The 57,025-nt window shown below is 59.2% G+C and carries 55 protein-coding genes and 3 tRNA genes (2 of these 58 only partly in view); 25 read left to right on the top strand and 33 right to left on the bottom strand.

What is annotated here, in order from left to right:
* The 10 genes from KZO34_RS13700 to KZO34_RS13655 all read left to right on the top strand — a co-directional run.
* Window positions 1–1,305 carry the 3' portion of a tetratricopeptide repeat protein gene (locus KZO34_RS13700; protein ID WP_219477411.1) on the top strand. Its footprint begins 441 nt before the window's first position, so the window shows 1,305 of its 1,746 coding nt (coding positions 442–1,746); the start codon falls outside the window, past its left edge; the stop codon is at window positions 1,303–1,305.
* Window positions 1,305–1,946: a lipoprotein insertase outer membrane protein LolB gene (gene lolB / locus KZO34_RS13695; protein WP_219477410.1), complete on the top strand. Its 642-nt coding sequence runs from the start codon at window positions 1,305–1,307 to the stop codon at window positions 1,944–1,946. The genes KZO34_RS13700 and lolB overlap by 1 nt, the downstream gene beginning before the upstream one ends.
* Entirely contained in the window at window positions 1,919–2,806 is an 888-nt protein-coding gene (gene ispE, locus KZO34_RS13690; protein ID WP_219477409.1) for a 4-(cytidine 5'-diphospho)-2-C-methyl-D-erythritol kinase, read from the top strand. The genes lolB and ispE overlap by 28 nt, the downstream gene beginning before the upstream one ends.
* A 19-nt stretch (window positions 2,807–2,825) precedes the next feature.
* Window positions 2,826–2,900 (top strand) — tRNA-Gln (locus KZO34_RS13685).
* 52 nt (window positions 2,901–2,952) lie between these two features.
* Complete coding sequence (locus KZO34_RS13680) at window positions 2,953–3,903, top strand: ribose-phosphate pyrophosphokinase (RefSeq protein WP_219477408.1); 951 nt, start codon at window positions 2,953–2,955, stop codon at window positions 3,901–3,903.
* 166 nt (window positions 3,904–4,069) lie between these two features.
* Window positions 4,070–4,717 carry a 50S ribosomal protein L25/general stress protein Ctc gene (locus KZO34_RS13675; RefSeq protein ID WP_219477407.1) on the top strand — a complete coding sequence of 216 codons (648 nt, stop codon included), beginning with the start codon at window positions 4,070–4,072 and terminating at the stop codon, window positions 4,715–4,717.
* A 21-nt stretch (window positions 4,718–4,738) separates the two neighbouring features.
* On the top strand, window positions 4,739–5,329 hold the full coding sequence (gene pth, locus KZO34_RS13670) for an aminoacyl-tRNA hydrolase (RefSeq protein WP_219477406.1): 591 nt from the start codon (window positions 4,739–4,741) through the stop codon (window positions 5,327–5,329).
* 83 nt (window positions 5,330–5,412) lie between these two features.
* A complete protein-coding gene (gene ychF, locus KZO34_RS13665; protein WP_219477405.1) occupies window positions 5,413–6,504 on the top strand; it encodes a redox-regulated ATPase YchF in 1,092 nt (363 codons plus the stop codon).
* A 91-nt stretch (window positions 6,505–6,595) separates the two neighbouring features.
* A tRNA-Met gene (locus KZO34_RS13660) sits at window positions 6,596–6,672 on the top strand.
* Window positions 6,673–6,848: 176 nt separating this feature from the next.
* Window positions 6,849–7,268, top strand: coding sequence for a hypothetical protein (locus KZO34_RS13655; RefSeq protein ID WP_219477404.1), 420 nt, complete (start codon window positions 6,849–6,851; stop codon window positions 7,266–7,268).
* A 17-nt stretch (window positions 7,269–7,285) separates the two neighbouring features.
* Here the strand turns inward: KZO34_RS13655 and KZO34_RS13650 are convergent, their stop codons facing one another.
* Together KZO34_RS13650 and KZO34_RS13645 are read right to left on the bottom strand one after the other, a co-directional pair.
* Window positions 7,286–8,074, bottom strand: a complete 789-nt coding sequence (locus KZO34_RS13650) for a transporter substrate-binding domain-containing protein (protein ID WP_257900430.1) — start codon at window positions 8,072–8,074, stop codon at window positions 7,286–7,288.
* A 75-nt stretch (window positions 8,075–8,149) separates the two neighbouring features.
* Window positions 8,150–8,482 carry a DMT family transporter gene (locus KZO34_RS13645; RefSeq protein WP_219477403.1) on the bottom strand — a complete coding sequence of 111 codons (333 nt, stop codon included), beginning with the start codon at window positions 8,480–8,482 and terminating at the stop codon, window positions 8,150–8,152.
* 158 nt (window positions 8,483–8,640) lie between these two features.
* Here KZO34_RS13645 and KZO34_RS13640 point away from each other — a divergent pair, with 158 nt between their 5' ends.
* From KZO34_RS13640 to KZO34_RS13625, 4 genes are all read left to right on the top strand, one after another.
* Window positions 8,641–9,855, top strand: a complete 1,215-nt coding sequence (locus tag KZO34_RS13640) for a serine hydrolase domain-containing protein (RefSeq protein ID WP_219477402.1) — start codon at window positions 8,641–8,643, stop codon at window positions 9,853–9,855.
* Between the two features lie 89 nt (window positions 9,856–9,944).
* Complete coding sequence (locus KZO34_RS13635; protein WP_219477401.1) at window positions 9,945–11,222, top strand: O-acetylhomoserine aminocarboxypropyltransferase/cysteine synthase family protein; 1,278 nt, start codon at window positions 9,945–9,947, stop codon at window positions 11,220–11,222.
* 129 nt (window positions 11,223–11,351) lie between these two features.
* Entirely contained in the window at window positions 11,352–12,401 is a 1,050-nt protein-coding gene (gene lipA / locus KZO34_RS13630) for a lipoyl synthase (RefSeq protein ID WP_219477400.1), read from the top strand.
* An 86-nt stretch (window positions 12,402–12,487) separates the two neighbouring features.
* Window positions 12,488–14,983, top strand: coding sequence for an efflux RND transporter permease subunit (locus tag KZO34_RS13625; protein WP_219477399.1), 2,496 nt, complete (start codon window positions 12,488–12,490; stop codon window positions 14,981–14,983).
* Window positions 14,984–15,041: 58 nt separating this feature from the next.
* On the opposite strand, the gene KZO34_RS13620 is transcribed toward KZO34_RS13625, so the two are convergent.
* A complete protein-coding gene (locus KZO34_RS13620) occupies window positions 15,042–15,494 on the bottom strand; it encodes a Spy/CpxP family protein refolding chaperone (RefSeq protein ID WP_257900429.1) in 453 nt (150 codons plus the stop codon).
* A gap of 242 nt (window positions 15,495–15,736) precedes the next feature.
* On the opposite strand from KZO34_RS13620, the gene ylqF reads away from it, so the two are divergent.
* Window positions 15,737–16,669 (top strand): ribosome biogenesis GTPase YlqF, encoded by a 933-nt coding sequence (gene ylqF / locus KZO34_RS13615; RefSeq protein WP_219477398.1) that lies wholly within the window; start codon window positions 15,737–15,739, stop codon window positions 16,667–16,669.
* Here ylqF and KZO34_RS13610 read toward each other — a convergent pair.
* Window positions 16,626–17,393, bottom strand: a complete 768-nt coding sequence (locus KZO34_RS13610; protein ID WP_219477397.1) for an AraC family transcriptional regulator — start codon at window positions 17,391–17,393, stop codon at window positions 16,626–16,628. The two genes, ylqF and KZO34_RS13610, sit on opposite strands and share 44 nt — an antisense overlap.
* An 83-nt stretch (window positions 17,394–17,476) precedes the next feature.
* A complete protein-coding gene (locus tag KZO34_RS13605) occupies window positions 17,477–18,010 on the bottom strand; it encodes an Mpo1 family 2-hydroxy fatty acid dioxygenase (protein ID WP_219477396.1) in 534 nt (177 codons plus the stop codon).
* Window positions 18,011–18,225: 215 nt separating this feature from the next.
* Between KZO34_RS13605 and fabB the strand changes: the two genes are divergently transcribed.
* Window positions 18,226–19,434: a beta-ketoacyl-ACP synthase I gene (gene fabB, locus KZO34_RS13600; RefSeq protein WP_219477395.1), complete on the top strand. Its 1,209-nt coding sequence runs from the start codon at window positions 18,226–18,228 to the stop codon at window positions 19,432–19,434.
* 140 nt (window positions 19,435–19,574) lie between these two features.
* Entirely contained in the window at window positions 19,575–20,327 is a 753-nt protein-coding gene (gene fnr, locus KZO34_RS13595) for a fumarate/nitrate reduction transcriptional regulator Fnr (RefSeq protein ID WP_219477394.1), read from the top strand.
* 17 nt (window positions 20,328–20,344) lie between these two features.
* On the opposite strand, the gene KZO34_RS13590 is transcribed toward fnr, so the two are convergent.
* Window positions 20,345–21,220 carry an SDR family oxidoreductase gene (locus KZO34_RS13590; protein ID WP_219477393.1) on the bottom strand — a complete coding sequence of 292 codons (876 nt, stop codon included), beginning with the start codon at window positions 21,218–21,220 and terminating at the stop codon, window positions 20,345–20,347.
* Window positions 21,221–21,382: 162 nt separating this feature from the next.
* On the opposite strand from KZO34_RS13590, the gene KZO34_RS13585 reads away from it, so the two are divergent.
* Window positions 21,383–21,739 carry a hypothetical protein gene (locus tag KZO34_RS13585; RefSeq protein WP_219477392.1) on the top strand — a complete coding sequence of 119 codons (357 nt, stop codon included), beginning with the start codon at window positions 21,383–21,385 and terminating at the stop codon, window positions 21,737–21,739.
* 23 nt (window positions 21,740–21,762) lie between these two features.
* Here KZO34_RS13585 and alr read toward each other — a convergent pair whose 3' ends face one another.
* The 8 genes from alr to rnr all read right to left on the bottom strand — a co-directional run bounded on the left by alr (window position 21,763) and on the right by rnr (window position 30,032).
* A complete protein-coding gene (alr, locus tag KZO34_RS13580) occupies window positions 21,763–22,839 on the bottom strand; it encodes an alanine racemase (RefSeq protein WP_219477391.1) in 1,077 nt (358 codons plus the stop codon).
* Complete coding sequence (dnaB, locus tag KZO34_RS13575) at window positions 22,839–24,245, bottom strand: replicative DNA helicase (RefSeq protein ID WP_219477390.1); 1,407 nt, start codon at window positions 24,243–24,245, stop codon at window positions 22,839–22,841. The genes alr and dnaB overlap by 1 nt, the downstream gene beginning before the upstream one ends.
* 181 nt (window positions 24,246–24,426) lie before the next feature.
* Window positions 24,427–24,873: a 50S ribosomal protein L9 gene (gene rplI, locus KZO34_RS13570; protein ID WP_219477389.1), complete on the bottom strand. Its 447-nt coding sequence runs from the start codon at window positions 24,871–24,873 to the stop codon at window positions 24,427–24,429.
* Between the two features lie 19 nt (window positions 24,874–24,892).
* Window positions 24,893–25,759 carry a YybS family protein gene (locus KZO34_RS13565; protein ID WP_219477388.1) on the bottom strand — a complete coding sequence of 289 codons (867 nt, stop codon included), beginning with the start codon at window positions 25,757–25,759 and terminating at the stop codon, window positions 24,893–24,895.
* Window positions 25,760–25,785: 26 nt separating this feature from the next.
* Window positions 25,786–26,016 carry a 30S ribosomal protein S18 gene (gene rpsR, locus KZO34_RS13560; RefSeq protein WP_007154918.1) on the bottom strand — a complete coding sequence of 77 codons (231 nt, stop codon included), beginning with the start codon at window positions 26,014–26,016 and terminating at the stop codon, window positions 25,786–25,788.
* Window positions 26,017–26,041: 25 nt separating this feature from the next.
* Window positions 26,042–26,470 (bottom strand): 30S ribosomal protein S6, encoded by a 429-nt coding sequence (gene rpsF, locus KZO34_RS13555; protein WP_219477387.1) that lies wholly within the window; start codon window positions 26,468–26,470, stop codon window positions 26,042–26,044.
* Between the two features lie 241 nt (window positions 26,471–26,711).
* Entirely contained in the window at window positions 26,712–27,449 is a 738-nt protein-coding gene (gene rlmB / locus KZO34_RS13550; RefSeq protein ID WP_219477386.1) for a 23S rRNA (guanosine(2251)-2'-O)-methyltransferase RlmB, read from the bottom strand.
* A gap of 15 nt (window positions 27,450–27,464) precedes the next feature.
* Window positions 27,465–30,032 carry a ribonuclease R gene (gene rnr, locus KZO34_RS13545; protein WP_219477385.1) on the bottom strand — a complete coding sequence of 856 codons (2,568 nt, stop codon included), beginning with the start codon at window positions 30,030–30,032 and terminating at the stop codon, window positions 27,465–27,467.
* Window positions 30,033–30,287: 255 nt separating this feature from the next.
* Between rnr and KZO34_RS13540 the strand changes: the two genes are divergently transcribed.
* Window positions 30,288–30,374, top strand: a tRNA-Leu gene (locus KZO34_RS13540).
* A gap of 99 nt (window positions 30,375–30,473) precedes the next feature.
* Here KZO34_RS13540 and KZO34_RS13535 read toward each other — a convergent pair.
* The 4 genes from KZO34_RS13535 to mpl all read right to left on the bottom strand — a co-directional run bounded on the left by KZO34_RS13535 (window position 30,474) and on the right by mpl (window position 35,873).
* Complete coding sequence (locus KZO34_RS13535; protein ID WP_219477384.1) at window positions 30,474–32,372, bottom strand: hypothetical protein; 1,899 nt, start codon at window positions 32,370–32,372, stop codon at window positions 30,474–30,476.
* A gap of 155 nt (window positions 32,373–32,527) precedes the next feature.
* Window positions 32,528–33,667 carry an acyl-CoA dehydrogenase family protein gene (locus tag KZO34_RS13530; RefSeq protein WP_219477383.1) on the bottom strand — a complete coding sequence of 380 codons (1,140 nt, stop codon included), beginning with the start codon at window positions 33,665–33,667 and terminating at the stop codon, window positions 32,528–32,530.
* A 126-nt stretch (window positions 33,668–33,793) separates the two neighbouring features.
* Window positions 33,794–34,441: a flavin prenyltransferase UbiX gene (locus KZO34_RS13525; RefSeq protein WP_219477382.1), complete on the bottom strand. Its 648-nt coding sequence runs from the start codon at window positions 34,439–34,441 to the stop codon at window positions 33,794–33,796.
* A gap of 37 nt (window positions 34,442–34,478) precedes the next feature.
* On the bottom strand, window positions 34,479–35,873 hold the full coding sequence (gene mpl, locus KZO34_RS13520; RefSeq protein ID WP_219477381.1) for a UDP-N-acetylmuramate:L-alanyl-gamma-D-glutamyl-meso-diaminopimelate ligase: 1,395 nt from the start codon (window positions 35,871–35,873) through the stop codon (window positions 34,479–34,481).
* Between the two features lie 156 nt (window positions 35,874–36,029).
* On the opposite strand from mpl, the gene KZO34_RS13515 reads away from it, so the two are divergent.
* Window positions 36,030–37,292: a 6-phosphofructokinase gene (locus tag KZO34_RS13515; protein ID WP_219477380.1), complete on the top strand. Its 1,263-nt coding sequence runs from the start codon at window positions 36,030–36,032 to the stop codon at window positions 37,290–37,292.
* A gap of 81 nt (window positions 37,293–37,373) precedes the next feature.
* Here KZO34_RS13515 and KZO34_RS13510 read toward each other — a convergent pair whose 3' ends face one another.
* Window positions 37,374–37,628: a GrxA family glutaredoxin gene (locus KZO34_RS13510; RefSeq protein ID WP_219477379.1), complete on the bottom strand. Its 255-nt coding sequence runs from the start codon at window positions 37,626–37,628 to the stop codon at window positions 37,374–37,376.
* A gap of 136 nt (window positions 37,629–37,764) precedes the next feature.
* Window positions 37,765–39,891, bottom strand: coding sequence for a methyl-accepting chemotaxis protein (locus tag KZO34_RS13505; protein ID WP_219477378.1), 2,127 nt, complete (start codon window positions 39,889–39,891; stop codon window positions 37,765–37,767).
* A 61-nt stretch (window positions 39,892–39,952) separates the two neighbouring features.
* Between KZO34_RS13505 and KZO34_RS13500 the strand changes: the two genes are divergently transcribed.
* Window positions 39,953–40,381, top strand: a complete 429-nt coding sequence (locus KZO34_RS13500) for a YqaA family protein (protein ID WP_219477377.1) — start codon at window positions 39,953–39,955, stop codon at window positions 40,379–40,381.
* Here the strand turns inward: KZO34_RS13500 and KZO34_RS13495 are convergent.
* Window positions 40,336–41,766, bottom strand: coding sequence for an ABC1 kinase family protein (locus KZO34_RS13495; RefSeq protein WP_219477376.1), 1,431 nt, complete (start codon window positions 41,764–41,766; stop codon window positions 40,336–40,338). The two genes, KZO34_RS13500 and KZO34_RS13495, sit on opposite strands and share 46 nt — an antisense overlap.
* A gap of 250 nt (window positions 41,767–42,016) precedes the next feature.
* Between KZO34_RS13495 and KZO34_RS13490 the strand changes: the two genes are divergently transcribed.
* On the top strand, window positions 42,017–43,108 hold the full coding sequence (locus tag KZO34_RS13490; RefSeq protein ID WP_219477375.1) for a GGDEF domain-containing protein: 1,092 nt from the start codon (window positions 42,017–42,019) through the stop codon (window positions 43,106–43,108).
* Between the two features lie 3 nt (window positions 43,109–43,111).
* On the opposite strand, the gene lipB is transcribed toward KZO34_RS13490, so the two are convergent.
* The 10 genes from lipB to KZO34_RS13440 form a co-directional block, all read right to left on the bottom strand.
* Entirely contained in the window at window positions 43,112–43,750 is a 639-nt protein-coding gene (lipB, locus tag KZO34_RS13485) for a lipoyl(octanoyl) transferase LipB (RefSeq protein WP_219477374.1), read from the bottom strand.
* 5 nt (window positions 43,751–43,755) lie between these two features.
* Window positions 43,756–44,025 (bottom strand): HP0495 family protein, encoded by a 270-nt coding sequence (locus KZO34_RS13480; RefSeq protein WP_219477373.1) that lies wholly within the window; start codon window positions 44,023–44,025, stop codon window positions 43,756–43,758.
* A gap of 32 nt (window positions 44,026–44,057) precedes the next feature.
* Complete coding sequence (locus tag KZO34_RS13475) at window positions 44,058–45,224, bottom strand: D-alanyl-D-alanine carboxypeptidase family protein (protein WP_219477372.1); 1,167 nt, start codon at window positions 45,222–45,224, stop codon at window positions 44,058–44,060.
* Window positions 45,225–45,269: 45 nt separating this feature from the next.
* The gene (locus tag KZO34_RS13470; protein WP_308318823.1) at window positions 45,270–46,163 is read right to left on the bottom strand and encodes a septal ring lytic transglycosylase RlpA family protein; all 894 of its coding nucleotides are present in this window, start codon (window positions 46,161–46,163) and stop codon (window positions 45,270–45,272) included.
* A gap of 126 nt (window positions 46,164–46,289) precedes the next feature.
* A complete protein-coding gene (rodA, locus tag KZO34_RS13465; RefSeq protein ID WP_219477371.1) occupies window positions 46,290–47,432 on the bottom strand; it encodes a rod shape-determining protein RodA in 1,143 nt (380 codons plus the stop codon).
* Window positions 47,432–49,327: a penicillin-binding protein 2 gene (gene mrdA / locus KZO34_RS13460; RefSeq protein ID WP_219477370.1), complete on the bottom strand. Its 1,896-nt coding sequence runs from the start codon at window positions 49,325–49,327 to the stop codon at window positions 47,432–47,434. Before mrdA ends, rodA begins: the two co-directional genes overlap by 1 nt.
* A gap of 9 nt (window positions 49,328–49,336) precedes the next feature.
* Window positions 49,337–49,807 carry a 23S rRNA (pseudouridine(1915)-N(3))-methyltransferase RlmH gene (rlmH, locus tag KZO34_RS13455; protein WP_219477369.1) on the bottom strand — a complete coding sequence of 157 codons (471 nt, stop codon included), beginning with the start codon at window positions 49,805–49,807 and terminating at the stop codon, window positions 49,337–49,339.
* Window positions 49,808–49,809: 2 nt separating this feature from the next.
* Window positions 49,810–50,160 (bottom strand): ribosome silencing factor, encoded by a 351-nt coding sequence (gene rsfS, locus KZO34_RS13450; protein WP_219477368.1) that lies wholly within the window; start codon window positions 50,158–50,160, stop codon window positions 49,810–49,812.
* A 70-nt stretch (window positions 50,161–50,230) separates the two neighbouring features.
* Window positions 50,231–50,881 carry a nicotinate-nucleotide adenylyltransferase gene (nadD, locus tag KZO34_RS13445; RefSeq protein ID WP_219477367.1) on the bottom strand — a complete coding sequence of 217 codons (651 nt, stop codon included), beginning with the start codon at window positions 50,879–50,881 and terminating at the stop codon, window positions 50,231–50,233.
* A 5-nt stretch (window positions 50,882–50,886) separates the two neighbouring features.
* A complete protein-coding gene (locus KZO34_RS13440; protein WP_219477366.1) occupies window positions 50,887–52,140 on the bottom strand; it encodes a glutamate-5-semialdehyde dehydrogenase in 1,254 nt (417 codons plus the stop codon).
* 141 nt (window positions 52,141–52,281) lie between these two features.
* On the opposite strand from KZO34_RS13440, the gene KZO34_RS13435 reads away from it, so the two are divergent.
* Genes KZO34_RS13435 through KZO34_RS13425 form a run of 3 tightly spaced genes read left to right on the top strand, consistent with a single transcriptional unit; the run spans window position 52,282 to window position 55,738 of the window.
* Window positions 52,282–53,298, top strand: coding sequence for a GGDEF domain-containing protein (locus KZO34_RS13435; protein ID WP_219477365.1), 1,017 nt, complete (start codon window positions 52,282–52,284; stop codon window positions 53,296–53,298).
* Window positions 53,295–54,293, top strand: a complete 999-nt coding sequence (locus KZO34_RS13430) for a GGDEF domain-containing protein (RefSeq protein ID WP_219477364.1) — start codon at window positions 53,295–53,297, stop codon at window positions 54,291–54,293. Before KZO34_RS13435 ends, KZO34_RS13430 begins: the two co-directional genes overlap by 4 nt.
* A complete protein-coding gene (locus KZO34_RS13425; protein ID WP_219477363.1) occupies window positions 54,290–55,738 on the top strand; it encodes a bifunctional DedA family/phosphatase PAP2 family protein in 1,449 nt (482 codons plus the stop codon). The genes KZO34_RS13430 and KZO34_RS13425 overlap by 4 nt, the downstream gene beginning before the upstream one ends.
* Here KZO34_RS13425 and KZO34_RS13420 read toward each other — a convergent pair.
* The gene (locus tag KZO34_RS13420; RefSeq protein WP_219477362.1) at window positions 55,735–56,313 is read right to left on the bottom strand and encodes an LON peptidase substrate-binding domain-containing protein; all 579 of its coding nucleotides are present in this window, start codon (window positions 56,311–56,313) and stop codon (window positions 55,735–55,737) included. The genes KZO34_RS13425 and KZO34_RS13420 overlap by 4 nt on opposite strands.
* Before the next feature lie 53 nt (window positions 56,314–56,366).
* On the bottom strand, window positions 56,367–57,025 hold the 3' portion of the coding sequence (locus tag KZO34_RS13415) for an HDOD domain-containing protein (protein ID WP_219477361.1). 598 nt of this gene lie beyond the right edge of the window; 659 of the gene's 1,257 nt are visible here — the last part of the coding sequence; its start codon lies off the right edge, out of view — the gene reads right to left on this strand; the stop codon is at window positions 56,367–56,369.

Below are 57,025 nucleotides of genomic sequence, written 5' to 3'. Positions count from 1 at the left end.
GAAAAAATCATGGACCAGGGTGGCGACGCAGACTTTGACAGCCTGGCCGCCATGGCTGGCAATCTGCCCCCGGAACAGCAGGAGGAACTGCTCGTCCTCTATAAGGAACTGGCAGACCGACATCCGGATTCTCCCGAGCTCGAGTACAGCATCGCCCTGCTCCTGAAAGTGACCGGCGATCCGGGGCAAGCGCTCGATCGGCTCGACCCGCTGCTCGAAGACAGCCCAAGCTTCCAGCCAGCAATCATCCTCAAGGGCGACCTGCTCTATCAGGCGAATGCGAAGCAGCAGGCGCTCGACTACCTGATGATCAATACCCGCCGCTTCCCGGCCAATCGCCAGATGGGCACCCTCTATGGTCGAATGCTGATCGGCGAAGGCGAGTTGCAGGCCGCCCAGGATGAATTCAACCGCCTGGCCCAGCAGTACCCCAACAACCCCGGCCTCAAACTGTCTCATGCTCTGGTGGCACTGGAGAACGGTCAGACCAACCTGGCAAGGCAGGAGCTGACCGAACTTATCGAGCAGGGTCACCACACCAATGAGGCCAACTACTACCTGGGCCGCATTGAAGATCAGGACGGGAACACCCAGCTGGCCATTGGCTACTACATGGGCGTGAAGCAGGGTAACTACTACTTCCCGGCCCTGGCACGGACAAGCGCCCTGCTCGCGGCCGACGACAGACTGGATGAGGCAGTCGCCAACATCCGCAACCTCAAGGATGCCAACCCGGAACAGGCCGAGAACTTCTGGCTCCTGGAAGTGAACCTGTTGCTCGACCAGAACCAGCAAGAGGCGGCACTGGAAACCGCGACTAAGGCACTGGAAGAACACCCCGACAACATCCAGATCCGTTATGCCCGCGCCATGCTGCTCGACACCATGGATCAGCCTGGACGCGCAGAGAATGATCTCAAACAGATCATTAATGAAGATCCCGGCAATGCCGTGGCCCTGAACGCACTGGGCTATATCCTGACCACCCGGACTGACCGGCTCGGGGAGGCCCGAAGCTATATTGAACGCGCGCTGGCTCTGGACCCTGAGAACCCGGCGATTCTCGATAGCATGGGCTGGGTATTGTTCCAGGAGGGCCAGATCAAGCCGGCCCTGGATTACCTGGCCCGAGCCTGGTCCGCTTACCCGGACCCGGAAGTTGCTGCCCACTACGGCGAGGCATTGTGGATGAGCGGCGCCGAAGAACAGGCGCGCATCGTCTGGAAAGAAGGCCTGGAACAGGACGCCGATCACGATGTGCTGCGCGAGACCATCGAGCGACTGACTGATAATGGTGACCTTTGATGGCCCGATCGCTCCGGCTCTGGCTGATCCTGCCGCTACTGGCGCTGATTGGCGCCTGTACCACGATCCAACTGGAACCATTGCCCGAGGGCATGACCGATCAGCCACCCGCGAACTGGGCTGAACGAAGCCAGCAACTCACCCAATTCAATCACTGGCGCCTGATGGGCAAGCTGGCCGTGCGCCAGCCCTCGGACAGCGGCACGGCCCTGATTAACCACTGGATCCAAAACGGCGAGGCCTACGACCTGGCCCTGTCCTCATCCTTCCTCGGCATGGGCAGCACCACCCTGAAAGGTGTGCCCGGCTTCATTGAGCTGACCCTGCCCAGTGGCGACACCTACCGCTCCGGGGAGCCCGAGGCCCTGGTGGAGGCGGCTACCGGCTGGCAATTGCCCCTGAATCATCTGGTCTGGTGGATCCGGGGCCTGCCCGACCCGGGTGACGATTTCCGATTGCTGTTTGATGAAAGCAGTCAGCTCGCCATGATTCGTCAGGCGGGCTGGGAGATTCGCTACGACCGCTGGCAGCAGTTCCTGCCCGACCACCCCACTCTGCCGGCAAAAATCACGGCCTTGAAGGACGACAAGCGCGTTCGCCTGGTGGTCAGTGAATGGAACAGGCACAAGGCGGACCAGTGAGCACCGAGATTACCCTGCCAGCTCCGGCCAAACTGAACCTGTTCCTGCACATCGTCGGCCGCCGTCCTGACGGCTACCACGAACTGCAAACCCTGTTTCAGTTCCTGGACTATGGCGACGACATCACCTTTGCCCTCACCCCCGAACGGCCCGGCATTCGACTGACCAACTCCCTCGACGAAGTACCGGACGACGACAATCTGATTGTCCGGGCGGCAAAGACATTGGCGGCATTGGCGACCAACCCGCTGCCCGGCGTCAGCATCGGCATCACCAAACGCCTGCCCATGGGCGGCGGCCTTGGCGGTGGCAGCTCAAACGCCGCCACCACGTTGCTGGGCCTCAATTATCTCTGGCAACTGAACCTGTCCATTGACGAACTGGCCGAACTTGGGCTCACCCTCGGTGCCGACGTTCCGGTCTTCGTTCGAGGCCATGCCGCCTTCGGCGAAGGTGTTGGCGAGCAGCTGACGCCGGCCTGCCCACCGGAAGACTGGTTCGTGGTTTTGAAGCCCGCCTGCAACATCAACACTGGCAAGATTTTTTCCGAGGAAGGGTTGACAAGGGACACCCCGAGAATCACAATAGCGCCCGCTTTTGAGGGAGACGCCTCGAGGTACCGAAACGACTGTGAGGATGTAGTTCGCAAACTGTATCCTGAGGTTAACCAAAGCCTGGAATGGCTTGCACAATTCGGACCTGCAAGATTAACCGGAACCGGGGCTTGCATATTTGGACGTTTCCCGACAGAATCCGCAGCCCGGATTATCTGGGAAAGCAAACCCTCCGGCGTCACGGGGTTCGTAGCTAAAGGGGTGAACAGTTCACCTCTACACAAAAAGCTAACAGAGCTGGAATGATGCCAAAAAAGCACGATACTGGGGTGTCGCCAAGTGGTAAGGCAACGGGTTTTGATCCCGTCATGCGCAGGTTCGAATCCTGCCACCCCAGCCACCTTTCTCCCGCTTCTTCTGAATCAAACGCCGATACTGAGAAGGATGCCGTCGTGTCCAAACTGATGATTTTCGCTGGCAATGCCAACCCCGAGCTTGCCAAAGCCATCGCGCAGAAACTCCACATTCCCATGGGTCAGGCCACCGTAGGCCGCTTCAGCGACGGTGAAACCACCGTTGAGATCAATGAGAATGTTCGCGGCCATGATGTCTTCATCATCCAGCCGACCTGCTACCCCACGAACGATAACCTGATGGAACTGATCGTGATGGCCGACGCACTTCGCCGTGCCTCCGCGACACGTGTCACCGCCGTTATCCCCTACTACGGATACGCGCGCCAGGATCGTCGGGTACGCTCAACACGGGTCGCCATCAGCGCCAAGGTCGTGGCAGACATGATCTCCAGCATCGGCGTGGACCGAGTCCTGACCGTTGACCTGCACGCCGACCAAATCCAGGGCTTCTTCGACATTCCGGTGGACAACATCTACGCCACCCCGGTGATGCTCGAAGACATCGAAAAGCAGCGCTTCGAAAACTTTATCGTCGTTTCCCCCGATGTCGGCGGCGTTGTTCGCGCCCGTGCCGTCGCCAAGAAGCTGGACGATGCCGACCTGGCCATCATCGACAAGCGCCGCCCGAAGGCCAACGTGTCCCAGGTTATGCACATTATTGGCGACGTGAAAGACAAGACCTGCATTCTGGTCGACGACATCATTGATACCGCCGGCACCCTGTGCAAGGCGGCCAACGCGCTTAAAGAGCATGGCGCGGCACGCGTGGTGGCATACATCACCCACCCGGTGCTTTCTGGTCCGGCGATCGACAATATCAACGCCTCACAGCTGGATGAGCTCGTGGTCTGCGACACCATTCCGGTGAGTGACAAAGCGAAGAATTGTGATAGAATCCGCGTCCTCGGAATGGCCGGCCTGATGGCAGAGTCCATCCGCCGCGTCAGTAACGAGGAGTCGATCAGCGCCATGTTCGACAATGCCTGAACAGGCTTAGAGCTTTAGTTACCAGGCACAACAAGCAGTTACCGGGTCGGGAGCCTAATCAGGCTCCCGACTCTTTTAGTCGGTCGGAAAAATCCGGCTTTTCAGAAACATCACCTGATCCAACGCCTGGTCGCGGGCAGTTCAGGTGACGATTGAGGTTACTACCATGTCTCAGGAATTTGTTATCGAAGCATTTCCTCGCGACGATCAGGGGAGAGGTGCGAGCCGCCGCCTGCGTCGTGAGGAACGGAAAATCCCGGCCATCATCTATGGTGGCAACAAGGATGCTACTCCGATCGCCATCTGGCACAACGAGCTGAAGAAGGCTCTGGAGAACGAAGCGTTCTTCTCTCACGTTCTGACCGTTGAGCTGAACGGCAAGAAAGAAAGCGTGATCCTGAAGGATCTGCAGCGTCACCCGTACAAGCCTATCCTGACGCACGCTGACTTCCTGCGCGTCGACAAGGATCACGAGATCCACGTCAACGTACCGCTGCACTTCGTGAACGAAGAAACCGCACCGGCCATCAAGCTGCACGGCGGCGTTGCCAACCACCAGATCAACGAAGTGGAAGTGATCTGTCTGCCGCAGAACCTGCCTGAGTTCATCGAAGTCGACATGACTTCCGTTGAAATGGATCAGGTGGTTCACCTGAGCGACCTCAAACTGCCGGAAGGTGTTCGTGTTGCCGCCCTGCTGCAAGGCGAAGATCACGATCTGCCGGTTGTCGCTATTCACAAGCCGCGCGGTGCCAAGACCGATGACGCGGAAGAAGGTGAAGAAGGCGAAGAAGGCGGCGAAGAGAAGGAGTAAGCACTCCGGGGGCAATGGTGAATGGCACAGGATATTGTCATGGTGGTCGGTCTGGGTAATCCCGGCCCCGACTACGAGAATACCCGCCACAATGCCGGCGCCCTGTTCGTCGAAGCTCTGGCCCGCCATGCGGGCCAGACGCTCCGTCCCGAAAAGAAGTACCACGGGCTGTACGCCCGCATTCAGCTGCACGGCCTCGACCTGCACCTGCTGAATCCCTCCACGTTCATGAACCGCAGCGGCCTGTCCATCAAGGCTCTGGCGGACTTCTTCAAGATTGCTCCCGAACAGATCCTGGTTGCGCACGACGAGCTCGACCTCCCCCCCGGCACCGCCAAGCTCAAGAAAGGCGGCGGCCACGGCGGCCATAATGGTCTTCGGGACACCATTGCCCATCTGGGCACCAGAGACTTCCAACGCCTGCGTTTGGGCATCGGCCATCCCGGAGACAGCCGAAAGGTGACCGGTTTTGTTTTAGGCCGGCTCGGCAAGAAGGAAACCGAAGAACTCAACGCAGTATTCGACGAAGTCATGCGGGTGCTACCGGATGCCGCCAGCGGCAAACTGGCCGCCGCCATGAACCGCCTGCACAGCTTCAAACCTGCGCCCTGAGGGGGCACTTCCCCTTACTCGCACCCGCCGGCAGACACCGGTATAATCCGCCCACATTTTTTCAGTACCAGCAGAGGCATTCCATGGGATTTAACTGCGGCATCGTCGGCCTTCCCAACGTCGGCAAATCCACCCTGTTCAACGCATTGACCAAGTCCGGTATTGGCGCGGAAAACTTCCCGTTCTGCACCATTGAGCCGAACGCCGGTGTGGTGGCCATGCCCGACCCTCGCCTGACCAAGCTGGCCGACATCGTCAAACCCGAGCGTGTAGTGCCCACGACCATGGAGTTCGTGGACATTGCCGGTCTGGTCGCCGGCGCCTCCAAGGGTGAAGGCCTGGGCAACCAGTTCCTGGCCAACATCCGCCAGACCGACGCCATCGCCCACGTTGTCCGCTGCTTCGAAGACGGCAACGTAATCCACGTCGCCAACAAGGTCGATCCCGCCTCGGACATCGACGTTATCAACACCGAGCTGGCCCTGGCCGACCTCGACACCGTAGAAAAGGCGATCAAGCGTGTGCAACGCGTTGCCAAGAGCGGCGACAAGGAAGCAAAGGCCCAGCTGGAAATGTTCGAAAAGCTGTTGCCCGTTCTGAACGAGGGCAAGCCTGTGCGCAGCATGAATCTGGACAAAGACCAGATGACCCTGGTGCGCGAATTGTGCCTGCTCACCGTCAAGCCGACCATGTACATTGCGAACGTGAACGAGGACGGCTTCGAGAACAATCCGCATCTGGACACCGTGCGGGAAATCGCCGAATCCGAGAACGCCGTGGTGGTGCCGATCTGCAACAAGCTGGAAGCCGAGATTTCCGAACTGGAAGACGATGAGAAGGCCATGTTCCTGGATGAAATGGGCATGGAAGAGCCCGGCCTGGACCGCGTGATTCGCGCCGGCTACGGCCTCCTGGGCCTGCAGACCTACTTTACCGCCGGCGTGAAGGAAGTACGCGCCTGGACCGTAAAAATCGGCGCTACGGCCCCTCAGGCGGCCGGTGTGATCCACACCGACTTCGAACGCGGCTTCATTCGTGCCGAAGTGGTCAGCTACGACGACTACGTCCAGTACAACGGCGAAGCCGGGGCCAAGGATGCCGGCAAATGGCGTCTGGAAGGCAAGGACTACATCGTTAAGGATGGCGACGTTATCCACTTCCGGTTCAACGTTTAAGTTTTCAGAAAAAATGGGCTCGAAGCCTTGACAGGGTGAGCCCAAATACTGAAAATACGCGCCTCGTTTGGGGCGAAGCCCAGAGCGAAATGGCAAGGTAGCTCAGTTGGTTAGAGCACAGCACTCATAATGCTGGGGTCGGCGGTTCGACTCCGCCCCTTGCTACCAAGATTCGAAAAGGGCCACGATTCACGTCGTGGCCCTTTTTTCGTGCCTTGCCCCTCCCCTTTCCCTCGCCGACCATTCCGCTGCCGATGCCGCCCCTTTATCGAGAGTTTGAAGTTGACGTGCATCAACGATGATTTCCGGTGAACAGACCAGAATTCGCTGACAGGGGATTCAAGTTGGATGGTGTTATGTTCCGGGATGCTGAAGAAATCATAGTGACGCTGCCATTAGACTTGGCGGCCATTCTGTTGGTTGGCACCGGGGTAATGGTCTTTCATGAAATCAATGCAGATCTGGCTTTCCTTTTTGCCGTTTCGGCTATCGCTATTTCCAGGGTCTGGACGATGGTCTACGAGAGGCGGTGGGGAGATGACCTACCTGATCGGGAGGAGAAATCCGAGAAACAGCAGGCGGCCCTGTTCCAGAAAGCAATGGGCTATGCCGGTTTTGAGCTGGTGCTTTTTCTTGCCTTCGCCGCGTGCGGTGCCTGGATTCTCAAGATTGGCCTGGTCAATGCCGCAATCACCGGCGCCGTTCTCGTGGCCGCACACACCACCTACCTGACGATGGCGAAGATGATCACAGAAGAGCGCTGAAATCCTGCCTGAACCACTCAGAACCCCAGATACCGGTAACCGAGCTCAGCCTGATACCTGCCAATGTATTTTTCATCAATCTCGCTCACCACGCCGGCGGCGTAGGCCTCGTCGTAGCACTTATCAAACTCTGCAGCCAAAGGCGGCTTTCGGAACACCATTTTGTAGGGGGACGGATGGAAAATGGGGGCAAATCGAACCTTGGGCAACTGAGAATGCTCCGCAACCCCGGATTCCGAAGTCAGGAGCCGGCGATTCACTTCCGCCACGATCAAACCGTCGGCGAGGACTGCATCCACCCGTCCCAGAAACAGAAGGTGAGAATGGATTCTCTGATTTGCAATCTCGGACAAGGTGCGAAATCTGGATCGATAGTCCTCCAACTCGAGCAACCGGATACCATCCTTGAAGGTCACTACATCCAGACCCCAAAGATCGGCCAGTCCGGAAATCCGAGAGATCCGGTTCGCATCATACACGGCACCGTTCTGATACCAGATATAGGCCGCGGTGGAATGACCGGACAACTGCATGCCCAGGGGCACAGTCATTACGGCATCGGCCCGGTCAGAATTGCGATACGTGACGATATGCCGACCAAAGGGCTGGATCACAAATTCCGCGTCGTGGCCGCAATGCGCTAACACCTCCCGTACGGTCTCCGCATCCCTTCCGAAACCGCCCTCCTCGAACGTTCCGGGTAAATCGGGCGCCAGAATGCGAATCCGCTCGGCCAGACTGAGTTCGGCGAAGGCCATCAATAAAGACCCGCAGAAGACGACGGACAGCACCTTGTAAAGGTTCATCAATCCGGTGACCTACCCCATTGCTCTGGCCCCAAGCACCAGTTTATCGTGAGTACACCCACGCTGGATTCCGTTTCAGTGGGCGCCTGCCCGGGACAGTACGTTCAAAACGAACACCCCAGAGACGATCAGGGCCATGCCGACGACACCCCAGGCGTCCAGTTTTTGGCCAAACACGAGCCAGCCTGCAGCCGCCACGAGCACTATGCCAAGCCCTGCCCAAATTGCATACGCCGTGCCGACCGGGATGGTTCTCAATGCCAGCCCCAACAGATAAAACGCCACGCCGTAGCCGAAAATCACAATCACCGACGGCATCAGCCGGGTGAACCCCTCACTCGCCTTCAGCGAGGACGTCGCCACCACTTCCGCAACAATCGCCAGCGCCAGAAATACCCAGTTCATCATTGCAAACAACCTCCTCAAATCAAGGCGGGCCATTGTGCTTGGCCGTTTCCAAAAAATGAACCGTAGATACCGAAGGGTCAGGTTTGCGCGCAATAAATGCCCTCTTCTCGCGGCCGTCAGAATGACATAAGCTCCCGTTTTACTCAGAGGAGCTTTTTATGTCCTACACCACCACCGTCGCCGGCCTGTCGATTGACCGACTGGAACGTATTACCCGCCATCTTGACGAGAACTACATTCGGCCCGGCAAGATTCCCGGGGCTGTTACCCTGGTGGCGCGGCACGGGGAAGTGGTCTGGACCAGCGCCCAGGGACTGATGGACGTGGAGCGCAACAAACCGGCTCGGCGTGACACCATTTTCCGAATCTATTCCATGACCAAACCGGTCACCTCCATTGCCATGATGCAGCTGTACGAGCAGGGCCGTTTTCTGCTGGACGACCCGGTCCACAAATACATTCCGGCGTGGAAAAACCTTTCCGTGTACAAAGCCGGTTCCTGGCCGGACTTCCAGACTGAGCCCGCCGTCACCACCATGACCATTCGGGACCTGCTTACTCATATGTCCGGTCTGACTTATGGCTTTCTGGAGCGAACCGATGTCGACGCCGCATATCGACACCTGAAACTGGATGGCAGTGGCAGCCTGACACTGGACAAGCTGATTGACCGACTGGCGGAGCTGCCCCTGGAGTTTTCACCGGGAACCGCCTGGAACTACTCGGTTTCAACCGATGTGATCGGCTATCTGGTACAGGTGCTGTCAGGCCAGCCCCTGGATGAGTACTTCCGCGACCATATCTTTTCCCCCCTGGGCATGACCGATACCGGCTTTCAGGTTCCGAAGGAAAAACGGCAACGCTTCGCCGCCTGTTACCTGTACCAGCCGGTCGACACCATGAAACTGCAGGACGACCCGGAGCGATCCCGCTACCTGCGGAGCCCGGGGTTCCTGTCCGGAGGTGGGGGACTGGTGTCCACGGTGGATGACTACCACCGCTTCGCCCAGGCGTTGTGCCGGGGCGGCGAATACCAGGGCCAGCGCATCATCGGGCGCAAAACCCTCGAGTTCATGCGCAGCAATCACCTACCCGGCAACCAGGACCTGCCAGCCCTCTCAATCGGCGCGTTCAGCGAGACACCTTATGAGGGCAACGGTTTCGGACTGGGCTTTTCGGTCAAGACGGACGTTGCCAAATCCCATACCAACGGCTCGGTGGGCGAGTACGGCTGGGGCGGGCTGGCCAGCACCAACTTTTTCGTGGATCCGGAGGAGGACATGGTCGTCATTTTCATGACCCAACTGATACCCTCATCCTCGTACCCGGTCCGTCAGGAATTGCGGGCCATGGTGCACGGCGCGCTGGTCTGACCTTGGCACGGATCCTCCCGTTTCGAACTCTGTGGCATACTGATTTTCCAAACCAACAACACCAATGACCCTATAGCAAGGAAGTTGCGATGAAACTCGAGACACTGGCATTACACGCGGGCTTCAGCGGAGACCCGACCACCCACGCGGCCACCACGCCGATCTACCAGACCACCTCCTACACCTTCGACGACACCCAGCACGGTGCCGATCTGTTCGATCTGAAGGTACAGGGCAACATCTACACTCGCATCATGAACCCGACCAACGGTGTGCTTGAGGAGCGGATGGCACAACTCGAAGGCGGGGTGGGCGCCTTGGCGCTGGCATCCGGAATGGCGGCCATCACCTATGCCCTGCAGACCATCTGCAAGGTCGGCAACAACATTGTCAGCACCAGCCAGCTGTATGGCGGCACCTACAACCTGTTCGCCCACTCGCTGCCCAACCAGGGCATCGACTGCCGCATGGTGCCCCACGATGACTTCAATGCGGTCGAGAAGGCCATTGATGACCAGACCCGGGCGCTGTTCTGCGAATCCATCGGCAACCCGGCGGGCAACGTGGTCGATATCCAGCGCTGGGCCGACATTGCCCACAAGCACGGCATCCCGCTGATCGTCGATAATACGGTGGCAACGCCGTTCCTGTGCCGGCCGATCGAACACGGTGCTGACATCGTGGTTCACTCGCTGACCAAGTACATTGGCGGCCACGGCACCACTGTCGCCGGCATCGTGGTGGATTCCGGCAAGTTCGACTGGAAGGCCAGCGCCGACAAGTTCCCGATGCTCAATGAACCGGACCCGTCCTACCACGGCGTGGTGTATACGGAAGCCCTGGGCCCCGCCGCCTTTATCGGTCGCTGCCGGGTCGTTCCACTGCGCAACACCGGCGCCGCTCTGGCACCGTTTAACGCGTTCCTGATCATGCAAGGCCTTGAGACCCTCTCACTGCGGATGGAGCGTCACTGCGAGAACGCCGAGAAGGTCGCCAGCTTCCTGCAGGAGCACCCTGCGGTTGAATGGGTGAATTACGCGGCCCTGGCCGACAGCCCTTACAAGGCCACCTGCGAAAAAATCTGCGGCGGCAAGGCCTCTGGCATCCTGAGCTTCGGGATCAAGGGCGGCCTTGAGGCCGGCGCGAAGTTCATCGACGCACTGCAACTGATCTACCGGCTGGTGAACATAGGCGATGCCAAATCCCTGGCCTGCCACCCGGCGTCCACCACCCATCGCCAGCTGAATCCGGACGAGCTCAAGAGCGCCGGCGTGAGCGAGGACCTGGTGCGTTTGTCGATCGGCATCGAGCACGTGGACGACCTGATTGCCGACATCACCCAGGCGCTGGACGCAGCGACCGCCTGATCGCCCTCCACCGGGTACGACCAATGTCGTGCCCGGTATCCCCGTGATTGCCCGTACCTGCCTTGTAACTCCCCTTCCCGGCCATTACTCTTAAATGCTGACCAAGCCTTTTATGAGAGTCCCGTTGCAATGAGCGACAGCGCAAAATCCCGCATTACCAGTGGTTCCAAATTCCGCAATGAGCACGGTTTTTCCGCCATCAAGGATGGCATCAAGCGCAGCTCAAGCGAGAATGCGGACGCGAGGCCCATGGAGCGCAAGCCAAAATGGCTGCGGGCGCGCATGCCCGGTGGCGAACGCTACGAAGCGGTGCGCAAAAATGTCAGCGAACACCGCCTGAGCACGGTCTGCCAGGAATCCCACTGCCCCAATATTGGTGAGTGCTGGACCGCCGGTACCGCGACCATCATGGTCATGGGCTCGGTCTGCACTCGGGCCTGCAAATTTTGCGCAGTAGATACGGGCAACCCCAAGGGCTGGCTAGATCACGAAGAACCGGAAAACACCGCCAAGTCCGTCGAACTCATGGGGCTGCGCTACATCGTACTGACCTCGGTTGACCGGGACGACCTTGACGACGGTGGCGCGGATCATTACGCCGCCTGCGTGTCGGCTATCAAGCGGCGGACCCCGGAAGTGGCCGTGGAGGCCCTGACGCCGGATTTCGATGCCGTCATGCCCCATGTGGAAAAAGTGGTGGACTCGGGCCTGGATGTCTTTGCCCAGAACGTCGAAACGGTGAAACGCCTCACCAGCCGAGTGCGGGACCCCCGTGCCGGTTACGAGAAGACCCTGAGCGTCCTGGAACACGCCAAGCAGCATCGGCCCGACGTACTTACCAAAACCAGCCTGATGCTGGGTCTGGGCGAGACCGAAGAGGAAATCCTGGAGACGATGGAAGATTTACGAGCCATCGGCGTGGATATTCTGACCCTCGGCCAGTACCTGCGCCCGACACCCAATCACCTGCCGGTGGAACGGTATGTGACGCCGGAAGAGTTCAACCGCTACCGGGAAATCGGCCTGGAGAAAGGCTTCATGGAAGTCCCTTCCGGCCCGATGGTTCGCTCCAGCTACCGCGCAGACAAGGTGTTCGACCAGAACAATCTTGGTCTTGCCGTACCGGAGGTGCCGGAGGCGACTAACGCCATGCAGATTCCGGTCAAAGCGGTGGACTGAAACGGCCGGCCGTTTTTCTCAGAACTCACAGTTCAAGGAAGTTTGTGGCACACTCTGCACTCGTTTTTTAGCAGAGTTGTTGCTTCATGACCCGGTTTCGCGCGCTGTATGATCGCCTGATCCTTCCCCACCCCGTTGTTGTCCTGACCGTTTTCGGCCTGTTGCTGGCCTTGGCCGCGGTGAAATTCGGCGAATTCCGGCTGGACGCTTCGGCGGAATCCCTGGTTCTGGAAAATGACCGTTCCCTGGAACAATACCGGGAGGTGAACCGCCGCTTCACCACCTCCGACGATTTCCTGATCGTGACCTACACCCCGGAGAACGAACTGTTCTCGGAAATGGGGCTCGCCCACCTGCGCGACCTCAGGGACGAGTTGCAGGCACTCGATGCGGTCGGATCCACCAACAGCATTCTGAATGTGCCCCTGCTGCACAGCCCCGACCTGACCCTGGACACCGTCGACAGCGAAATCAAGACCCTGGATGCCAACGACGTGCCGCCGCAAACCGCCCGGCAAGCGCTCCTGAACAACCCGCTCTACCCCAACCTGCTGATCAGCGAGGACGCGGGGACGACCGCCATTCAGGTCAACCTGCCGACACCGGAGCGCTACTTTGAACTGCTCAGGGAACGCAATCGGCTCCGCGACAAGGCCGCGGCCGGCAAGGCGTCTGACGCAGAACTGTGGCAGCTGGAAATGGCCAGGCAGGCCTTCATCGATTACACCGAGAACCTGGGCCAGAAGCGCGATGCCACCATCGACACCGTGCGTGGCATCCTGGACAAGTACCGGGACCGGGCCGAGATTCATCTCGGTGGGGTTCCGATGATCGTCTCGGACATGATTCGCTTTATCCAGAACGACCTGTCGACATTCGGTCTGGGCGTACTGGCGTTCCTGCTGCTTACCCTCGCGATGATCTTCCGCCAGTGGCGCTGGGTGTTGATTCCAACACTGTGCTGCGGCTTTACCGTGTGGTTGATGATTGGTTTCCTGGGCTGGGCCCAGTGGCCGGTGACGGTCATCTCCGCGAACTTCATTGCGCTGTTGCTGATCATGACCCTGTCTCTGACCATTCACCTGATTGTCCGTTACCGGGAATTCCAGCACGACGAACCAGAGGCGGACCCAAAGGACTCGCTGCGCAAGACCGTGATGGCCATGATCAAGCCCTGTTTCTACATGGCGGTGACCACCATTGTGGCGTTCGGTTCGCTGACCTTCAGTGGCATCCGGCCGGTGATCGACTTCGGCTGGATGATGACGCTCGGGCTTACCGTGGCGTTTCTGATCACCTTCATCATCTTCCCCGCCCTGCTCCGCCTGATGCCGCCACCACTGGACAAACGTGTGCTGTCAAACCGGATTCCGTTTACCGACGCTTTCGCCCGCTTCACGGAGCACTTTGGCAAAACCGTTCTGGTGGGGTCGGCGGTCATTGCCGTGCTGTGCGCGATTGGCATAAGCAAGCTGACGGTGGAAAACAGCTTTATCGACTACTTCAAGTCATCCACCGAAATCTATCAGGGCATGATCACCATCGACGACCGGCTCGGTGGCACCACCCCGCTGGACATCGTCATTACCGATGACCCGCCACCGGAAAACGCCAATGCGGACAGCGACCCGTTTGCCAGCAGCTGTGATCCGTTCGTGGAAGATTGCGGCGGTGGCGAGGAATACCGTGACACCTGGTACACCTACCAGAAAATGCAGAGGCTGGAGCAGGTGCACAATTACCTCGATAGCCTGCCGGAAACCGGCAAGGTCCTCTCCATCACATCGACTCTGGACATACTGGCGCTAATCAATCAGGGCGAGCGGCTCGACGCCCTGGAACTGGCCTTTGTTCCGGCCGCGGTACCGGATGATCTCCAGGACGTACTGCTGACCCCGTACATCTCGGAAGAGCACGATCAGGCCCGTTTCAGTATCCGGATCCTCGAGACCATGCCCGAGCTGCGCCGCCAGGCTCTGCTTGACCGGATCCGAACCCACCTGACCACGGAGCTCGACTACGATCAGGACCAGATTCTTTTTGCGGGCATGACCGTCATGTACAACAACATGCTCCAAAGCCTGTTCGATTCCCAGATCAAGACCATCGGCGCGGTATTCCTGGCGATCATGGCTATGTTTCTGTTGCTATTCCGTTCGTTCAAGCTGGCACTGATCGGCATTGCTCCGAACGTGATCGCCGCGGGATCCGTACTGGGCCTTATGGGATGGCTTGGCATTCCACTGGACATGATGACCATTACCGTGGCGGCGATTACAGTCGGCATCGCCGTGGATGACACCATCCACTACCTGCATCGGTTCCAGACCGAATTCAAGAAAGATGGTGACTACCTCGCCACCATGCACCGGTGCCATCGCAGCATCGGCCGGGCCATGTTCTACACGTCCCTGACCATCATTGCGGGATTTTCCATACTGGTGTTATCCAACTTCATCCCGACCATCTACTTCGGTCTGTTCACCGGCTTTGCCATGTTCATGGCCCTGCTGGGGGCCCTGACTCTACTGCCCCGACTGATTGTCATGGTGAAACCTTTTGGCCCGGGCGCCAACGCCTGAAACAAAAAAGGCCGCATCCTGAGATGCGGCCTTTTTTACGCTTGAAGCAAGGGAGGGATTACTGGCCCTGACCTTGCTGCTGCATCATCTGGCGCTGTTGCTGCATTTGCTGCTGCATCTGCTGCATGCGCTTGTCCAGGGTGGCACGCTGCTCCTCGGTGAAGACACTGTCCACTTTCGCCTGCATCAGGGTGGAAAGCGCCGCAATCTCACCGGTCAGGTCGCCCAGCTCTTCCGCATTTTCACGAATGGAATCTTCGTCATAATCCGGTTTGATCTCGGACTGCATCTGTTGCTGAAGCGCACGCGCTTCCTGACGGAGTTCGCCGATCTGGCCCTGCATCTCGTCGATGATGCCGCGGATCTCAGTCTGCTGATCGTCAGACAGACCGACCATTTGCGCCAGTTGGTCCACCTGATCCGGCTGGCCGCCAGTGGCTTGCTGCGCCAACGCCGGTGCTGACAGGCTCACAGCAACAAGGGCGGTTCCAAACAATTTTGCGAGCTTCATAAAGTTCTCCGTTGACAGGGTGGCCACTACTGAGACACCACCGCTTTGCATTGGTTTCGTCATTCAAGTCGTACACCCTAAAACATCATGGTGCCGTTTTTCACCCCGATGCCCCTCCTTTTTATACATACTTCTCACTTTGTGGGCCCTCAACCCGCCACACACGCGGCTCTAAACAAATGTGAAAATTTAGTCATTCCCCTTCATAATGGCGCCGACCAACGACCAGCGGAGTACACAAGATGGCGATTAACTGGTTTCCAGGGCACATGCACAAGGCCCGCAAGGAGATCAAACAGGTCATGCCCCAGATGGACCTCATTATTGAGGTACTGGATGCGCGTATTCCATTCAGCAGCGAAAATCCGCTGGTGCCGGCCCTGCGTGGCGACAAGCCTCTGATCAAGGTACTCAACAAACGTGACCTCGCCGATCCGGAGATAACCGGGCAATGGCAGGCCTGGCTGGAGCAGGAACGGGGCGTGCGCACCATAACGCTGACCCACAACCAGCGCAGTGAGGCACTGGGGATCCTGAAGCTGGCTGAGGAAATGACGCCGGACCATGACCGCCAGAAAAGCGCCCTGCGGGTGATGATTCTGGGCATTCCCAACGTCGGGAAATCCACAATCATCAACACCCTGGCTGGACGGCCTGCCGCCAAAACCGGTAACGAACCGGCGGTGACCCGGGCCCAGCAGGCAATCAAACTCCCGGACAACATCCTGCTGTACGACACCCCCGGTTTTCTCTGGCCCAAACTGTCACCAGAGGCCTGCGGCTACCGACTGGCGGTCACCGGCGCCATTCGCAGCTCGGTTCTCGATTTCGAGGATGTCGCCCTGTTTGAGGCGGACTACCTCCGGGAGGCCTATCCGGACCTGGTAAAAGCGCGCTATAGCCTGGATCAGCTACCCGCCGACGGCCTGGGACTGATGGACGAAATTGCAGCCAAACGGCGGTTCTTTGGCCGTGGCGGTATTCCGGACCTGCACAAGGTGTCGGAGGTGCTGCTCAACGAATTCCGGGCCGGTACCCTCGGGCGCATTTCACTGGAAACCCCGGAAATGGTTGAAAAGGAGGCAGAGGAAGCCGCTCAGGCTGCCGCCGAGAAAGCCGCCCGGGAAGAAGTTAAGGCGAAGGGGAAGAAGAAAGGCCGCAACGGCAAACCCTGAACCAACCAGTGCTCACATACTCGGACGGCAGGGCATCAAACATGCCCCGGGCCGTCCGGACGAAATGGGGCTGATCGTAGAACCCGGCCTCCGTTGCCAACTCGGACATGGATTTTCCCGGCTTCCAGTGAGCCAGTACACGGTTCATCTTCAAGTGCAGCAGGAACCGCCGCAAGGGCACTCCAACCTGCTGCCGGAACAAATGACTGAGTCGCGACGACGACAGCCCGACCACCGCTCCCAGCCCCTGCACATCCACCTTCTCGGGCAACTCTGCACGAAGGCAGTCGCAGACTCTCCGGACCCGTGGGTCTAAAGGCTCCGGCGAGCCGCCAAGGCGCTCTACTGCCGTCGACATAGCCTGACAGACCGTCTGACAGCTCTCGGACTCCGGAAACGGCATGGTGTTCTCCGGCAGAGTAATATCCACCGATTGCCCGCCCCCCAGGAGCGGCTGTAAGGAGCGCCAGATGTCACTGTCCGGATCCAGCTGCGCGCACCACATCCGGGTGTTGCCGGGATCCAGTGATTGCTCGACATCCGGTGCCACCAGAGCCGCCGACGTTGATCGCCACTGTCCAGCCACCTGCAGCCGGAACGGGCCATCAAGGCCAACGAGCCAGGACGCACTGATGTGGCGGTGCGGTCGGTTAGGCATGAGGTGCCCGATCACCTGCCAGTGATCGGGCCAGAGAAACAGGGTGCCGTTGGGCGAATGCTGCATATCGGGCCGGTTAGTGAGTCTTTCTGGTGCCCAAAGCATACCTCAGGTCAGCGTTTTCGCCAGCACCTGGTAGGAGGGTGGGATCAGTGCCCCGGAATCTGCCCGTCATGCGGGCCCTTGCCATGCCCACCTTGGGCATGAGGCACGGGAACTCCCAGCTTGGCGGCAAACTCGATGCTGACGAAAATGGGCCCGATCAGCAGAAACACCAGATCTTCCACAAACGACGGCTTTTTTCCTTCAACCTTATGGCCGTAGACCTGCAGCGCCCAGGCCGCTAGCCAGACCACAAGACTGGTCCAAAACAGGGACCAGCCGGCGGCAATCACGCTCTGGATGATCCAGGCTGAAACGGCAAACCAGACCGCCATCAACACAAAAACGCCAAACGACAACCGCAGGTAGACAATGGCGGACAGCACCGCCAGCAAGGTTGCGCCATTCACCCACTCTCCGGTCGCGCCCGTTAGCCCCAGCCAGGAGCCGATCGGAATCAGCCAGAGCAGACCCAGGGTGGAAAATACGATGGCCGGCACACAAACAATGTGCACCCACTGATTGAATGAATTCTGGTGGCTCTCGCCGTAGTCGCTCAAAAACTGAGGTAATGATCGCACAGGCTTCTCCCTTATTGTTGTCTTGATTATTGTCACTATATCAGGCTCCCTACGCCGGGCCTTGTACGTAACGGCTGTTATCCGGCAATTTCAATCGGGCGTCTTCGCCCCGTACCAAGGTCAAATATCCCCGCCACGGCAAAGAGCCTAAACTGGTCATAACGTCATTGATCGCTTGATCTCGCCGTTTCTGGCGGGTCACAAAGGAGGAATGTATGAGACGCGTTGTCGTCACTGGTATGGGCATTGTTTCCTGCCTCGGAAACTCCCTGGACGAGGTAACGGACAGCCTGAAGCATGGCAAATCCGGCATTCGTTTCAACGACACCTACCGGGAAATGGGGTTTCGTAGCCAGATTTCCGGCTCCCCGGACGTGGACACCTCGGTCATTGATCGCAAGGTGCGTCGATTCATGGGGCCATCCGCCATGTACAGCTACCTGTCCATGGAGCAGGCCATCGCCCAGGCCGGTCTGACTGAAGATCTGATTTCCAACGACCGCACCGGCCTTATCGCAGGCTCCGGCGGAGCCTCCTGCTCAAGCCAGGTCGAAGCCACGGACATCATGCGGGAGAAAGGCGTCAAGCGGATCGGGCCCTACATGGTGCCGCGTATTATGACCAGCACAGTATCGGCCTGCCTCGCTACGGCCTACAAAATCCGGGGCGTGAACTATTCCATGTCCTCGGCCTGCGCCACCAGCGCACACTGCATTGGTCACGCCATGGAGCAGATCCAGGCTGGCAAGCAGGACATCGTGTTCGCCGGCGGCGGAGAAGAGGAAGACTGGAGCCTGACCATGATGTTCGACGCCATGGGTGCCCTGTCGACCAAGTATAACGATGCCCCGGAGACCGCATCGCGCCCGTTCGACACCGGTCGCGATGGCTTCGTCATTGCCGGCGGCGGCGGTATGGTCGTGCTGGAGGAGCTGGAACACGCCAGGAAACGAGGCGCCAACATTATTGCCGAACTGACCGGTTACGGCGCTACGTCGGACGGGTATGACATGGTCGCCCCCTCCGGCGAGGGCGCCCAGCGGTGTATGGACCAGGCCATGGCGACAATTCGTGGTAAGGTGCAGTACATAAATGCCCACGGGACCAGTACACCCGTGGGCGATGTGGCGGAAATGGGGGCGGTAAGAAATACCTTTGGCGATGACATCCCTGCTATTTCGTCGACCAAGTCCCTGTCCGGCCACTCTCTGGGAGCTGCCGGCGTGCATGAGGCCATCTATTCACTCCTGATGTTGCAGAACGGGTTTATCGCCGGAACCGCAAACCTGAAGGATGTGGATGAGAAGATCAGCAACATGCCCCTGGTGGGCCCGGAATCGCGGCAGGCCGACCTGTCGACCGTGATGTCCAACAGCTTTGGCTTCGGAGGCACCAACGCCTCACTGGTGTTCGAGAAGCTTTAAATCGGACGGATTTGCGGGCCCTGGGGCCCGCTTTTCAATAAATGGTATATACTCATAGCCATCGGTTTTACCATTGGCAAATTCGCCCTTGCGTATTAAAGTGCGTTTTGACATGCATCAATTCGGACGGTTCACCTGATATGGCCCAAGCAATCCGACTCCGTCAGGCGTCTTCTCCCCTCAAAGCCTCATGCCACCAGTGTAGCCTGAGCAATCTGTGCCTGCCGTTGGCGATCGAAGAAAACGATCTCGACAGGCTGGAGGACATTGTCCAGCAAGGTCGCATTTTCAATCGCGGTGAGCATATCTTTGATCAGAGCACGCCCTTTCGTTCCTGCTTCGCGGTGCGTAGCGGCTCGGTGAAAACCTCGATTATTACCGAGGGTGGAGAGGAACAGGTCACCGGTTTTTTCATGCCGGGAGAACTGATCGGCCTGGACAGCATGAGCAGCGAGAGCTATGCCTGCACAGCCAAAGCGTTGGAGCGAACCAGCGTATGCGAATTCCCTGTTGAAAAACTTGAGGAACTGACCGGCAAGCTACCGGACCTGCAGCATCACATGTACCACCTGATGAGCCAGGAAATCCAAAACAGCCATCAGCTCGCCATGCTGTTGAGCAAGAATACCGCTGAGGAACGGATTGCGGCCTTGCTGCTGTCCCTTTCCAGCCGATTCCAGCGCAGACGCATGTCCGGCACCAACTTCAGCTTGCCGATGGCGCGCAACGATATCGCGAATTTCCTTGGCCTGGCCGTGGAAACGGTCAGCCGGGTTTTCACCCGCTTCCAGAATCAGGGCATCATCAAGGCCCGCGGGCGCGAGGTCGAGCTGCTGGATGTGGAAGCACTGCAGATGGTCACCCGGGAGTTCTCCCGACAGCGCGACCAGTAAGGCACCTTATACGCCGGCTATTCGGCCGGCGCTTTCACACCCCGTCCACTCGAAACCTTCAGCATCTCCAGCTCATCCCTGAGCCCCGAACGCCAGGGCTGCTGTTTGATACCAAAGGTGTTTCGGATCTTGGTACAGATCAATGTCGTGTTGAGTGGCTCAAGATGGCCCCAATCCGGCACCTCATCCACCACTCGGATCCCTTCCGGAATACCCGGCAAGCCCGCGATTGCCAGACCTAACTCGTACAGGTTGATCTCTTCCGCGCCCGCATACTGATAGGTGCCCCAGACTTCGGCACCGCAATCGATCTGCTGGATCACGGCGGTCATTACCCGCGCCAGATCGCGGGCCGCGACCGGTTGCCCACGGCAGCGTCCCGGCAATGAGAGCGTCTCTCCGGCCGCTGTGCTTGCCTGCACCTTGCGAATGAAACGTGAAAGGCTCCAGCCCGTGCGCAGAATGATGTGCCTCGGCAGAAGTGTGCGCAGGGCCTGCTCACACTCCCACTGCCAGTTTCCAAGCTCGTTGACTGGTTGGCCGGGATTCGAGGTTATGTACCCGCTTTGCTTGCGGCCATCGAATACGTAGCAGGAAGAAAGCTGGAACAGGGCCATACCACGCTCGCCGGCGTACTCGGCTATGGCAATAGGCAGGGAAAAGGCGGCCTTGTGGGTGTCTTCCGGATCGTTCTGGGCGACTTCCGGATCCGACAGCCAAAGGGCATTAACGATCAGATCAGTGTCTTCGGGAATCCAGTTCTCGAGCGCATTGAGATCCGCACTGGCGGGGTCACTGACCAGCAACGGGCTGACCTGCAGGGGCGTCTCACGCAAACGCTCCAGCACCAACTTTCCCAATGGGCCATAATCATGAACGACAAGCACATGCACGGGGGTTCAATACCTCCAGAATCTCACTGATATGACGGACGTCCCGGACCGGTCAGGCCAATGGCTTACACTCACCGGTCCCTACAATAACAGCCAACAGAAAACGCCGACAGTTTAACTCCTTGCCTTTTCTTTCAGGCGCATAGAACAACAGGAACCACCATGCTAAAACATCAGAGCCACATCGTGGCGCCAATTCCCGACGAACTTCGCACCCGTGCCCTTTACACCGTTGACCAGCTCCGGGACCGGGGCAAAGCCGACCGGGAGGCCATTGATCAACTGTTCGAGCTCATCGTGGAGCTGACCGAGGCCGGACTGGATTTCTTTTTCCTTGAGCCCCTTCGCCGCCTGAATGCCAGCAACATGATGATGGGGATGGCCCGAATGGGCATCAGCAGCATGCTTAAAGGCAGTAAAATGGTGGTTCACAAGGTCTTGAAAAAACTGGACGACAGGAGCCTGGCGGCCATTCTCGACTTCATCGACGAAATCATTCACGAGCCCGAGCCGAGCTGAACCGACCTGGCACGCAGAACTGCTTACCGGTAGTCCCTCGGTACCCGCGCCGTGATACCGGTCAGCAGCTCGTAGGAGATGGTCCCGGCACATCTGGCCACTTCGTCGACACCCACGGTTTGACCCCACAACTCAACCTGATCGCCTTCTCTGGCCTCCGGGGCGTTACTCAGATCCACCGCGAGCATGTCCATCGAGACCCGACCGATCAACCGGATGCGCCGGCCATTCACCGCCGCCGGCGTGTCGGTGCCGGCGTGTCGGGGATAGCCATCCCCGTACCCGACGGCGACCATACCCATGCGGGTGTCATGTTCCACCACGAAGCCGGCACCATACCCCACGGTCTCGCCCGCCCGCACGGTACGGGTTGTGATCAGGGGCGCCTCAAGCGACATCACGGGCTTCAGCCCCAACTCAGGACCGGTCTTGCCCACCAGAGGCGATCCGCCATACAGCATGATGCCGGGGCGGCTCCAGTCAAACAGCGGCTGGCCAGGAATAAAGTGGGCCGCGGAATTACCAACACTGCGCATGAGTTCCGGCCAAGGCGCCGTCGCTTGCTCAAACCGTGCGGTCTGCTCGGCCGTCATTGGGCTGTCACGGTCATCGGCGCAGGCAAAGTGCGTTACAAAGCCCTGAAGACCAGATCGTGCGCCGATGGCATCAAGCTTCGCCATCAACTCCGACAGCTCGCCGGGCAGGAATCCGAGACGGTTCATTCCGGTATTGACCTTGACCCAGAAGGTCGGCCGCGCCTCTGTCTGCGCCAGCCAATCAACCTGATGACGGCTATGCAAAACCGGCTCAAACCCCTGCCTGGCGCACAGCTCAATATCCTCAGGGGCGTGAACCCCCTGCAACATCACCACCGGCTGCCGCAGTCCGGCATCGCGAATGGCGAGAGCCTCCCCCAGACAGGCGACCGCGTATTTGGGGGCATCATTCGCCAGGGCTTGCGCCACCGGAACAATACCGTGGCCATAACCATCTGCCTTGACCACCGCCATGGCCAGCGCCGGGCTGGCAAGCTCGGAAGCCAGCCGGTAGTTCTCGCGTAACGCCTTCAGATCAATACGGGCAACGGTACTGCGGGGCATCAGTAATCACCACCGTAATCGCCGTAATCACCGTGCGCAAGATCTTCAAACTTGGTGTATTTGCCGATAAAGGCCAGCCGAGTGGTACCGATGGGCCCGTTCCGCTGCTTACCGATGATGATTTCGGCAATGCCCTTGTCCGGCGTGTCCTCGTTATAGACCTCGTCCCGGTAAACGAACATGATGACGTCCGCATCCTGCTCAATCGCACCGGATTCCCGCAGGTCGGAGTTTACCGGGCGCTTGTTGGGCCGTTGCTCAAGGCTCCGGTTCAGCTGGGACAGAGCCACTACGGGGCAGCTCAGTTCCTTGGCAATGCCCTTCAGGGACCGGGATATTTCGGAAATCTCCGCCGTCCGGCCCTCGGTGTTGCCCGGCACCCGCATGAGCTGAAGGTAGTCGACCATGATCAGACCAATCTTGCCGTCATTCTCCCGGGCAATCCGCCGTGCCCGCGAGCGCATTTCCGTGGGGCTCAGGCCCGGCGTGTCATCAATATACAGAGGCTTGTCCTTGAGCAGGCTTACTGCCGAGGTCAGGCGCGGCCAGTCGTCTTCTTCAAGCTTGCCACCCCTAACCTTGGTCTGGTCGATCCGGCCCAGGGAGGACAGCATACGCATGGCCAGGGCATCGGCGGGCATTTCCATACTGAAGACCAGAATCGGAGTGCCGGTACTGATCAGCGCATTCTCCACGATGTTCATGGCGAAGGTGGTCTTACCCATGGAGGGCCGCCCCGCCACGATGATCAGGTCGGCCGGCTGCATACCGGACGTCTGGTCATCCAGATCCCGGAAGCCGGTGGTCAGACCCGTGGTCTGTTCCCCGGATTCAAACAGCTCCTCGATCCGGCTCAGAGCCTTGGTCAGGATTGGGTTGATGGCCTGAGGCCCGGAACCTTCCTTGACGCGGGATTCGGCAATCTGGAATACATTGCGCTCGGCCTCGTCGAGGATCTCGTTACTGTTGCGCCCCTGGGGATTAAACGCCGAATCAGAGATTTTACCGGACACCTCCACCAGCTGGCGCAGGATCGACCGCTCGCGGACGATGTCTGCGTACGCCTTGATATTGGCGGCACCGGGTGTTTTCTCCGCCAGCTCGGCGAGGTAGGACAACCCGCCGGCATCTTCGATGTCGCCAGCGCGTTCCAGAAATTCCGCCAGCGTCACGACATCCAGAGGCTCACTTTCACTGGCCAGCCGCTCCACCGCTCCGAAAATCAGCCGGTGATCCTGCCGGTAGAAGTCGGCAGCGGAAATGATTTCCGAAATCTCGTCGAACCGGCGATTGTCCAGCATCAGACCACCGAGTACCGCCTGCTCTGCCTCGACGGAATGCGGGGGCACCTTGATGCGACTGGTTTCAAGATCAGTATTGGCGGATTTCAGATTAGGCTTGGCCATAACAACGTCTTCAGCTGGATACCACGAAGCACACAGTTTACGGGGAACGCTTCAGGAATGGGAGAAGGCTTACAAAAAGCTAAGAATACCAGAAAGCAACGGGCCCGAAACCGTCTCCGGTTCGGGCCCGTTCAGTCAAGCGCGGCCGGGTTACCCCGACCTGGCTGAGCGTTGCTCCAGATTACTCTGCAACAATCGCCAGCTTGACAGTCACTTCTACGTCAGAGTGCAGCTGCAGCTCGATGTCATACTCGCCGGTCACGCGCAGCGGACCTTCGGGCAGACGAACTTCGCTCTTCTCGACTTCAGTACCACCGGTGGTGATCGCGTCTGCGATGTCACGAACACCGATCGAACCGAACAGCTTGCCTTCGTCACCAGCCTTGGAGCTGATGGTGAAAGACGAACCTTCCAGAGCTTCGGCGCGAGCCTGGGCAGCAGCCAGCTTCTCGGCAGCCGCTTTTTCAAGCTCGGCACGACGCTCTTCGAACGCCTTCAGATTCACTTCAGTGGCAGGAACCGCCTTGCCATACGGAAGCAGGAAATTACGACCGTAACCGGCCTTGACCTTTACCTTGTCACCCAGGGATCCAAGGTTTGCAACTTTCTCGAGCAGAATAACTTCCATCTCGTTAACCTCTTCGTGCTTATTCAGCCGGCCCGGCAGGTTTTATACGCCCCCGGATATCCAGCCAGCTATCCACAAAAGCCAGAACCACTAACAGAATCATCAGACTTGGGCCCAACAGCACCAGTGCAATGTAGAACAGCACCAGCCACTGCCCACTCAGCTTTTTACGTCCGACGAGGCCATGCACCAGGGCCAGACTCGCCAGGAACAGGGGCGTACCCGCCACCCATACCAGCAGCATGGAGTTGAGTCCGAGTAACGGACCGACCACCATGATGACCACGCACGCCACCGCAACGGCGGGCGACAGTCTCAGGGCATGGAACTCCTTGCGGAACCCGCCGGGGTTGTAGAGCCCCGCCTGCCATGCCCTGGCCAGCATCGTCATGCCGATACCAGTGGCGAAATAGGTACCCGCCATACTGGCATTCATCGTGTCCCGAATGACCTTCTCGAGTTCTCCCCCGAGGGTCTGGGCCACATCGGCATTGTACTGTTCGTAAAAGCTCACCCCGGCCTGGACCAATTCGTCCAGCAGACCCGGGTAGATCACGGGCAACATAAGACCCGTGACAATCGCCAGAAAGCTCCCTCCGAGAAGGGCTCTCTCCCAGGACAGCGTTGTTCTGAGCACTGACGCCATCAACATCACCTGAAGCAGCACCGCCAGGGCTGTCGGGTCTTGCCCGAACCAGCTCCAGCCGAGCGCCGGAAGCAATGCCCAGAGGCCGATATTCAGCCCCTGAGTGATGCCGAGCCTGAGAATCACCAGGCCGACAACCGCAGCGCCAATCCAGAACAACAAAGGTATGGCAGTCGTGACTGCTGCTACCCCGCTGGCCTGCAGGGGACCGCGCATTACATACTGTGCAAGTGCACGCATGGTCCCAAGTCCTGTTTATCTGTTACTTAGTTATCGTGGCTGTCCGAGTACGGCAGCAGTGCCAGGTAGCGGGCACGCTTGATAGCGGTAGCCAGCTGACGCTGATAACGTGCTTTGGTGCCGGTGATGCGGCTGGGCACGATTTTGCCGGTTTCAGTGATGTAGCCTTTCAGGGTGTCCAGATCCTTGTAATCGATCTCCTTAACACCCTCTGCCGTGAAGCGGCAGAACTTACGACGTCTGAAAAAACGAGCCATAACTTAACTCCTCAACTCCGGTTAATTACTCTTCTTCGTCCTGAGTTTCAGCTTTCTGACGGTCGTTTTGACGGTCATCAGATTCAGCTGAACGGCGCGGACGGTCATCTCCACCAGAACGACGGTCCTCACGGGACTCGGCGGCTTTCATCGGAGACAGATCGGTAACGGCCTCGTCGCGACGCAGAATCAGGTCACGGATGATGGCGTCGTTGAACCGGAAGTTGTGAGTCAGCTCGTCCATCGCGGCCTGTGAACATTCAACGTTCATCAGCACGTAGTGAGCCTTGTGAATCTTATTGATCGGATATGCCAGATGACGACGGCCCCAATCTTCAAGGCGATGTACCTGACCGCCATCTTCAGTGATGACGCTGGTATAACGCTCGATCATCGCGGGCACCTGCTCGCTCTGATCCGGGTGTACCATGAAAACGATTTCGTAGTGACGCATGAGTTCTCCCTACGGTTTAAACAGCTTTCTTTTCAATCGTCGGACTCTAGGCCCAAACGGTTAAACGTGAAAGCAAGGAGGTGACAGCCTGAGCTGCCGTTTTTTTGCTTTATCAATAAGGCTTTACGAGAAAGGCTTGATCAAAAGCGCTGTTCCGCATGCCCAAAATTCAGACAATACAAAACTGCCCCTTGGAAAAGGGGTGACGTATTCTAGGCGGCGAAGCGGTTATGTGCAAGGGTTAACCAGCGCGCTGGCGCAGGGCTTCGTATAGGCAAACACCCGTAGCCACCGAAACGTTGAGGCTGTCTACGTGCCCCAGCATGGGAATGTTGATGAGCTGATCACAATGCTCCCGGGTCAGACGACGCATCCCTTTCCCTTCGGCTCCCATCACCAGGGCCACCGCCCCCTTGAAATCGGCCTGAAAAAGCGTGGCATCAGCCTCACCGGCGGTACCAATCAACCAGACACCCTGATCCTTGAGGGTTCTCAGAAAACGGGCGAGATTGGTCACGCGAACAAAAGGCACGGTCTCGGCGGCACCACACGCCACCTTTCGTGCCACGGGTGTCAGGGAGGCCGATTTGTCCTTCGGAACGACCACCGCCTGAACCCCTACCGCATCTGCGGTGCGCATGCACGCGCCCAGATTGTGAGGATCGGTGACGCCGTCCAGCACCAACAGAAACGGCGGCTTGTCGCTGCCGGCAAGCTGGGCCAGCAAATCGTCTTCCGTCCATTCACGACTCTCGCTGACGGCTGCCACGATGCCCTGATGAACGCCGGAAACCCGCTCATCCAGCTCCTTGCGATGAACCACCTTCCAGCGAACGCCCAGTCCATCAAGCGCATCGGTGATGCTTTTGACCCGCTTATCCTGCCGACCGGTCTGGATCCAGACCCGCTGCAACCTCTCGGGCTCACGCTTGAGAACCGCCTCAACCGCGTGCCAACCAAACACAAACTCTCCAGACACTGGCTCTGTTTCCTGTTACTTGCGGGATTTTCGTTTTTTGTCGCTCTTGCCACCCTTGCCCGACTTTTTACTCTTGTCCAGAGCAAGCTTTGCAGCCTGGGCAACCAGTTCGTCTCTCGCTGACGGCGGCTCATTCTTGTCAGCGCCGGACGATTTGCCAGCTTTCTCAGGCGCCGCTGTGCCGGTCTTCTTGCGCGGTCTTTTCGGGCCCGCTTCACTGGACCCGCTGCCCTTGCGACCCGACTTATCCCGGGCGCCGGCCTTGCCTTTGCCGCCACTGCGCTTGCCTTTACCGCGCTCGTCGGCTTTCGGCACACTCAGCGCGTCACGGTCAGCCTGGCGGTGTACAGGCTCACTGATCAGCTCCAGGTCAATCTTACGATCTTCCATACCAACCCGGACGACCTTCACCCGCACTTCATCACCGAGTCTGAAACTCATGGCGGTGCGCTCACCAATCAACCGATGCTTGGCGGCATCGTGGTGAAAGTAATCGCCACTCAAGGTCGACACATGCACCAGACCTTCTATGTAAACGCCCGACAATTCGACGAAAAACCCGAAAGGCACCACGGCGGCGATCACACCGTCAAATTCCTCGCCGACGTGATCGCGCAGGTACTCGCACTTGAGCCACGCCATAACATCGCGGGTTGCGTCGTCCGCCCTGCGCTCAGCCATGGAGGTGTGCTCACCCAGGCGCTCCATCTGCGGGAGATCGTAGGGGTACTCCGCCAGCTGCGGATCCGGTTTCGGCGGCTTAACAACGTCCTTTGACGCGTTTTCGCCGTGGATGACCGATTTAACCGCCCGGTGAGCAATCAGATCCGGATAGCGACGGATTGGTGAGGTGAAGTGCGCGTAGCCCGCAAACCCGAGGCCAAAGTGCCCGCCTTCCTCTGGACTGTAAACCGCCTGACTGAGCGAGCGCAGCATGACCGTCTGAATGACATTGGCATCGGAGCGCTCGGAGATTTCAGACAGCAGGGCCTGGTAATCGGCGGAGGTCGGATTGTCGCCGCCACCCAGCTGCAGCCCCAGCTCACCGAGGAACAGCCTCACCGCATTCAGGCGCTCCTCGGAAGGTCCATCGTGAACCCGGTAAAGCGCCGGGATCTTGTGCTTTTTGAGAAATCTTGCAGTGGCCACGTTGGCACACAGCATGCACTCCTCGATGATCTTGTGAGCGTCATTCCGCGTCACCGGAACGATCTCTTCGATCTTGCGATTGGCATCGAAAACGATCTTGGTTTCGGTGGTTTCGAAGTCGATCGCACCGCGCTCCGTCCTGGCCTTGCGCAGCAACTGATAAAGCCCATACAGGTTGTGCAACTGTGGCAGAACATGAGCGTACTGCTCGCTCAGACGGTAGCCCGCCTCGGAGTCAGGATGTTCGAGCATGTCGCTCACCTTGTTGTAGGTGAGGCGGGCATGACTGTACATGACAGCCTGATAGAAGCTGTAGCCACTGATGTTACCGGCGGCACTGATGGTCATGTCAGCGACCATACACAGGCGATCGACACCGGGGTTCAGCGAACAGAGGCCGTTTGACAGCTTCTCCGGGAGCATTGGAACCACGTGGTCCGGGAAATACACCGAGGTGCTGCGGTTAACCGCTTCCTCATCAAGCGGAGTCCCCGGACGAACATAATGGGAGACGTCTGCAATGGCCACCAGCAGCCGATAGCCGCCACGGGGCCGGGGCTCACAATACACGGCGTCATCAAAGTCCCGGGCCGTCTCATCATCAATGGTCACCAGCCGGAGATTGCGGATATCAACCCGGTTCTCCTTGTCTTTCTCGGTGACTTCTTCCGGAATCTTTGCAACCTGCTCACCCAGCGCCGGCGGCCAACTGTGCGGAATGTCGTAGGAGCGGATGGCAACGTCAATTTCCATCCCGGGCGCCATATGTTCGCCCAGCACTTCAACTACTTTGCCCAGGGGCTGGGTCCGGACGCTCGGCTGACGGATGATATCCACCACCACGTACTGACCATGACGGGCCTCGCCGGCATGCTCCTGGGGAACCAGAACTTCGTGGTTGATGCGGGCATTTTCCGGCACCACGAAACTGATGCCGCTCTCCTGGAAAAAGCGCCCGACCGTCTGACTGGTCCGGTACTCAAGAACTTCGACAATCACCCCTTCTCTGCGACCACGGTCATCAACCCGGTCAACCCGGGCAGCCACCCGGTCACCATGGAACACCTGGCGCATCTGGCGGGCGGTCAGAAACAGATCGGAGCCACCGTCATCCGGCACAAGGAATCCAAAGCCATCCTTGTGGCCGATCACGCGACCGGTGACCAGATCCGCTTCTTCAATCGGGAGATAGGCGCCGCGCCGATTGCAGATTAGCTGGCCGTCCCGACACATGGCGATCAGTCGACGGCGCAGGGCCTCAATTCCTTCGGGTGATGTTTGCCCCAGCTCCGCACACAAGGTTTCGTGGGTTGCCGGTGCGCCCCTGTCTTTCAGGTGGCCGAGAATGAATTCCCGGCTCTGAATGGGGTTCTCATAATTCTGGGCCTCACGACTGGCGTGAGGATCCCGGTCAGTTTTCTTCCTGGAAACCATTCGGATCCTTGCTGTATTACTGCACCACATCGGTACAGGTTCATTCGTTTGTTCTGCAGTATAACGTCGGGACGCCACCACTGCCTAACAAGGAGCCGCGAATAAGCACAAATACCTGCCGACCTTTTTTGCAAAAAACGTTTGACAGCTTTTCCCGGAATTATTAAAGTACGCGCCATCGGTTGAGGGACACACCTCACCGCTGGCAGAAACGTCTAGTTTTCAATAAACTAACGATAAATCTGCAAATCACCTGCCGAGGTGGTGAAATTGGTAGACACGCTAGCTTCAGGTGCTAGTGGGGGCAACCCCGTGGAGGTTCAAGTCCTCTCCTCGGCACCACTTCCTCCCCCAGGAAGTGATGATTCCCGTAAAAACCGCATCAAATAGAAAGCACCAGACCGGTTTCGGCCTGTGGATTTTCCGCGCCCGGATGACAGCTTATTGCAGCAATCCGAGCAGATAATCGGATAGGCTCTGATAGCCGTACTCAACGACCGCGAAAGCCCCTGAAGGCGCTTCCTCGAACTCACGGGCACAGGCGCGGACCCCACCGTAGTTTTTCAGGTAGGCCGTTTCTATCAGGTTGGGCTGGACCTCATTGATCGCACTCTGCCCGCCCGACGCGTAATACATAACCCACTCGAAGCCTCCATCGGAACTTACGTTACCAAGACTGGCTGTCGACGGATCCAGAAAGCCGAATCGCAGCGGGCGACTCAGTGAAACGGGCTCACCTGATTCGGGATCGGTAAATACCCGGGCATCAAACTCCAAAACGGGATCAACAAATGTCGATGGCTGGGGTTCGTACCCCACGATGTCGTAGGGCCGAGTGGCACTCACAACCTGGTCGAGACCCGCGATTTCAGATGACAGTACACAGGTATCAACCGGACCACTGAACGCTCTTGATGCCAGCTCCACCCCCTCCTCACTTAGCCGGAAATCAGAAATTCCTGCAGTGCTGCTGTCCGGAGCCCTGACCAGTTCCAGCGTCCGCGTAAGCAATGGGTCTTCCTGTTGCGCCACCAATTCGACAACGCCACCGGCCTGCTCAGACCAGCTGTAGGTGATTTCGGGCGTCCCGCCCAGTTCACTGGAGTCCGCGAAAATACCCTCGTGATTGTGGCAAGTGGTCACAGTATCGAAATAAATTCGGCGATTGGCCCAATCAAACTTCAGGCGCTCGTCCACCCCGGGGTTGTCCAGGTTGACCTTGCTCTGCGATGAGAGCGCAGCTGACGGCAACCACTGACTCTCAAGCCTTGCCATGTAGCCATTAACAGACACCAGACGCCCCAACTCCAACATTGACGGCGCCATACACCCCTCGGCAGAAACGGACTGCAGGCGACCGGCTTCGCTGTAATCAAAGACCAGCGTCGCCGAAACCTGCAGGTCAGAAAGATTGGTTGGCAGTTCACCCGAGCGCTCAGACTGGGCGAGAACCCGGACCTTGGTCACCAGCTTGGGATCGCTCAGTTCCAGTGGCACTTCCGGCAATGCCAACGAGTCCACGTCGACATTGGCATAATCACCGCCCGCCGCCTCGTCAACAATGGCCACCACATCGTTCGCATTCTGTACTACGGAAATGCCGAGCAGGAATGCCGCCTGGGGACTCAAGAACCGCTCGGTACCGTCACTGCCGGGCGCCGCCAGCAGATCGTTATACTCCTGGGGCATCTGGCTCGCCATGAACCGCGCCAGGGCCCGTGCATACGCATGAGCCTGTTCGTCACCGGCGAGGACATAGTCCCTGACCAGGTTGAGGTCGACCAGACTGTCAGCCAGATCGTCCCCCGCCCCTTCAAGCAGCCCCGCCAGCCCCCGGAACCGTGCCAGCGTGGTCAACGGAGTGACATTACGAAGACCGGGCGATGCCGACATCATGAAGGCATCGGTGATCACCACATCCCCAGCCCGGGTCTCTTCCAGCGTCTTGCCCGGGATCGCAAGCGCGATCAGGGGATAATCCCGTGGATCCAGATCGGGGCCGACGACGGAATCGACGGACAGCTCGGAGACGTCCAGGGAAAACTCGCCACCCGGCCCGCTCATGGCGGTTGGTTCTCCGGATTCCAGCACCACATCCGCGCCGTTTTCCAGAGTGATGGTGAGTGGTCCGGCGGAGTACTGGTTATCCCCGTCCATATCCAGCCAAACCCGGGCGTTATTCAGGTAACCGTCGATGACCTTGCCGGCATAGGGCGCCGAGTCGCTGTATTCAACACCATCGAAATCCCTGCCATCTACGGGCAGTTGATCCGATTCCTCGCCGCAACCGGCCAGGGTGAACGTAAGAGCGAAAACAGAGAGACGAGGGAGGCGTTTCATCGCGGCAACCGTTTATCCTTGTTAGAGGTTGTGCCGCTACTTTAGGGGATGTGGAGACCGGAGACCTTGATAGGTTTGGCAATTTGTAAACTTTGGTAACGCATTCGCTGCGCAAAGCGGGCCCCGGGGCCTGATGCCGCCGGGACCCTGATGCCTCAGAAGGATCGGGCGACGATTTCTTTCATGATCTCGTTGGTGCCGGCATAGATCCTTTGCACCCGGGAATCCGCCCAGGCCCGGGCGATGGGGTACTCCCACATGTAGCCGTAGCCGCCGTGCAGCTGTACGCACTCGTCCATGACCTTGCACTGCAGATCCGTGGTGAGCTGCTTGAGCATGGCCGCAGTCGGAATGTCGAGTTTCTTGTCCAGGTGAAGCTCCAGGCAACGGTCGGTAAAGACTCGCGCTGCGGTGATCTCTGCCTTCATCTCCGCCATCTTGAAGCGGGTGTTCTGGAACTTGATGACCGGCTTGCCAAACGCCTTGCGCTCTTTGACGTAGTCCAGGGTCCACTGCCACGCCGCTTCGGCAGCCGCAACAGCCGAGAGCGCGACCTGCAGGCGCTCGGCCGGAAGCTCCTGCATCAGCTGGAAGAAACCCTGGCCTTCCATGGAACCCAACAGGTGAGTGACCGGCACCTTCACGTCCTGGAAAAACAACTCAGAAGTATCCTGGGCTTTCATGCCCACCTTGTTCAGGTTCTGGCCCTTCTCAAACCCTTCCCAGGCAGTCTCGACCAACAGCAGGCTGGTGCCCTTGGCGCCCTCTTTCGGATCGGTCTTGGCAACCACGATCACGAGATCGGCCAGTTGGCCATTGGTGATAAAGGTCTTGGAGCCGTTCAGCACATAGTGGTCACCATTTTTGACCGCCGTCGTTTTCACGCCCTGGAGGTCGGACCCGGCTCCGGGTTCGGTCATGGCAATGGCGGTGATCATCTCGCCGGACACCAGCTTCGGCAGGTAATGCTGTTTCTGCTCATCCGAGCCGTAATTCAGGATGTAGGGCGCGACGATGTCCGAATGAAGGCCCCAGCCAATACCCGACAGGCCCGCACGGGACACCTCTTCCATGACCACGGCGCTGTAACGGAAGTCCGCGCCCACGCCGCCATACTCTTCCGGCATGGTCGGACACAGGAATCCCAGCTCACCGGCCTTCAGCCACAGTTCGCGGCTGACCTGACCGTCCTTCTCCCATTGGTCATGATAGGGCGCCGCTTCCTGCTCAAGAAATTTACGGACGGAATCGCGGAAGCCCTCGAGATCGGCGTCGAAGAGAGTACGTGGAATCATGATGAACCTCGGTGGATGACCTGTGTTGTGATTGTCGTCCACCAAGTCTCGGTCCGGAGACCCTTTCGCTCAATGATGAAAACCATCAATCGCGCTGACCAAAACCATCGCCGATAGGGATCGGGTTCAGCCGCTACGCTTGCCCTGGGCTCGCTCCTCGCCCCAGCGTGGCATCAAATCCTGGGGGATATCGAGATGGTCCAGCAGGCGCGCGACCACAAAATCCACCAGATCCTGCACGGAGGAAGGTTTGTGATAGAACCCCGGGCTGGCCGGCATGATGACGGCGCCCATGCGCGTCAGCTTCAGCATATTCTCCAGATGGACCTCGGAAAAAGGCGCTTCCCGCGGTACCAGGATCAGTTGCCTGCGCTCTTTCAGAGCCACATCGCCGGCGCGTTCGATGAGGTTGTTGCTGGCCCCGGTGGCCAGGGCCGAGAGAGTGCCGGTGCTGCAGGGGCACACTACCAGCGGGGCTTTTTCGCCAGAGCCTGAGGCCGGCGGGGCAAACCAGTCTTCCCGACCGAACACCAGTACCTGCCCGGGCTTCGCCTGCGACCACTCGGTCAGGGTCTCCTGCATCGCCGGTGGTGAGCCTGGCAGCTTCAGATCGGTTTCCGTGGCAATCACGACCTGAGCCGCCCGACTGACCATCACATGGACCCGGCAACCCGCCGCAACCAGGCATTGCAGCAGGCGCAAGCCATACTGGGCGCCGGAGGCACCCGTAAACGCCAGGTTGATGGTTCGCGCCTGCGGGGAATGCTCATTCATTACTTGGCCCTGGATTGAGGAAAGAATTACCGGATGGTCAGCCCTGAACACGCTCGAGTTCGGCAACGAGTTTACCGTGGATGCCACCGAATCCGCCGTTGCTCATGATCACAATGTGGCAGGGGCTGGGCAGATCGTCCAATGCCCGGCCGATCAGGTCGTCGACCGAGTCCTCCACTGTGTGCTGCCCCTTCCCCTGATTTCCGGCCTGCCAGTCGGAAACCAGCTCGGGCAGCCACGCCATCCCGTTCAGGTTTGCCCAGAGGACCCGGTCAGCGGCAGCTGCACTGGGCAGCAACGTTTTCTGGTGCACGCCCTGCTTCATGGTATTGGAGCGAGGTTCGATCAGCGCGAGGATTGGCTCGTCACCAACCTGGGCCCGCAATCCCTCAAGTGTGGTCGCTATGGCGGTTGGATGATGGGCAAAATCGTCATAAACCCGGATGCCACCGATATCCGCCAGCAGCTCCATTCGGCGCTTTACGCCGGAGAACCGGCACAGTGCCGCGACCGCATGGTCCGGTGTCACGCCCACATGGCGGGCGGCGGCGATCGCAGCGAGGGCATTGCGTACGTTGTGCATGCCGGTCTGGTCCCACTTCAGGGTGGCTACCGGCTGCTCATGATGGATCACCATGAACCGGCTGCCATCCTCGGAAAGCAGCTCCGCCCGCCAGTCCGAGGTGCGAGGCGTCTCGCTTCCGATCGCCGTATCCTGGACCGGGCTCCAGCACCCCAGCTCGAGAGCGTTATCGAGATGGGTATCGACCGCCGGTCGAATAATCAGGCCCTGGGACGGCACGGTGCGAACCAAGTGATGGAATTGCCGCTCAATGGCCTCGACATTGTCGAAGATGTCGGCGTGATCGAATTCCAGGTTGTTGAGGATCAGGGTATGGGGGCGGTAATGGATGAATTTCGAGCGCTTGTCAAAAAACGCGCTGTCGTATTCGTCCGCTTCGATGACAAAAAAATCGCTGTTGCCAAGCCGCGCCGAAACCGGAAAATCCTTGGGCACGCCACCCACCAGATATCCCGGTTCGAATCCGGCCTGCTCGAGAATCCACAGCAGCATCGAGGTCGTCGTGGTTTTGCCGTGGGTGCCGGCCACGGCCAGCACCCAACGATGCCTCAGAACTTCCCGGGCCAACCACTCGGGCCCCGACATATAATCAATGTTCTGGTTGAGGACCGCCTCCACTTCCGCGTTGCCCCGGGACATGGCATTACCAATCAGCACCAGATCCGGCGAGGGTTCCAGATGGTCGGCACTGTAGCCTTCCATCAGCTGGATACCCTGAGCTTCCAACTGGGTACTCATGGGTGGATAGACGCCCTGGTCGGAACCGGTGACCGTATGACCCAGCTCCCGCGCCAACACCGCAAGGCTGCCCATAAAAGTGCCACAGATTCCCAGGATATGAATATGCATTCCGCTACTGCCCTCTCCCAATGAAACCCGACAAGCCTCCCGTATCCGCCCGAGCCCGTCAAGAGGCCTGCCATCCGCAATCCTGCTCATGAAAATCCGCGTCGTTTGGCGTATCATCTGCGCCATTGTCGAACCAGCAGGAGGCTCCAGCCCGAGATGGCCATCAAGAACGCATTCTACGCTCAATCCGGCGGTGTCACCGCCGTTATCAATGCCAGTGCCAGCGGCGTCATCCAGACCGCCCGCAAACACCCGGACAAAATTGGCAAGGTCTACGCCGGCCGCAACGGCATCATCGGGGCACTGAAGGAAGAACTGATTGATACCAGCCTTGAAAGCGAAGACGCCATCCAGGCCCTGATTCACACCCCCGGCGGCGCATTCGGCTCCTGCCGCCACAAGCTCAAGAACCTTTCCGAGAATCGCCGCGAGTATGAGCGCCTGATTGAAGTGTTCCGGGCCCACGACATCGGCTACTTCTTCTACAACGGCGGTGGTGATTCCCAGGACACCGCCTACAAGGTTTCCCAGATTGCCGACAAGATGGGCTACCCCATTACCTGCATCGGGGTGCCCAAAACCGTGGATAACGACCTGCCGTTCACGGACTGCTGCCCGGGCTTCGGTTCCGTCGCCAAGTACATTGCCACCTCCACCCTCGAAGCCAGCCTGGACATCAAGTCGATGTGCGAGACCTCCACCAAGGTCTTCATCCTCGAGGTAATGGGACGCCATGCCGGCTGGATCGCCGCCTCCGGTGGCTTGGCCGGCCAGGGTGAAGGCGAGCCGCCACACATCATCCTGTTCCCGGAAATCCCGTTTGATCGCGATGCCTTCCTCGCCCGGGTCGATCACTGCGTGAAGGAGTACGGTTATTGCGTGGTGGTTGCCTCCGAAGGTGCTCAGTACGAAGACGGCCGGTTCCTGGCTGATGCCGGCGCCAAGGATGCCTTTGGCCACACCCAGCTCGGCGGCGTTGCCCCGGCATTGGCCAACATGGTGAAACAGGCCCTGGGCCACAAGTACCACTGGGCCGTTGCCGATTACCTGCAGCGCAGTGCCCGCCACATAGCATCAGCCACCGATGTCCAGCAGGCCTACGCGGTCGGCGAGGCCGCTGTGGAGATGGCGGTGAACGGCAAGCAGGCGCTGATGCCCACCATTGTCCGGGAACAGGGTACGCCCTACCGCTGGAAGATTGGTGAAGCGCCCCTGAGCGAAGTGGCCAACCAGGAAAAGAAAATGCCAATCCATTACATCACCGACGATGGCTTCGGCATTACCCAGGATTGCCGCGACTACCTGCAACCGCTGATCGTCGGCGAGAGCTTCCCGCCGTTCGATAACGGGCTGCCACGGGTGGCGAAACTGAAGAACCAGCTGGTCGAAAAGAAACTCAAAACACCATTCGATCTCTGAACGGCGCCAACATCCGCCCCATAAAAAACGCCCGGAAGCTCACACTTCCGGGCGTTTTTCTTTCTCATCGCGAGAACCCGATCAACCGACTGTCGCTGCTTCCCGTTCGCGCACGAAGGCAAAAAACTCGTCACAGCCACCAATGTACTGATCACCCACCAGGATCTGAGGCACCGTGTGCACAGGCCGGCCGATCCGGTCGGCAATGTCAGCCTTGCTCAGCCCTTCCGCCATCACATCAACCCATTTGTACGACAGCCCCTTGGCTTCGCACAGGCTCTTGGCCCGAACACAGAAGCCGCAGCTTGTGCGGCCATAAATAGTAATCTGTTCCATAACGACCTCCTGAACACCGGCGCTATCTGGTTATCTGCCTGTAAAATCCTGAAACGAATGATCTCACGACGGCCTGGAAATGAAAATTGATGCTTTGAATCACCCTCATAGCGCGGGACGATGCCCGCATGCCCGGTCAGGTTTTCAAGCGACCGAGTTCCCGTTCAAGCACCTGGACCTGTTCATCCAGCGTCATTCCGCTGCCTTTGACACGGGTTGCCAGTTCTCTGAGATCGTTGGCGGCATCGCCAATCTGGGTCAGGTTTCGATTGATTTCCTCACTGACGGAACTCTGCTCCTCGGCAGCGGTGGCAACGTGGGTCACATGCTCGACAATCGTGCCAATCCGCTCGACCACCGTTGCCAGCGAATGAGCCGCTTCCTGGGTACCGTCAACCGCGCTGGAGGCTCGCTCCACACCACTCTCGATAACCGAGACCGCGCCATTTACGTCCACTTTCAGGCCATCAATCATGTCACTGATTTCGTCGGTGGACTCGCGGGTCCGTGAAGCCAGGGTCCGCACTTCATCGGCGACCACGGCAAATCCCCGCCCCTGTTCACCGGCCCGGGCGGCTTCGATAGCGGCGTTTAACGCCAGCAGATTGGTCTGCTCAGCGACCCCCCGAATAACGTCCAGAATGCGGTTAATGTCCTCACTGCGACTGGCAACATGGCCAATCGCCGTGCTCGCCTCGGTCATGTTGCTGGACACTGCGTTGACTCCGTTGACCGCCGACAGCAACGTGTCCTGGGTAAACTGGATACCATCCTGGGCCATGCGGGCGTTATCCGCGGCATCCACGGCGAAACCGGCAACCTCTCCCGCCGCCGCGGACATCTCGTTCATCGCGGTCACCACGCTGTCGATGTCCTGATGCTGACGGGATGTCTGCTCGTCGGTTTCCAGGGCAATAGAGCCGACGCCCCTGGCCTGTTCACTGACACGCGCGTTCACGTCCTTAAGGTCGTTGATCATTCCCCGAAGGCGGCCAAGGAAGGTATTGAAACCAGCCGCGAGATCAATCAGCTCGGCGTGGGTATCGATATCCAGCTCCCGGGTCAGGTCGCCCTCGGCACTGGCCAGGTTCTGCATCCGGTCCCGAATTTCGTTCAACGGTCGGGTAACCGACCGCACCAGCAGGACCAGTACCATCGTTGCCAGCACGACCACCACCACGCCGACAACAGTCTGACCCGTCGCCGTTGCCGCCACTTCGTCCGAAAGCATCGTGGTTATCTCGTTCACACTGGCGAGCGCTGTATCCCGTGGCAACTCAATCAGCAGGGACCACTGGGTATCGGCGAGGCCGATCTCAATGGGATAGGAGACCGCGAGGGTTTCACCGTTATCGAAACTGCCCTTCCCGGCGTGCAACTGGACGAATTCATCCCCCAGCTCGGGCAATGCCTCCTGCAATGGCCGGCCCAGGTAATCCTGATAATGACTGGACGCCGCGATCAGCCCGCCCTTGCTCAGCAGCGTGACCCGGGACTGGCCATCGAACAGGTTCTGGCTGACCCCCGCGATGGTTTTCTGCAGCGTGGACAGGTTGATGTCGGTACCCGTCACCCCGGCAAATTCGCCATCATTGAGAATGGGCATGACCAGGCTGGTCATCAGTTCGCTGTAGCCCTCTTCGATCTCGTACTCATAGGGCTCCATGATGCAGGGCGCCTTTTGGTCACGGGAACAGAGATACCACTCTGCTTCCCGGATACCGAACTCGTTGCGCTGCTCCAGGTACTTGGTAGCGGGATCTTCGGTCCGGCTGAATACCACGTTGCCTTCCGGATCCCGGTAGTAATAGATTTCCAGAGTGCCTTCGTCGCTGCTGTGCTCTTCGACACCGCCGGTGAAATACCGGTCCTGGCCGTCGTAGGCATCCGGTTCGAACTGGGCATAGATGGAACTGAGGCTCCCCTGCTCTTCGAGGACCGCTCCGACGGTTTCCTGGAGCGCCCGGCGGCTGATTCGTCCCGAGCTGTCGGCCTCGATGTTGCGGGTAATAACATTCCGAACCACCTCCGGCGTCCGGTACGCGGTGGCAAACTGGCCGCTCACCAGTTCACCGTACTTGCCCGCCGTTGCGCTCAACTGGTCCATGACAATACCCTGTACCGTATCCCGGGTTTCGGAAGTCAGCCGGTCTTCCATGCTGCCAAGCGACATCTGGGCGGTGACAACGATGCTGATACCCATCACCAGCAACAGGGATATCACCAGGGCATAGAGTTTGAACTGAAGGGAAAGCTTTTTCATCGTGGGGCGACCTGTTTAACGAATAAGGCGACGTTCTGATTCTTGATGCAAGGAGGTCTGGTTGGCGTACCTGACGCTGTTCCTGACGGCATTCGCAGCCGCAACGCTGCTACCCGCATACTCCGAGATATTACTGGGCACCCTGGTAACTCAGGGATTGTCCTACTGGTGGCTGTGGTTCTGGGCCACGCTCGGCAACACGCTCGGTTCCGTTGTTAATGGCGTTATCGGCCGGCAAGTGGATCGCTTTAAGGATAAGCGGTGGTTTCCGATTTCCGAACTGCAGCTGCATCGTGCCCGCAACCGGTTCAACCGCTACGGTCAGTGGTCCCTGCTGCTTGGGTGGTTACCGCTCGGCGGAGATGCGCTCACGCTTGTGGGCGGCATCATGCGGGTGCCCTGGCTCAACTTTGTAATCCTGGTGGGAATTGGCAAGGGCCTTCGCTACGCCTTCGTACTCTGGCTCGTGGCTGAAGCGTCCTCACCGTAGAGGTATTTGCGGAGCAACGGCTCACCATTGAATTCCGAGTGAAGAACGGCGATGAAGGTGTACACGCCAATCAATTTGCGGTTGAGAAAGACGAATTCCTTGGGCGGCACCCGGAAATACCGGCTGATGGCCGACCGGGCCGCCTGTCGGGCTACCCGGGAAGGCAAATCGCTCTGCTTCCAGCGATACTGGCCATGGACATTCACCGCATAGTCCGGCCACTGATCCTGATTCCGGGACAAGGGTTCCAGCACCGACATGCAGACTGCCCCAAACGTCTCCAGCACATCCCTGGGCCAGTCCCGGCTCATGAAGCGCAGTTTTACACCGCCCTCGATCACCGCGTCCAGATCGTTTTCGTAGGAGGCTTGAATCATTTGCCGGACCGGGTCGAGAAACTCATCGCTGTAGGACTGAACGGCGCCGAAATCCAGAAGGACGATGCGATCATAGCCACGATCTTCCCCTTCTTCACCCGCAATCCGGATCCGGTAATTGCCGAAGTTGGGATCGGTCTGGATCTCACCCCAGACAAACAACTCGCGGAAAAACAGTTCCAGCGCCGCCTCGCCCAGGGCGGTGCGGCGCGCCAGAGGCAGCTCCCGGACCGGGCCGGAGCTGACCGCATGACCATGCTCGTAGGTTGAGGCAATAACGTGGGCGGTGGAGAATTCCTGCAGCACCCGAGGAACGATGAAGCGCGGATCGGCAGCCAGCATGTCACGGAATTTTTCCGTGGTTCGCGCTTCGAGGCGATAATCCACCTCCCGATGCATCATCTCCCGGACTTCTTCCAGCCAGTCATTGAATTCCGGGCCGAAACTGACCAGCCGGGCAATTTTCAGCAACTGGGCAACCGCGTTCAGATCGCTGTCGACGGCATCGGCGACTCCCGGATACTGGACCTTCAACACCAGTTCCAGACCGTCGCTGCGTCGCACGGCCCGGTGCACCTGACCAAGCGATGCGGCCCCGATCGGCTCCGGATCCACGTCCAACTCTGCCAGACGCCCCGCACCCAGCTCCTCTTTCAGGACTTTCTCTATGGCCGGCCATTCCAGAGACGTGGTCTGGTCTTCCAGCGTGTGTAAGGCCTCCGTCACCTCTTCCGGCAGGAAATGCTCACCGTAAAGCGCCATGACCTGGCCGATTTTAACCACGCTGCCTTTCAGCTGACCGAGCTCGTCCACGAGAAAACGGGCCTGACTCGACAGCATGGCCCGATGTTTCTTCTCGCGCTTTTCCTTGTTGCTGAACCAGTTGGTGGCCATGTGCGAGGCCATGCGACCACCGGCATACAAACCGGCGCGGGTGAGGCTCAATCGGCGCTCAAAGCTGCCGGTTTTGATGCGGGAGACCGATTTACCTGAACGTCTGGCTGACATGAATGACCTGTCGCGATCCGAGAATTTCACCGTCACCGGCGGCTGTCATCATTATACGGATACTGTGGCAACGTGACCTAACCGTATCGACCCGTATTCGCCGGCCAACGAGCCAATGCGCCCGCCTGGCCAGAGGGTTAAAGGTGTCTGTATTACCTGTTTACGTTTTTACACAGTTTTCGGCCCAAAACCGATCTAGTATGGGCTTGCACAGGTTCCATGAACAGCATCACAACAACAAGACCTGAACATGACACATGGTTCACTGAATACGCCGGACACGAAACTGTCGCAGTTTCGGGTCAAAGGTGAAATACCGGTCCCTATTCTGATCAACTGGCTCACCGCCGTTGCGATCCCACTGTTGCTGTTTTTTGCCTGGCGCTCCAGCCTGCAGGACGATCCGGTCACCTCGCCCCTGCTTCTTGCGATCGCGGCACTGCTCGGCGTCAATACCGTCCTGTTCTGGCTGACCGGCAGCAGGCTCATGCAGCGCCGGGGCTTCATTGCCCTGATCACCGTGCTGTTCACCTATCTGGCCGTGCACGCCGTGGAAGATGGCTCTGCCATCATCTGGCTGTTCGCCTATCCACCCATTATCTTTTACATCAGCGATGCGCGGGTTGGCGTACTGGCCTGCGCCGGTGGTTTTGCAGCACTCATTCTGCTGTTCAGCCCACTGGGCGATGCTCTCTTCGGCTCGCCCTACACCTCCGGTTTCCGGCTGACCATGCTCGCGGCCCTCGGGTTTGAGATGGTCACCTGCTACATACTTGATCAAAGTCGCAGGCGCAGCAAACTGGGCCTGCTCAAACTGGCTGCGGATTTCGAATACGCGGCCAAACACGATTCACTGACCGGGCTGGCTAACCGACGCGAGGCCCTGGCGCAACTGGATGCGGAATACCAGCGCTACCTTCGCAGCGCGCGCTCGTTCTCGGTTCTGTTGATGGACATTGACCTGTTCAAGGCGGTAAACGACACCCACGGCCACCACGTCGGTGACGAACTGATCATCCTGGTCGCCCGAACACTGCGGAATGAGTGCCGGAAGGTCGATACGCTTGCGCGCTGGGGAGGGGAGGAATTCCTGGTACTGTTACCGGAAACCGAAAGCTCTGAAGCCCTGAAAATGGCCAACCGCATCCGCGAAGCAATTGCCCGCTCTGCCGTGCCGGTGAACGAACACAGGGTAAAGGCCACCATCAGCGTTGGTGTGGCAGGAATGCGAGGTTCCGAATCCATTGACCGCCTGCTGCAGCGGGCGGACGAGGCCCTGTACCGGGCCAAAACCCTGGGCAGGGATCAGGCCTGCGCGGCCGAAGGGGAACATGCCGCCTGACCCTTACCAGCCCTCGCGGCGGTCAACAGCAAAGGCTCCGAGACCGTCAACCAGCTGAGCGACCAGGCGCGTTTCAAGGGCACTGACGGTGGCGCCCGGGGCGAAGTCCGCCACCTGACTCATGGGCATACCGGCGTAGCCACAGGGATTGATTCGGCGGAAGGGTTCCATGTCCATGTCGACGTTGAGCGCAAGCCCGTGGAAGGAGCAGCCCCGCCGGACCCGAAGGCCCAGCGACGCAATCTTGGACTCGCCCACATAGACGCCCGGGGCGTCCGGCCGAGGGGCGGCCTCAATGTCGAGCTCGGCAAGGGTGCGAACGATGGCCTGTTCGATCTCCGTCACCAGGGTCCGTATACCGAGCTTGCGGCGACTCAGATCAATCAGCAGATAGATAACCAGTTGCCCGGGGCCGTGATAGGTAACCTGGCCGCCCCGGTCCACCTGGATCACCGGAATGTCCCCCGGCGCCAGGATGTGCTCGGCCTTACCGGCCTGCCCCTGGGTGTAGACCCGGGGATGCTCCAGGCACCACAACTCGTCGGTAACCGACTCGTCCCGTTCGGCGGTAAACGACTTCATCGCTTCCCAGGTTTCCGTGTACGGCTGCTGGCCCAATGAACGAACGATCAGATCGGTCATCCCGGTTATAACACCATATGAACCCGGCCGCTGGCCTTCAGCTCTTCAAACAGGGCTTTGAGCTGGGGCTCACCGGTGGCAACGATGGTCAGCTGAACGGAGCAGAACCGCCCCTTGCTGCTCTCGTTGACCGAGATATCCGCTTCGGTGATGCCCGGGGCATGCTGCTCGACCACCTCCACCACAAAATCGGTGAAGTCCGGTGCCGAATTACCAATGACCTTGATGACGTAGTCACAGGGGAATTCAATTTTTGGTGCTTTCGGCTCACTCATGCCGTCAATACTCCCGGGGACCTCGGTCACCCTTACTGAAACAACTGGAAGAAAAAGAGCTTGATGGCATCCCAGATACGCTTGAAGAAGCCGCCCTCGGGCACATCAGTCAGCGCCAGTACCGGCTGATCCACCAGCACCTCGCCGTTCAGGGTCACTTTGACCCGGCCCAGCTCATCTCCCACTGTTATGGGCGCTTTTATGACGGAATCAAGGTCTACCGTCGATTCCAGGTCGTTGCGGGACCCCCTGGGGATGGTGACGTAGACATCCTCGGTCAGGCCGACCGAGAGCTGGTCGGACTGACCTGCCCAGACGCGGGCTTTCATCAATTCCTGGCCAGTTCGGAAAAGCCGCTCACTCTCGTAATAGCGGAAGCCATAGTTCAGCATCTTCTGGACTTCCTGGGAGCGCGATTCGGAACTGCTGGTGCCCATCACTACGGCAATAAACCGGGTCTCGTTACGCTTGGCAGACGCCACAAGGCAGTAACCGGCCTCCTCAGTGTGTCCAGTCTTCAGGCCATCTACGCTGTCATCGCGCCACAACAGGCTGTTGCGGTTGGGTTGGCGAATGTTGTTGTAGGTAAAGTGCTTCTCGGCGTAGATCGGGTAGTTTTCCGGGTAATCATTGATGATGGCCCGGGCCAGAATCGCGAGGTCAAAGGCCGTAGAACGATGTTCGGGCGACGGCAGACCGGTTGCGTTCTCGAAATTGGTGTCCTTCATGCCCAGTATCTGGGCCTGCTGATTCATGATGTCGACAAACGCGCCCTCGCTGCCCGCGACAAATTCAGCCAGCGCAACCGAGGCATCGTTCCCGGATTGGATGATCACACCTTTCAGCAACGTCTCGACCGGCACGCTGGTCCCCTCACGCACGAAGGTGCGCGATCCTTCAGTCTTCCAGGCGCGAACACTGATGGGCACCATGTCGGACATGGAAATACGCCCCTCATCCAGTTCGCGCTCGACGATGTACGCCGTCATCATCTTGGTGAGACTCGCCGGCGGCAACCGCTCGTGACTGTTCTCCTCCATGATGATGCGTCCGCTCTTCGGATCCATCAGCACGTAGGAAGTGCCGGCAATCTGCGGCGGGGAAGGTATCAGGACTGACTGAGCAGCCGTTTTGCCCACCACCATCAGGGTCAGGACAAAAATGATTGAAAAAGAGCGAAACAAGGATTTTAAGGCCATGGGTTCATTCATTCGTCGTTAGGTGTGTGTCTTTTTAGTTGGTATTCAATGTGAGTCGGTCAGCAGAATCGACTGGGCAAATCCCCGCGCCTCAAGGAGGCTCTGGGTTTTGCGGGCGCTGTCCTCATCGGAGAACGGGCCGACCTGCACCCGGTGAAAGCGACCAGACGCGGTGTCGATCGCCCGGACGCGCATGGGATTCTCGAGCACCGCCCGGGCTCTGCCAAGGAGTTTTTCCGCCGGATCCCGGCTACTGAAAGAACCAAGCTGGACAAACAGTGCCTCATTGCCAGTTGCCATCTGCCCACTGGCCGCCACGCTGCTATCAGGGTAGTTCACTGTGGCCCCCGGCACGAACGGCTGACCGGCCAGGAACATGGATCCATCCGGTTTGACGGTGATGGCGGCCACTTCGACCCGGGCCGTACCCCGCGACTGGTAACCGAGTTTTTTCGCCGCCGCATAGGACAGGTCAATTAAGCGATCCCCATGAAACGGCCCTCGGTCATTGACCCTCACGATCACTGACCGCCCGTTGTCGAGATTGGTTACCCGCGCGTAGCCGGGAATCCGCAGGGACTTGTGGGCCGCAGACATCGTATACATGTCGAAGGTCTCGCCGTTCGATGTCTTGTGACCATGGAATTTCTCGCCGTACCAACTGGCGGTGCCCCGCGCTACATAGCCGTCGTTACTGCCCAGCACCTGATACTGCTTGCCCCAGACCGTGTATGGGGACTTGTTTCCGGCCCGCCTAGGCTTTTCATACACAGGCCTGGCATCGGACAGCCCGGACGCATCGAAGTTTCCCGCCGGAGCCCGATCCTGAGAAATCGTATAACGGGAGGAATGGTCGGTTTCCGGCGAGGACGCACAACCGCCGAGCACCAGGGCGCACGTCACCGCCATTATCCATGAGAGCGAGGGCTTGAAGTTCACAGTCCGGAATTCCTCTTGCACGACAGCCGCCGGGTTCACTTTCACGTTTTGACGACCATGTCTTTATTGTAACGGGTTATAACCGGTATTCACCATTACCCGCTTTCCACCTTTTGCCAGCGGTCTTCAGGCGCTTATCATCCGGCGATGGGTGTGAATGGACATCAGCACGCCAAAGGCCGCCATCAGCGTCACCCCCGAGGTGCCACCATAACTGATCAGCGGCAAAGGCACACCAACCACGGGGAGCAATCCGCTCACCATACCGACATTCACGAAGATATAGATAAAGAAGGTCATGGTCAGGGCGCCAGCCAGCAGGCGACTGAACGAATCCTGGGCCGTTACGGCAATGTACAGACAGCGAAGGATAATCAGGAAATACACGGTCATCAGCACCATCATGCCGATGAAACCAAATTCTTCAGCCAGCACCGCCACAATGAAATCGGTATGACTCTCGGGTAGGAACTCGAGGTGGGATTGAGTTCCCTGCAGCCAGCCTTTGCCCTCAATCCCGCCCGAGCCAATGGCGGTTTTGGACTGAATGATATTCCAGCCCGCTCCGAGCGGATCACTCTGAGGGTCAAGCAGGGTCAGGACTCGTTGCTTCTGATAGTCGCGCATGACAAAGAACCACATCATGGGCGCCGAGACCGACACCAGTGCGACAAATGCGGTGATCAGCTTCCAGCTGATGCCGGCGAAGAAGACCACAAAGATTCCGGCCATTCCAACCAGCAATGATGTTCCCAGATCCGGCTGCTGAATAATCATCATCATCGGCACCAGCACAATAGCCAGCCCGGTAATGACATGCCGGAAACGGGGCGGCAGGTAATGTCGCGACAGATACCAGGCGGCCATCATCGGAACCACCAGTTTCATCAGCTCCGAGGGCTGGAACCGGGGCAACCCGGGGAGCGCCAGCCAGCGCTGGGCGCCCTTGGCACCCACGCCCACCAACAGTACCGCCAGCAGTGCGGCAATGCCGGCACAATAGAGCCAGGGCGCCCAGCGCCTGAATACGGACGGATCCAGTTGGGCGAACACCAGCATCACCACGAAGGCAACGCCAAGGCGGATGCCCTGGGCCTTGACCACTTCGATATTGCGATCCGCCCCGCTGTACAGGACAAACAGGCCACCAGACACCAGGACTACCAACAGAAACAGCAGGATGGGATCCAGGTGCAATGCAGACCAGATCCCCCGCGGGCGCCCCAGGGGATTGGCGGCCGTCGAATCCACGAAATCATTCAACGCCATTACTCGTCCCCTCCGGCTTTCACGCTGCCCACCAGGGCGCCGTCGTCGTTGGCGGAAAATTCCAGTAACCAGGCATCGAACAGCTCGCGTGCCACCGGCGCCGCGGTACTGCTGCCGCCACCGCCATTCTCGACAATAACGGCCACCGCAATCTTCGGATTCTCAACCGGCGCAAAACCAACGAACAGGGCGTGATCCCGAAGCCGTTCGCGGATTTCCTCGGCATCGTACTCCTCATCTTCCGCCAGGCTGAAAACCTGGGCGGTACCTGTCTTGCCCGCCATTCGGTAAGGTGCATCGCTGCCCGCCCGGCGCGCCGTTCCCCGACGGCCGTGCATAACCTCGGCCATGGTTTCGACAACGTACTCCCAGTCCGCCGGATTCTTGAGCTTCAGCGGTTCGTGGGTGCCATCGGGCAGGTAATCGGTGACCGGAGTATCACCCTCGATTTCCTTCAACAGCCGGGGTTCCGCCCAGGTGCCGCGATTGGCGATCAGTGACGTAGCCGTCGCCAGTTGAAGCGGCGTTGCCAGCATGAAGCCCTGGCCGATTCCAAGATTTACCGAATCGCCGGGGTACCAGGGCTCACTGCGCATGGCGCGTTTCCATTCCCTGGACGGCAGCAAGCCACTCAGGGCGCCTGACACGTCGAGCGCCGCATCCTCGCCGAACCCGAAGCGGGAGAGATAGCTGTACATGGTGTCCACGCCCATCTTCACGGCAATTTCGTAGAAGTAGACATCGCAGGATTCGGCCATGGCGTCCATAAGATCCACCCAGCCGTGACCACCCCGTTTCCAGTCCCGGTAGCGGCGGCCGGAGTCATTGAGCCGGAAATAGCCCGGATCCCAGATGGTGTAATCCCGTGTCGTTGCACCGCTGTCGAGAGCAGCAATCGCCAGCATCGGCTTCATCGTGGAACCAGGCGGGTACTGGCCCCGCAGTGCCCGGTTGAAGAGCGGTTTATCACGGCTTTCGCTCAGCTCGCGGTAATCCTTGACGCTGATCCCGGTAACAAACTTGTTGGCATCGAACCCGGGCACACTCGCCAATGCCAGTATCCCGCCGGTAGCCGGCTCGATGGCGACGATGGCGCCGCGACGGCCATCCAGCAGCTCATGGGCGCGCTTCTGAAGCCTCAGATCAAGATGCAGCTGCAGGTCCTCACCGGGCACCGGATTCTCGCGCTCAAGAACTCGCAGGGTCCGGCCCCGGGCATTGGTCTCCACATGCTGATACCCGACCTCGCCGTGCAACAGGTCCTCATAGAAACGTTCGATGCCGGACTTGCCAATGTAGTTGGTGCCGGCATAGTTCACAGGATCAATGCGCTGGAGCTCGCCACGGTTGATACGACCAACAAAACCCAGTGCGTGCGCGGTCAGCTCACTGTGGGGGTAGTAGCGGACCAGCTCCGCCTTTACTTCCACCCCGGGCAGTTCGTGGCGGTGGACGGCAAGCCGGGCCATTTCCTGCTCATTGAGATCGTAACGAAGCGGAATTTCCTGGAAGGGGCGCCGGGGTTCCTGCAAACGGCGATGGAAACGCTCCAGATCCTCCTCGGAGACCTCGAGGATACCGCCGAGCTGGGCCAGGGTCTGTTCCATCTCGTCCACCCGCTCAGGTACTAGCGTGACACTGAACACGGGTCGGTTTTCCGCCAGCAAGGTGCGATTGCGGTCGTAGACGAGGCCTCGGGGCGGCGGAACGGACTGTACCTGAACACGGTTCTTGTCCGAGAGGGTGGTGTAGACATCGTGCTCGACAACCTGGAGCTGGTACATCCGGACCAGCAGGCCGCCGATCAACAACGCGACGAACACCAGCATCACCATCGCCCGGCGCTGGAACAGCCTGCGTTCAGCAGCAGTGTCCTTGAATTCACCCCACGGCATGACGTTCCCCTAGGCCCGGTGATACGGGTGATTACGGGTGATGGACCAGGCCCGGTAAAGCTGCTCGGCCAGCACGATCCGAACCAGAGGATGGGGCAGTGTCAGCGGCGACAATGACCACTGATGATCCGCCCGCTTGCGGCAGCCTTCGGCCAGCCCATCCGGCCCGCCAACAAAGAAACTGATATCGCGGCCGTCCTGTTGCCAATTCTCCAGCTGGCTCGCGAGTTTCTCTGTGGACCACGGCCGACCACCCACTTCCAGCGCTATGACCCGATCTTTCGGGCCAGTGGCAGCAAGCAGGGCTTCGCTCTCGCGTTGCATCAGTCTGGGGATATCCGGGTTTTTGCCCCGGTGTGCCATGGGAATTTCGACCAGCTCCAGAGGCAGTTCCGGAGGCATCCGGCGTGCGTAATCGTTATACCCTGCACTGACCCAGTCGGGCATCTTCTGCCCCACGCAGATCAGACGTAAGCGCATGATTATTCGCTGCCTGCAGCACCAAGATCCGGGGCATCGCGCCAGAAGCGCTCCAGATCGTAGAACTCCCGGGTGGCGGGCATCATGACGTGAACAACCACGTCGCCGAGATCTACCAGTATCCAGTCACTGGCGGTGCCACCCTCGACGTTGCTGGCGCGAACACCCTCGTCCTTGGCTTCGGAAACCACGGAGTCTGCCAGGGATTTCACGTGACGGTTGGACGTTCCGGATGCCAGAACCATGAAGTCGGTGACACTGGTACGGTCACGGACATCAATGACACTGATGTCCTGTGCTTTCACATCTTCAAGCGCGTTAACTACCAGATCTTTCAGTTGTTCTGCGTGCATAATCACCCTGTTGGACGGGCGTCGGCCGAAGTGGCCGCCCGAAAAGTCATATTCAGACGCGATTGTAGCACTAAAAGTTCCCGTCGGGGCAGGCACCATAGAGCCCCAGACGACGAATCTCTTGCCATACCGGATCCGGAAGCAGGTAACGTGGAGACCGGCCGTCTCCGATCCGTTCCCGGATGCCCGTAGCGGAAATATCCAGAAGCGGCGGGTCCAGCTCAAGCATCAGGCCGCCGGGCTGATCGTGCAGCCTACTGGCATCCCGGACAGCGCGTTCCGCCAGCATCCGCGCCGGCTCACCGTCCGGATCAAGGCCGGGGCCCGGTCGCCTGACAACAATGACATGGGCAAGCTCGGGAATCTGGCGCCATTCCCGCCAGCGATCAAAACCGGCAAAGGCGTCCGTGCCCACAACCATGGCCAGCGGCGCCTCTGGCCCCAGTTCCTGGCGCAACTGTCGCAGGGTATCGGCGGTATAGGACGCCCCTGCCCTTCTGAGTTCCCGCTCATCCACCCGCAGCTGAACCTCGCCGGTCACGGCCAGTTCCAGCAATTTCAGCCGCTGCTCCGACGTGGCCCCGGTATCACCACGGTGAGGCGGTATATGGCAAGGCACCAGACTGACCTGATCGACACCGAGCCGGTCACTGATTTCCAGCGCCAGCCGGAGGTGACCATGGTGAATCGGATCGAAGGTGCCGCCGTAGATCACATGCATCGACATCAGGTCCGGATGTGGCCGTCGCCGAACACCACGTATTTCTGGGAAGTGAGCCCTTCCAGCCCCACCGGCCCACGGGCGTGGATCTTGTCGGTGGAGATGCCGATTTCCGCTCCCAGTCCGTACTCGAAGCCGTCCGCGAAGCGGGTCGAGGTATTCACCATGACCGAGCTTGAGTCCACCTCGGTAATGAAACGGCGGGCCCGGGTGAAATTCTCGGTGATGATGCTGTCGGTATGCTGCGAACTGTAGCGATTGATGTGTTCTATGGCGCCATCAAGACCATCGACCACTCGAATCGCCAGGATCGGCCCGAGATATTCCGCCTCCCAGTCGGCCTCCACCGCTTCACCGGCATCAATCACTGCGCGGGTCTGCTCACACCCGCGCAGCTCCACGCCCTTTTCCGAAAAGGCAGAGGCCAGCAGCGGCAGAATGTCCTCGGCAATCTCGCAATCCACCAGCAGGGTTTCCATGGTGTTGCAGGTGCCGTAGCGCTGGGTCTTGGCATTGACCGCCACCTTCAACGCCTTCTCCGGATCGGCATGACTGTCGAGGTAGACGTGGCAAACGCCATCCAAATGCTTGATGACCGGCACGCGGGCATCCCGGCTGATGCGCTCGATCAGCCCCTTGCCCCCTCGCGGCACAATCACATCGACATATTTAGGCATGGTAATCAGCTCACCGACGGCGGCCCGATCGGTGGTTTTTACAACCTGCACGGCGGTCTCGGGCAGACCGGCCTCGGCCAGCCCCTCGGCCAGGCAGCGGGCAATGGCCTGATTCGAATGAATGGACTCGGAGCCGCCACGAAGAATGGTTGCGTTACCGGATTTCAGGCAGAGGCTGGCCGCTTCCACAGTCACATTCGGCCGCGACTCATAGATGATACCGATCACTCCCAAGGGCACCCGCATCTTGCCGACCTGGATGCCGGACGGGCGATAGGTCATGTCTGTGATTTCTCCAATCGGATCTGGCAGCGAGGCCACCTGACGCAGGCCCTCAATCATGGTATCAATGCGCTGGGAGGTAAGTTCCAGCCGGTCCAGCATGGCAACGTCCAGTCCGTTGTCACGACCACTCTCGAGATCCTTGCGGTTAGCCATGGCCAGTTCGTCGCGGGCCGCGTCCAGAGCCCGGGCCGTAGCCAGCAGAGCCTGATTGCGCACGGCCGTTGTCGAGCGTGCGACCTGCGTTGCCGCTGCGCGAGCCTGTTCACCGACCTCAGCCATGTAAGCTGCAATATCCATCCGTTATCCTTCGTGTTTTCGAGCAGAATTCATTAATACAGGCTAACTTTACCTTTCCCGTTTCAAGTACGCACCCCAAACAGATATTATAGCGCTGCGGTATGCCACATACTTAGGGAGTTTCAGAAAAGGAAGGACGCCATGGCCCAATTGGCCGAGAAATTTCTGCTAAGCAGACTGTCGCGGGTCGGATTCGTGGCCCTGATTGCCATAGCCGCACTCTGCGCCTTGCTGGGGGAGCCGTTGACGTCCGCCACCGCAGCTGCCGCCGCCGGCATCGTCATTTGTGGGCGTACCTTTCACGCCAATCGCCAGCACCGCCCCTGGCCACAGATTCAGCGACTGTTTTTCCTCGTTCTCCTGCTGCTTCTGCTGACCAGCTTCTGGACCGGCCCCTGGGCGCTCAGCCACTGGTTTTACGCGATCCCCCTATTGGCCTTTGCCCTGATTCCACCGGGCCTGGCGATCGTGGTTACGCTGGCATTTGTTGCCCTGGCCGGACTGGCTATTCCCCTGGCCACCGGCCTCGCCGACCGTCACCAGATGATCAGCGCATTCATGCTTACCACCCTGCTCTCGGCCCTGCTGGTTTTCCTGCGCGAGTACAAGACCCGACAGCTCGCGCCCTTGCGACGCACGGATGAGCTGACTCAGGCCGCCAGCCGGGAGTACCTCTCGGCTGATCTGCACAAGGAAATTCAGCGCAGCGAGCGCGAAGGAACCGACATGTCCATCATCATGATCGGCCTGGACACCCACTTGAGCGACCATGATCCGGACGAGGATATCCGCTCCATCCTGCCGCGAATTGGTCGCTACCTGCACAGCCAGATCCGGGACTTTGATACCTACTACCGGGTTGCGGATCTTCAGTTCCTTGTGATCCTGCCCGGCATTGCCACCAGCGATGCCATCAACCGGTCTGAAATCATCCGCAAGGGCCTTTGTACCCTGCTGGAATCCCACGGTATGGCGTTAACCGTCAGCACGGGCATCGCCGGCCTCAACATTGGAGACGACGCCGACAGCCTGCAACAGAGTGCCGCCAACGCCTTGCGCCGGGCACAACAGCAGGGGGGCAACCGGACCCAGGCATACAGCGCCTGGGCGCAGGCCGGAAACACAGGGCAATCCTCGGCAGAAGGACCTGCATCATGACCGAAACGCGTCTGCGCACGCTGACCCACAGCATCGGCTACAGTCTGGCGACGCTGTTTATCTTTACCCTGGCCATGCAGAACCTTCGCTATGGTTTCTACGAACTCTTCTATCTCGCCATCGGCATGGCAGCGCTGACTCTGGGCGGAGTTGCCTACACCTTCATCTGTCGCCGGCATCAGCTGTCGGCTCCGGGGCACCTGATCATCCTCGCCGGATTGAATAGCGGACTGTTGGCCGCCCTGCTCACTCTGGACGGCCCCGGCATCGCCCACTGGGCCATGCCCATGCTGACTCTCAACCTGCTGATCCTGCCCCTCAGACAGGGCGTGGCACTGTCGATCCTTCTCCTGGTGCCTACCTCGGCAGTGGTCCTGTACCAACAGCCGGCCGCCGATGCCGTGACCGTCATTGCCGGCCTCTTCATCCTGCTGACGGCGGCTTCACTCTATATCTGGCACTACGACCATATGGCCCAGTCGGCGGAGGATCTGGCCATCACCGACTCGGTAACCGGCGCCCACAATGCCCGGTTCCTGGACGAGACCCTGCAGAAGGAAATCAGCCGGGCCATCGCCACCGGCCATCCGCTGTCTGTGATCAATCTGAGCATCGACTACGCGGACGAAGCCGCGGACCTGCATGGCAAAGGCGGCGTACAAAACCTGTTTCGCGACATGACCGAGCACCTGTTCGGGGTTATCCGCGCCGGCGACACCCTCTACACCCTGAACGACTCGGAGTTTTTCCTGATCCTGCCGTTCACGCCAGAGGAAGGCGTTCGGGTGATTGCCGAACGAATTCGTCGAACCATCGCCGAACACCAGTGGCCAGTCGTTGGCAAGGCCACCGTCAGCCTCGGCTGCACCACCCGAGGCAGCGGCGATACGCGCACCGACGGACTGCGTAAACGCGCCCATGACGCCATGGAGGAAGCCCGGCGGCGTGGCGCTGATTCGGTCTGGTTCAGCGCCGGAGAGACCATCACGGCATGAGCGCGGACTGGCTGCAGAATCTGTCGGCCTGGCTCAGTGTCCACCCCGGCTGGCTGGCCCTGGCCCTGTTCAGCACCGCCTTCGTGGAATCCCTGGCCCTTGCGGGTATCGTGGTGCCCGGAGTCGCCATCCTCTTTGCCTTTGCGGCACTGGCCGGGCAAACCGGCATGCCGCTGACGGAAACCCTGATCTGGGCCGGGCTGGGTGCGATTTCCGGCGACGCTCTCAGCTTTGCCCTGGGCCGAAAGCTCGGGGGCCGACTGGATTCGGTCTGGCCGCTGAGCCGTTACCCCCTACTGATCGCCAAGGGCAAGTCCTTCTTCCATAAACACGGGGGCAAAAGCGTGGTCATCGGCCGCTTTGTCGGCCCGGTCCGCCCGATCATTCCGCTCATTGCCGGCGCCCTGTGGATGCCTTGGCAACGATTCCTCGCCTTTAACATCGCCTCAGCAGTGGGATGGGCACCAGTCTATATCTTGCCGGGTTTTCTGGTGGGCAGCGCAATGGCCAGCGAACTTCAGCCGCCAGCGCACTTCTACGCCGTGGTTGGTATAAGCCTCGCCGTCATGCTGGGAGTGTACCTGATACTGATCCAGTTCCAGCTCGGGCTTGGCGAGGGCAGTCGGCTTTACACCTGGCTGGAACGACGGATGACCACCTACGATGCCACTCATCGCTTCTGGCGTCTTTACACCAATCACCGCCCGGATCGCGGCGGTGAATTTCCGCTCGCCTCAGTGATGCTCGCTCTGGGCGCTTCGGGACTGCTGTTGCTGTGGGGGCAGCTCGCCACACAGACTCACATACTGGAGCCGTTCAACCAGTTGGCTCTGGACTGGTTCGAACAGCTCCGGCAACCGCTGCTGGATGGACCAGCCATCATCGCGACGCTGCTGGGCGACCCGCCCGTCCTGATAGCCGCCGCCGTTTTAGCCTCCCTGACCCTGGGTTTTCGGGGCTACTACGCCGCGGCCATCCACATCCTGATGGCGGCAACCCTCACCTTCACACTGGTCTGGCTCCTGAAATCCACACTCGGGATCGCTCGGCCCGATGCAGTGCTCAGCCCGCCCGCATCCGGCGCCTTTCCAAGCGGCCATAGCGCCGGGATTACCGTATTCGTGACCCTCATTGCCAGTTTCGTTGCCGGAGAAAGTCGCAGCCGCAGTCGCTGGCAGTCCTACGTACTGCTCTCCCTGCCCCTGTTGCCGGTCGCGCTTAGTCGTCTGTATTTGGGGGTCCACTGGTTTACCGATGTGGTCGGCGGCATTCTGCTGGGGCTGGCCATTACCGGATCGATACGGGCAAGTTACAGCCGATATGACCGCATCCATCTGGCGCCCGATGTAACCATGGTGGTGGCGGGCGTTCTGTGGCTGATCTTCGCTGCCAGTTACGTTGCCGTCGCCTGGCCGGAAGCACAGGCCGACTTCCGCCCGGTCTAACCTTCCTCAAGGGCTTCCAGCAATTCCTGCAGACGACTGAGCCTCTCGAGCGGGTCCTGTAACTCAACCAGCCGCTGTTTTTCCTGCTTGTCGAGTGGTAACAGTTCGGTCAGGCGCCAGCCAACATGACGCGCATCCCGATAGTCCACATCCATATCCAGGTCACGAACCACCGGATGCTTGAACAATGCCCGAAGGACCGACGGGAGTTCACTGAAACGCTCGGGGACTTCACTGTCAGCTTCGTCAAGCAGGACCTCGACATCGCCGACGTTGAGGCCGTCTTCCTCCTGCCAGTTCCGGACCACCGTGACTTTGGAGGTACCTTCGACCGTAATCCCGAGCAGACCGTTTTCCAGTTGCTGAAAGTCGATAATACGGACGTAGGTCCCGATGTCGTAAAACGAAGCGGTCGGGCCAGTTTCAGCACCATCGCGCAACAGAACCACGACAAAGCCACGATCTTCCTTCAGGCAACGGGTGAGCATGTCGATGTAACGCGGCTCAAACAGCTGCAAGGGGATCCTCCCCCGGGGGAGAACAATGGAATTCAGGGGGAAGAGAGGTACATTCATATCAGCACAGGTCTCCGCGTAGCGGACTCCAAAAAAGGTTCAGACCCATCGGGTCAGCGAATGGACAATAACTGTTGCACTTCATCAACCCGGGCGCGAGCTTCCGTCAGGAGCTGGAGGCTTCGTGACGCGTTCAGTTCCAGCTCTCCCAACCGGCGATAGGCCGGCACCTGATCGAATGGTGGCAGCTCAGCATTCTGGTTCGAACCAATCATAGAATGCAATTGTGCAACTATCACCACATCGGTCAGTTGCGGATCCGGTTCACGGCATTCATGGTGCCACTCCTCGGCATGGCGAACCGCCTCGACAAACGACGACGGAAATGCCCAGCTCTCCAGCACCGCGGTACCGACATCGGCACGAAGCTCCCGGATCGCATGTTTCAGATTGCCCTGATCCGAGAACAGGCTGGCGTGATGCTCCGCCTGAACCAGCACCGGAACAACACCGATGTCGTGTAACAACCCGGCCAGCATGGCCTCTTCCGGATTCAGGCGCGTGGCGTGATCCGCCAGCACCCAACACAAGGCAGCAACTTCCCGGGAGTGGCGCCAAAGGCTCTCCATCTCTTTCTGCAGTGCGGCCTGCCGGGTCTTGAACACTTCCCGCATGGAAAAAACGGTCACCAGCTGGCGAGTGGTTCGCATGCCCAGTCGAACAACCGACTCGCGAACATTGCGGACATCACTGAAGCCGCGATACAGCGGAC

It is taken from the genome of Marinobacter sp. F4206 (genome assembly GCF_019392195.1).
Lineage (GTDB): Bacteria > Pseudomonadota > Gammaproteobacteria > Pseudomonadales > Oleiphilaceae > Marinobacter.
Note: the sequence above shows the minus strand (reverse complement) of the source record. Positions and strands in the feature narration are given on the sequence as shown.

Coding starts and splice junctions, on each gene's coding strand:
- lolB (WP_219477410.1), top strand. CDS start 1,305: ATGGCCCGATCGCTCCGGCTCTGGCTGATCCTGCCGCTACTGGCGCTG.
- ispE (WP_219477409.1), top strand. CDS start 1,919: ATGGAACAGGCACAAGGCGGACCAGTGAGCACCGAGATTACCCTGCCA.
- KZO34_RS13675 (WP_219477407.1), top strand. CDS start 4,070: ATGTCTCAGGAATTTGTTATCGAAGCATTTCCTCGCGACGATCAGGGG.
- pth (WP_219477406.1), top strand. CDS start 4,739: ATGGCACAGGATATTGTCATGGTGGTCGGTCTGGGTAATCCCGGCCCC.
- ychF (WP_219477405.1), top strand. CDS start 5,413: ATGGGATTTAACTGCGGCATCGTCGGCCTTCCCAACGTCGGCAAATCC.
- KZO34_RS13650 (WP_257900430.1), bottom strand. CDS start 8,074: ATGAACCTTTACAAGGTGCTGTCCGTCGTCTTCTGCGGGTCTTTATTG.
- KZO34_RS13645 (WP_219477403.1), bottom strand. CDS start 8,482: ATGATGAACTGGGTATTTCTGGCGCTGGCGATTGTTGCGGAAGTGGTG.
- KZO34_RS13640 (WP_219477402.1), top strand. CDS start 8,641: ATGTCCTACACCACCACCGTCGCCGGCCTGTCGATTGACCGACTGGAA.
- KZO34_RS13635 (WP_219477401.1), top strand. CDS start 9,945: ATGAAACTCGAGACACTGGCATTACACGCGGGCTTCAGCGGAGACCCG.
- lipA (WP_219477400.1), top strand. CDS start 11,352: ATGAGCGACAGCGCAAAATCCCGCATTACCAGTGGTTCCAAATTCCGC.
- KZO34_RS13625 (WP_219477399.1), top strand. CDS start 12,488: ATGACCCGGTTTCGCGCGCTGTATGATCGCCTGATCCTTCCCCACCCC.
- KZO34_RS13620 (WP_257900429.1), bottom strand. CDS start 15,494: ATGAAGCTCGCAAAATTGTTTGGAACCGCCCTTGTTGCTGTGAGCCTG.
- ylqF (WP_219477398.1), top strand. CDS start 15,737: ATGGCGATTAACTGGTTTCCAGGGCACATGCACAAGGCCCGCAAGGAG.
- KZO34_RS13610 (WP_219477397.1), bottom strand. CDS start 17,393: ATGCAGCATTCGCCCAACGGCACCCTGTTTCTCTGGCCCGATCACTGG.
- fabB (WP_219477395.1), top strand. CDS start 18,226: ATGAGACGCGTTGTCGTCACTGGTATGGGCATTGTTTCCTGCCTCGGA.
- fnr (WP_219477394.1), top strand. CDS start 19,575: ATGGCCCAAGCAATCCGACTCCGTCAGGCGTCTTCTCCCCTCAAAGCC.
- KZO34_RS13585 (WP_219477392.1), top strand. CDS start 21,383: ATGCTAAAACATCAGAGCCACATCGTGGCGCCAATTCCCGACGAACTT.
- alr (WP_219477391.1), bottom strand. CDS start 22,839: ATGCCCCGCAGTACCGTTGCCCGTATTGATCTGAAGGCGTTACGCGAG.
- dnaB (WP_219477390.1), bottom strand. CDS start 24,245: ATGGCCAAGCCTAATCTGAAATCCGCCAATACTGATCTTGAAACCAGT.
- rplI (WP_219477389.1), bottom strand. CDS start 24,873: ATGGAAGTTATTCTGCTCGAGAAAGTTGCAAACCTTGGATCCCTGGGT.
- KZO34_RS13565 (WP_219477388.1), bottom strand. CDS start 25,759: ATGCGTGCACTTGCACAGTATGTAATGCGCGGTCCCCTGCAGGCCAGC.
- rpsR (WP_007154918.1), bottom strand. CDS start 26,016: ATGGCTCGTTTTTTCAGACGTCGTAAGTTCTGCCGCTTCACGGCAGAG.
- rpsF (WP_219477387.1), bottom strand. CDS start 26,470: ATGCGTCACTACGAAATCGTTTTCATGGTACACCCGGATCAGAGCGAG.
- rnr (WP_219477385.1), bottom strand. CDS start 30,032: ATGGTTTCCAGGAAGAAAACTGACCGGGATCCTCACGCCAGTCGTGAG.
- KZO34_RS13535 (WP_219477384.1), bottom strand. CDS start 32,372: ATGAAACGCCTCCCTCGTCTCTCTGTTTTCGCTCTTACGTTCACCCTG.
- KZO34_RS13530 (WP_219477383.1), bottom strand. CDS start 33,667: ATGATTCCACGTACTCTCTTCGACGCCGATCTCGAGGGCTTCCGCGAT.
- KZO34_RS13525 (WP_219477382.1), bottom strand. CDS start 34,441: ATGAATGAGCATTCCCCGCAGGCGCGAACCATCAACCTGGCGTTTACG.
- mpl (WP_219477381.1), bottom strand. CDS start 35,873: ATGCATATTCATATCCTGGGAATCTGTGGCACTTTTATGGGCAGCCTT.
- KZO34_RS13515 (WP_219477380.1), top strand. CDS start 36,030: ATGGCCATCAAGAACGCATTCTACGCTCAATCCGGCGGTGTCACCGCC.
- KZO34_RS13510 (WP_219477379.1), bottom strand. CDS start 37,628: ATGGAACAGATTACTATTTATGGCCGCACAAGCTGCGGCTTCTGTGTT.
- KZO34_RS13505 (WP_219477378.1), bottom strand. CDS start 39,891: ATGAAAAAGCTTTCCCTTCAGTTCAAACTCTATGCCCTGGTGATATCC.
- KZO34_RS13495 (WP_219477376.1), bottom strand. CDS start 41,766: ATGTCAGCCAGACGTTCAGGTAAATCGGTCTCCCGCATCAAAACCGGC.
- KZO34_RS13490 (WP_219477375.1), top strand. CDS start 42,017: ATGACACATGGTTCACTGAATACGCCGGACACGAAACTGTCGCAGTTT.
- lipB (WP_219477374.1), bottom strand. CDS start 43,750: ATGACCGATCTGATCGTTCGTTCATTGGGCCAGCAGCCGTACACGGAA.
- KZO34_RS13480 (WP_219477373.1), bottom strand. CDS start 44,025: ATGAGTGAGCCGAAAGCACCAAAAATTGAATTCCCCTGTGACTACGTC.
- KZO34_RS13475 (WP_219477372.1), bottom strand. CDS start 45,224: ATGGCCTTAAAATCCTTGTTTCGCTCTTTTTCAATCATTTTTGTCCTG.
- rodA (WP_219477371.1), bottom strand. CDS start 47,432: ATGGCGTTGAATGATTTCGTGGATTCGACGGCCGCCAATCCCCTGGGG.
- mrdA (WP_219477370.1), bottom strand. CDS start 49,327: ATGCCGTGGGGTGAATTCAAGGACACTGCTGCTGAACGCAGGCTGTTC.
- rlmH (WP_219477369.1), bottom strand. CDS start 49,807: ATGCGCTTACGTCTGATCTGCGTGGGGCAGAAGATGCCCGACTGGGTC.
- rsfS (WP_219477368.1), bottom strand. CDS start 50,160: ATGCACGCAGAACAACTGAAAGATCTGGTAGTTAACGCGCTTGAAGAT.
- nadD (WP_219477367.1), bottom strand. CDS start 50,881: ATGCATGTGATCTACGGCGGCACCTTCGATCCGATTCACCATGGTCAC.
- KZO34_RS13440 (WP_219477366.1), bottom strand. CDS start 52,140: ATGGATATTGCAGCTTACATGGCTGAGGTCGGTGAACAGGCTCGCGCA.
- KZO34_RS13435 (WP_219477365.1), top strand. CDS start 52,282: ATGGCCCAATTGGCCGAGAAATTTCTGCTAAGCAGACTGTCGCGGGTC.
- KZO34_RS13430 (WP_219477364.1), top strand. CDS start 53,295: ATGACCGAAACGCGTCTGCGCACGCTGACCCACAGCATCGGCTACAGT.
- KZO34_RS13425 (WP_219477363.1), top strand. CDS start 54,290: ATGAGCGCGGACTGGCTGCAGAATCTGTCGGCCTGGCTCAGTGTCCAC.
- KZO34_RS13420 (WP_219477362.1), bottom strand. CDS start 56,313: ATGAATGTACCTCTCTTCCCCCTGAATTCCATTGTTCTCCCCCGGGGG.